Source organism: Flavobacterium calami (assembly GCF_038290035.1).
In the GTDB taxonomy this organism is placed as follows: domain Bacteria; phylum Bacteroidota; class Bacteroidia; order Flavobacteriales; family Flavobacteriaceae; genus Flavobacterium; species Flavobacterium calami.
Genome location: NZ_JBBYHS010000011.1, coordinates 115,343 through 173,013, shown reverse-complemented (window position 1 = coordinate 173,013; position 57,671 = coordinate 115,343). Strand labels below are relative to the sequence as shown.

The window sequence follows — 57,671 nt, the reverse complement described above, 5'->3', positions numbered from 1 at the left end:
CCAAAATCACCCAAAATGGTAAACTGACAGACCGATTTAGTTATTTACAGGATTATGTTGATGGGAATTAATTAATTTATTTGTGTCGATTGTTAATTTGTAACTATTTTTAACCCGTTGGGTGAAATTAAAAATAAGTGTCAGGCTGAGCGAAGTCGAATGGACTCAGGATGACATCAATTCCTTAAGCTATAAATGATGATTTACTCCCGATTTTATACTTTTTATAATCAAATCATTTTTTAAAATCAATTTCACCCAACGGGTGTACTATTAACAAAACACATGAAAAAACTCATAATTACATTTTCGATTTCATTATTTTTAAATTGTGCTCATTTACTCGCTCAAACCAATCCGGAAATGCCTTTGTATCCAAACGGAATTGAAAAAAATCCGGTAACACATCCCAATCCTGAAAAGGTAGTTGACTCGGTCATTAATCCGTTGTCACTGTCTCATAAAAACAGGGTAATCAGTAATATTTCAATTCCGACCTATCAATTATTTCCAGCTTCAGAGGCAAACAACAAACATATTGGAGTAGTGATTTTTCCAGGTGGAGGCTTAACTACAAACTGGGTTGATAAAGAAGGAACTGATCTGGCCATCTGGCTTTCACGACAAGGAATCAACTGTATGGTTGTAAAATACAGAACCAACAGAAAAGATGAAAAGGGCGAAATGATTATTCCGATGGATGATTATAAAGGAGCCGTGTATCAGGATGCAAGAACCGGTATTTTAAAAATGAAAGAATTGGCAGAAAGCCTGAAAACAGACAAAGATAAAATCGGGATTTTAGGTTTTTCGGCCGGAGGCTGGCTAAGCGAACGTATTGTTATCAAATCTACCGAAACAAAAGAAGCCGTAGACTGGAAACCGGCTTTTGCTGCTTTGATTTACCATGGTAATACGTTAAGCAACTTTAAAAGAATTGACAATGTTCAGGCCCTACCTCCTATTTTTATGGCGATTGCCCGTGACGACAAAAAAATGCCTGTCAAAGAAATCATCCCGGGTCTGGCTGCGATTGCTGCCGAAGTAAAAAATTCAGAATTGCATATCTATTCCAAAGGCGATCACGGTTTTGGACTGGCTTATGACAAAGGTCATTCGGTTTCAAAATGGAAAGACAGTTTTTATGACTGGCTACTGGACATTTACAGCAAATAATTATCATTCAACAAGCCATTTCTTCTAAATCCAGCAAATAAAAAAATGACCGGTACGATTTCAATACCGGTCATTTTAATTACTTAAAAGTTCAATACGCTAAAAATTATTTTTTATTCTTTTTAGAAGACTTTGCAGGTTTATATTTCTCTTTGTGTTTTGAATTGTCCTTCCATGGATTATCTCCATCGAAATCAAAATCATTATAACTTCCTATCAACCTGATGCTGCCTGGCAAACTGACAACAGTAGTCCATCTGCCTGCGGTAAAATAGGTGTATCTTCTGGCTGCAATATCAAAATACACATTTGATTCCGGATAGTATCTGTATTTCTTTTTTACTCCGTGTGCTTTAGCATGAGCAGGTGGGTTTTGAGCCTGAGCCTCATAAATACCCGCTCCTAAAAAAAACACAAAAAACATAATGACAGTAATGATCTTTTTATTCATAATTAATATTTTTAGTTAATACAAATGTTTAAAAATCAACATACTAAAGTTATAAAATTAACTTTTATGTTTTTTGTTTTTACTAAAGATTTAAGAACACTAAATAAAACCCAAACTTTTAAAGAAGCTAAACCATATCCTCAGGCTTAACCCAGGCATCAAAATCTTCCGGGCTTACATATCCCAAACGTACAGCTTCTTCTTTTAATGTTGTTCCGTTTTTATGAGCGGTTTGAGCTATTTCTGCGGCTTTGTAATAACCGATTTTTGTATTTAAAGCCGTTACCAGCATCAATGAATTGTCAACCAGTTCTTTGATACGTTTGTAATTTGGTTCAATTCCCTGAGCGCAATGTTCGTCGAACGAAACACAGGCATCACCCAATAATCTGGCTGACTGTAAAAAGTTGGCTGCCATGACAGGTTTGAAGACATTTAATTCATAATGTCCCTGCATTCCTCCTACTCCGATTGCTACATCGTTTCCGATTACCTGAGCGCAAACCATTGTTAAGGCTTCGCACTGGGTCGGATTTACTTTTCCCGGCATGATGGATGAACCCGGTTCGTTTTCCGGAATATGAATTTCGCCAATTCCTGAGCGTGGTCCCGAAGCCAGCATTCTGACATCATTGGCGATTTTGTTTAAAGAAACTGCCAATTGTTTTAATGCTCCGTGCGTTTCTACAATGGCGTCGTGCGCTGCCAAAGCTTCAAACTTATTTTCAGCGGTTACAAATGGATGCCCTGTGAATTGAGCAATGTAATCGGCTACTTTTACATCGTAGCCTTTTGGAGTGTTGAGTCCGGTGCCAACGGCGGTTCCGCCTAAAGCAATTTCTGAAAGATGTGCCAAGGTATTTTTAAGCGCTTTTAAACCATAAGCCAACTGAGCTGCGTAGCCTGAAATTTCCTGTCCTAGTGTCAATGGCGTTGCGTCCATAAGGTGTGTGCGGCCAATTTTTACAACATCTTTGAATTCGGTTGCTTTTTTAACTAAAGTTGCGTGTAGTTTTTCGACTCCCGGAATTGTAGTTTCAACCACCATTTTGTAAGCTGCGATATGCATTCCGGTTGGAAAAGTATCGTTCGATGATTGTGATTTATTAACATCATCATTGGCTTTGATGAATTGTTCACCTTCGCCAATTTCAAAACCTTTGAGAACCTGAGCACGATTGGCAATTACTTCATTAACATTCATATTGCTTTGTGTACCTGAACCGGTCTGCCAGATAACTAATGGAAATTGGTCATCTAATTTTCCTTCCAGAATTTCGTCACAGACAGCAGCAATCGCATCGCGTTTTTCTATTGGCAACACGCCTAAATCGTGATTAGCATAAGCGGCTGCTTTTTTAAGATAAGCGAAACCTTCTATGATTTCTTTTGGCATTGAGCCAGAATCTCCGATTTTAAAATTATTTCTTGAACGCTCTGTTTGTGCACCCCAATATTTATCTGCAGGAACCTGAACTTCGCCCATGGTGTCTTTTTCTATTCTGTATTTCATTATGTTGTTTGTAAAATGTTATTTATAAAATGTAAAATGTAAAATGTGAAATGTTAATTGAAAATGAGGTTCTTTTGAAAACAGAGGCCCTAGCCCTGATGGAAACGACATCTTTTTGTGGCGGGGTTCGCCGCAAAAGATATAGTGGACAGCAGGTTTCAGCTCCTTAAAACACTCATATTCTTGTAATTTAAGCAATTGAATAATATTCGGGAAAAATCCTTATTTAAAATGAGTATAAATATAAGGATTATTGCCCTTTTAAGAAAATTGATTTGGTTTTTATTGCTAACAAAGGATATATAACTTACATTTGCCGTAACATTCAAAAATTCCGGAAAACATGTTTGAATTTTCACAGTACTTAGGTTTTTTACTTTTCTTAACCATACTAACTATAGGGTTTTGGTTAATGTTTTTCTTGGTTGGTTTCGTATCTTATTGGGTTACGGGAGCTAGCTGGGAAATGTTCAAAGAAAAAAGAGCCAAAAAAAGACAAGAAGAACAATCAGTTAAACTTTAATTGATTTCATAAAAAAGGACCCGTGAAAACGAGTCCTTTTTTTATACCTAAAAAAGAAATTCCAATAAAAAATTTCCAAATCCCAACTTTTACATTTGGAATTTGGAATTTATAGTTTTGAAAATTAACCTATTTTATCCAGGGAAATCTCCACCGCCTTCACCTTCATTTCTTGGTGCTGCGTTTTTATCTCTTTCCCCTTTTGGTTTATTGAAACGATACGTAAATGACAAGTTGATCTGACGTTTACGAAATTGGAATTCATTGTAAGAGGTTTGTGTTGGTACAGGAGGACTTATGTTATCATCATAAAGATTCGTATAAGACCTCATAACTCTCGAATTAAAAATATCGCTGACATTAAAGGCAATTGTAGCCTTATCTTTTAAAACATCTTTACTGAAAGACGTGTTTAAACCAAACTGATCTAAATTTTTACCCTGAGCCGTTTTTTGCTGACCATTGTAAGTACCGTTTAGCTGCCAGTCAATTTTGTATGGCAGGGTAACTTTTGAACTAATTCTGGCAAACCATGTATTTGCCTGATTGTCTAAATTTTGTACAACCAACTTACCGGTATTATCCTCATAACTATTTTCTCCGGTAGTTTTTACGTTATAAAAATTAAAATTACTATTTAGCTTCCACCATTTGAATGGGGTATAATTGAAGGTAAATTCGAAACCGAATTTTTGTTCCTGACCTAAATTAATAGGACTGCTTTTGATAACCGGAATTCCGTCTATTTCTTCACCAGTTGGCATTCGTACAAAACTAAAAACGTCTTTTGTATCTTCAAAATAAGCTGATGTACTAAAAGTTACTTTATCCCAGCGCTTAAGATAACCAACATCATATTTATCAGTAAGTGAAGGATCTAAATCAGGATTTCCCTGAAAAATATTGATATTACTGGCGTAGTTTACCGCAGGGTTCATAAAACGTCCTCTTGGCCTTGACAAACGCTTACTGTAACTTGCCGTAAAATTGCTTTGGTCTGAAATTTCATAACTAATAAAAGCACTTGGAAACAAGTTGTTGTAATTTTTAGTATTGAAACTCTTAGGATCCTCCAACAAATTAACCTCAATATTGGTGTCCTCCCAACGCAATCCAAATAAATAAGAGAACTTATTAACCTTAAAACCATAAGAAGTATAAAGCGCATTTATGTTTTCTTTATATTCTAAAGTATTGGATAAATTTGTAAGAGGGGTTCCTGCTGGATCAAGTACATAATATTCGTTATTTAAATCTCCAAAACTTCCTTTATATCCTGCTTCAAACTGACTTCCTTCGCCTAAAGGAAGAACATAATCTGCTTGTAACTGAATCTGTTTCTGAACCTGATCGTTTAATGTACTATTATAATTTTCTGAACCTGTAATAGCACTATTGCTATCATCTGTATTTCTTGAAATCGATAAATCGGCAGTAAGCTTATGCCCTTTATCATTGAAGTTTTTAATAAGGTTGGATGTATATTCTACATTTTCACTTCCTGTATCACCGTTGTTTAATCTGAATGTGTTTCCTGTGGATATACGATTAGCATCAAAATTATAATAATTGATCAGATCTCTGTCTTCACCGGTATTTTTTTGGTAATTAATGGCATTTGTCCAGAAAGTAGTTGGAGTGATTGACCATTCAATTCCTGCTCTTCCATTAAAACCGTCTCTGGTTCTTTTGGTATCACGGGTTTCATCTAAATATCGTTTTGTAGAACCATCAGGATTAAAGTATTCTGAATTGGTTTTCCCTTCACCTTCGTTGGTTCTGTAGTTATAACCTGCAGTCGTAAAATAATTAAATTTCTCTGTTTTATAATTCAGGTTGGCACTTAAACCGTACGTTTCAGGAATACCTGTTGAGGCAATAAAAGTTCCGTTGAAACCCTGATTTTTACCTTTTTTAAGAATAATATTAATCAATCCCGAACCACCTTCTGCATCGTAACGTGCCGATGGATTAGTAATAACTTCTACTTTATCAATTGCATCTGCCGGTAGCTGGCGCAAAGCCTCTGCAATGTTGATTGCGTTTGAAGGTCTTCCGTCAATTAAGATTCGGATATTATCACTTCCTCTTAAGCTTACATTTCCTTCTGTATCCACCGAAACTGACGGAACGTTATCCAGAACATCACTAACCGTCCCTCCTTTTACCATCATGTCCTGACCAACATTATAAACCTTTTTGTCGAGTTTTATTTCAACAGATGATTTTTCGGCACGAACTACAACCTCATTTAGTTGTGCAGCATCTTCAGACAGGTTTACGACTCCTAAATTAGTATCTTCAGAAATATTTTTTCCTTTGATTTCAGTAGCTTTAAACGAAATGAATTCAACTTTGATATCATAAGTCCCGGGTGGAACTGCTAAATCAAATTCCCCTTTCGGATTTGTAATTCCTCCTGCAATTACTTTAGTCTGATTAACGGGTGTAATCGAGATTGTAGCGTATTCCAGTGGTTGTTTTGTCACTTTTTCTAAAACTTTCCCCGTAACTTTTACTTTGTTTTGTCCCGAGGGCGGATATTGCGCATAATTACATAATCCTGAAAGCAGCAATAGGGCTAGTATTGCAAATTTGATTTTCTTCATTATTTTTCTGGTATTTCTTTTCCTTTTAGACCGCAAATATAGCCTTTGGTTTAAAAGAAGAAATCACAAAAAAATGTTAATCCATCATTTTATTGTCCTTCTAAAAAAGAAGCTACTTTATCCAGATCACGGCCAATTATAGCTTTACCGTCTTTTATTACAATCGGTCTTTCAATCAAAATCGGGTTATCTGCCATAGCCTGAATGACTTGTGAATCTGTCAGGGTTTTGCCTTTATATTCTTCAGTCCAGATTTTTTCTTTAATCCTAACCAGTTCAATTGGTTTCAGGTTTAATTTTTCGATTAAACTTTTCAGTTCTTCAAAAGTTGGTGTTTCAGTAAGATATGGAATAGTTTCATACTCCTGATTGGCCTCGTCCAAAAAAGCCAGACAACTTCTCGATTTTCCGCAACGTGGATTATGGTAAACTTGTATCATTTCATTTTATTTTTTTAAGATGTTGTAAAATAATTGGGCTAAAAAAGGGTATTTTAGCAATCCCCAAAAATAAGATTTACTTATTAATTAGAACTCCATTTTAAATTTAAAATAACATGTTTTTAGAGCAAGGAATTAAACCTGAAAATAAATTCTGGAAATATCTTTTAGGCTCAGTAGTCATAATCTCTGCATCGGTTTTTGGTCAGTTCCCTTTGTATCTGGCGGTACAATATGAAACCCTGATCAACAAAAAACCACATCCGGAAAACGACAAAATGCTGATGAAAATGTTTGATTCAAACCTGACTTTATTTTTGGTTATGACTTCGTTTGCCTTTGCTTTAGCAGGAGTTTATTACGTTGTCAGACACATGCACCATCAAAGCATCTTATCTGTTACAACTTCACGAAAAAAAGCAGACATCAAACGGGTTTTGTTTTCCTTTTTTTTATGGACAGGGTTTTCCGTATTGAGTTTTTTAATTGTCTATTTACAATCTCCTGAAAACTTTATTTTAAATTTTAAACCAATTCCTTTTCTAATACTAGTGGTTATCGGAACCCTCATGATTCCGATTCAAACCAGTACCGAAGAATATGTTTTCAGAGGCTATCTGATGCAGGGATTTGCCAACTTAGCCAAAAACAAATGGTTTCCTTTGCTCATGACATCTCTCATATTTGGCTCACTGCATTGGTTCAACCCCGAAGTAGGCAAGATGGGCAATATTATCATGATTTATTACATTGGCACAGGCTTCTTTTTAGGGATTATTACTTTAATGGATGAAGGTATGGAACTCGCACTTGGTTTTCATGCTGCCAACAACCTCATTGGTGCTTTACTGGTAACCTCAGACTGGACCGTTTTTCAGACTTATTCACTTTTTATTGATAAATCTGAACCTTCTGCAGGTTTTGATGTTATATTACCTGTGATTGTCATCTACCCTATTTTGCTTTTTATTTTCTCTAAAAAATACAACTGGACAAACTGGAAAGAAAAATTAACCGGAAACATCAAAGAAACAGACGATGAAGTGACCGAATTTTTAAATTTAAATTAATACACTATGCTAAACCTGACTCATAAAAACGTTCATAATTATTTTAAAATAAATGGTTATCACTTAAATGGAAACGATTTACGTTCTGTTGCATACAGCTATGTCAAAGAAGGCGATGCTAACGAACAGTCAATTGGCGAATTTTTATTAGACTGGTTCGATGAAAAAGAATATATCGAAATGCAAACATCCGGAACTACCGGACTTCCTAAATTGGTTAGACTACAAAAACAAGCCATGATACAGTCGGCTTTGGCAACTGGGGATTTTTTTGATTTAAAACCCGGAGACAAGGCTCTACTTTGCCTGCCGGTAAAATTTATCGCCGGTAAAATGATGCTCGTAAGAAGTTTTATTCTGGGTTTGGAGTTAGATGTTACAGAACCGAGCACAACACCGTTAGCGCTAAATGATAAATTATATGATTTTGTAGCAATGGTTCCGCTACAGGTTCAAAATTCGATTGAAGCATTAAAAAATGTCAAAAAATTAATTGTTGGCGGAGCAAAAATGGATACGGTATTAGAAGAAAAAGTTTTATCATTAAAAACTGAAATCTACGAGACCTACGGAATGACTGAAACTATTACCCATATTGCCGCTAAAAAAGTAAGCGAAAAAGCTTTTAGCGTTCTGCCAAATGTAAAAATTGCCCAGGACAGCAGAGGCTGCTTAGCAATTACAGTTCCCGCTATTTCTGAAGAACCTATTATTACAAATGACCTGGTTGAACTTATAAAAGAAAATCAATTTATTTTTTTAGGAAGGATTGACAATGTGATTAACAGTGGAGGTTTAAAATTAATTCCCGAACAAATTGAAGCAAAACTGATTGATAAAATTAGCTCCCGATTCTTTGTTACCGGAATCCCGGATTCTGTTTTGGGAGAAAAATTAATTTTGGTTATCGAAGGAGAAAAACAGGATTTTCCAACTGATTTTTTTGATGTTCTTGATAAATACGAAAAACCAAAAGAGATTGTTTTTGTCTCTAAATTTAAGGAAAACGAAAACGGAAAACTGTTGCGCAAGCCAAGTTTGCAGTAAAAAAAAAACGGGCAATCTAAAAAAATTAGACTGCCCGTTTTAATTTAGAAATATATAACTTTTAGTTTTTCTCAATCCATTTTCTGGCATTAACAAAAGCTTCGTGCCAAGGAGAAACCTCGTCATTTCTGTCTTTTGGATAATGCGCCCAGTTCCATTGGAAAGTCGAACGCTCAATATGAGGCATCATAACCAAATGTCTTCCTGTTTTATCACACATCATTGCTGTGTTATAATCAGAGCCATTTGGGTTTGCTGGATATCCTTCGTAAGCATATTTAGAAACAATATTGTATTGATCTTCTGAATAAGGCAATTTGAATTTACCTTCTCCGTGAGAAACCCAAACTCCTAAAGTGCTTCCAGCCAAAGTCGATAACATAACCGAATTGTTTTCTTGAACTTTTACAGAAGTAAAGATACTTTCGTGTTTCTGGCTTTCGTTATGGTGCATTTTTCCGTGAACTTCATGCTCTGGATTAATAACCTCCAATTCCATAAACAATTGGCATCCGTTACAGATTCCAACAGATAAAGTATCTTCTCTTTTAAAGAAATTATCTAAAGCTGTTTTTGCTTTTTCATTGTATAAGAAAGCTCCAGCCCATCCTTTAGCAGAACCTAAAACATCTGAATTAGAGAATCCTCCAACAGCTCCAATAAACTGAATATCTTCAAGCGTTTCACGGCCCGAAATTAAATCCGTCATGTGAACGTCTTTTACGTCAAAACCTGCTAAGTACATAGCATTTGCCATTTCACGCTCAGAATTACTTCCTTTTTCACGAATAATAGCCGCTTTTGGTCTTGGTTTAGAATTATCAATTTCTGGTTTCTTTCCTGTAAAGTGTGCAGGGAAAGTATAATTTAAAACCTGGTTTTTATAGTTTTCAAAACGTGCCTGAGCTCTTCCGTTTTTAGATTGTTTTTGATCTAATAAATAAGACGTTTCGAACCAAACATCTCTGTAAGCTTTTATGTCCAAAGTCCAAAGTCCAAGGTCTAAAGTCTCAGTAGTTGTCGCTTTTCCTAATTTGAAGAATTCGATATTATTGGCATTTAATTTAGCTTCAACAGCTGCATCAGATTTAGCCTGGAATACGATTCCGATGTTTTCAGCGAAAAGGATTTTCAATAAGTCTTTTTCCGCGAAAGGGCTGAAATCAATTTTAGCTCCAAGATTTACATCAGCAAAACACATTTCTAATAAAGTAGTGATTAAACCACCGCTTCCGATATCGTGACCTGCCAAAATTTGGCTTTCACCGATTAAATCCTGAATGGTATTAAATGCATTTTTGAAGAAAGCCGAATCTTTAATTGTAGAAGTTTCGTTTCCGATTGTATTTCTGATTTGTGCAAAAGATGAACCTCCAAGTTTGAAATCATCCTGAGACAAATTGATATAATAAATAGAATCTCCATTTTTCTGTAAAACTGGTTCCACCACTTTTCTAATATCTGTACAGTTTCCAGCAGCTGAAATAATAACTGTTCCTGGTGCAATTACTTCGTCATTTGGATATTTTTGTTTCATTGAAAGTGAATCTTTTCCTGTCGGAATATTGATTCCCAATTCGATTGCAAATTCTGAACAACCTTCAACTGCAGCGTACAAACGAGCGTCTTCACCTTCGTTTTTACAAGCCCACATCCAGTTTGCAGATAATGAAATTCCTTTTAAACCATCTTTAATTGGCGCCCAAACAATGTTTGATAACGATTCTGCAATAGCATTTCGAGACCCTGCAACAGGATCAATCAAAGCAGCAATAGGAGCGTGCCCAATAGAAGTTGCAATACCTTCTTTTCCTAAATAATCCAGAGCCATAACCCCAACATTATTTAAAGGTAATTGTAACGGACCTGCATTTTGTTGTTTAGCCACTTTTCCTCCAACGCAACGGTCTACTTTGTTAGTTAACCAGTCTTTTGAAGCAACAGCCTCTAAACGCAAAACATCTTTTAAGTATGATTCAAAATCTCCTGCGTTGTACCCAACATCGGCATATTTTCTATCGATCGTTTTATCTGTCATAACCGTTTTTGGAGAACTTCCGAAGAAATCTTCTAAAGCATAATCCATCGGTTTAGAACCATTAGTTTTTGATTCGAAAGTAAAACGGTGATCTCCCGTTACATCTCCAACCTGATACATTGGCGAACGCTCTCTGTCAGCGATTCTTTGTAAAGTATCAATATCTTTTTGCCCAATAACCAATCCCATTCTTTCCTGAGATTCGTTACCAATGATTTCTTTTGCAGAAAGTGTTGGGTCTCCAACCGGTAATTTATCCAAATCGATTAAACCTCCAGTCTCTTCAACTAATTCAGAAAGGCAGTTTAAGTGTCCGCCCGCACCGTGATCGTGAATAGAAACAATTGGGTTATTGTCGCTTTCTACCAAACCACGAATCGCGTTTGCTGCACGTTTTTGCATTTCAGGGTTTGAACGCTGAATTGCATTTAATTCGATTCCTGAACCGAAAGCTCCAGTATCTGCAGAAGAAACCGCAGCACCACCCATTCCGATTCTATAATTTTCTCCACCAAGAATTACAATTTTGTCGCCTTCTTGTGGTTTCTTTTTAATTGATTGATCCAATTTTCCGTATCCAATTCCTCCCGCTTGCATGATTACTTTGTCGTAACCAATTTTACGGTCGTTTTCTGAATGTTCGAAAGTTAAAACTGAACCTGTAATTAACGGCTGTCCAAATTTATTTCCGAAATCAGAAGCTCCGTTTGAAGCTTTGATCAAAATATCCATTGGCGTTTGGTACAACCATTTTCTTTCTTCAACAGCATTTTCCCATTTTCTGTCGTCGTTTAAACGAGAATATGAAGTCATGTAAACGGCAGTTCCAGCTAATGGCAACGAACCTTGACCTCCGGCCAAACGGTCACGGATTTCTCCTCCTGAACCTGTTGCTGCTCCGTTGAAAGGCTCAACTGTTGTTGGGAAATTGTGTGTTTCGGCTTTTAATGAGATAACCGAATCAAATTCTTTTATTTCGTAAAAATCAGGTTTGTCTGCCGATTTTGGTGCAAATTGCTGCACTTTTGGTCCTTTTACAAAAGCAACGTTGTCTTTGTAAGCAGACACAATATCGTTAGGATTTTCCTGAGATGTTTTTTTGATTAATTTGAAAAGAGAAGTTTCTTTTTCTTCGCCATCGATCACAAAAGTTCCGTTGAAGATTTTATGACGGCAGTGTTCTGAATTTGCTTGTGAAAAAGCAAAAATCTCAGAGTCAGTTAATTTTCTTCCTAGTTTTGTTGAAAGATTATTTAAGTATTCTACTTCTTCTTCGCTTAAAGCTAAACCTTCAACTTTGTTGTAAGTTGCAATATCATCAATTTCCAGAATTGGTTCCGGCTGAATGTTGATCGTGAAGATTTCCTGATCTAATTCATTGAATTTTTGAAAAAGCATTGGGTCAAAATCATTGAAATCTTCCGTTGCAGGATGAAATTCTTCGATTCTGATAATGCCCGGAATTCCCATGTTTTGGGTAATTTCTACCGCATTAGTACTCCAAGGTGTGATCATAGTGGCGCGCGGACCAACAAAAAAACCCGTCAGTGCGGATTTATCGATCTTGTTTGCGTCGGCAAAAAGCCAGTTTAATTTTGAAATGTCTTGAGCTGAAATTTCGTTTTGCGTTTGTACGGCAAAAACAGTTTTGCTTTGGTTTTCAAAGAAATGGATCATTTGTGTAGTTTGTTGTATTGAGGTGCAAATTTAGTCAATTCAACTCAAAAAAAAAAGCGACAATTTTGTCGCTTTTTAATTCTGTATCACGTGATTTTTATTAATTGATTATTAATTTTTTAGCCAGTGTTTTTGAGTCTTTAGTTATTTTAATAATATAGGTGCCTTTTGAAAAACTTTGAACTTCAACTGTTTTAGTGTTTGTATTTTGTCTTTCAAAAACTTTTTGCCCTAATAGAGAATAAATAGCTATTGAAAAAGATTCATCACTACTATCTTTAAAATTAATTGTGAATTGATGTGTTACCGGATTTGGATAAATTGAAAATTCAGCTGTATTAAACCCTTCATTTGACAATGTCACGGCATGACTTCCAAGTCCTGAACAAGTATCTTTAGCATAAACATCCCATTCTCCACTTTTGTTAAAAGTAGTATTTGGTCCCGTTACATTCGGTTTTCTTCTTAATGTTTCATCTATCGCAAAATTAGGAGTTCCTCCATCAAAAGTTCCGATAATGTCAATCAGGACATTATTTTTAAATAATCCTATTGGATCATTTCCATTGTACTGAAGATCAGTACTATTGCTTGATAAATTAGCATTAGCTTGATTATAACAGGTTGTCGCTGCTAAATTATAAGCAATTACATAAGAAGCACCATCATTAATTGTTCCGGTTAGAGCTAATCCCGGCCCCCATGCTCCGGCACCATTTGATTGTTTTTTAATTGAATAGCCTGATAAATTTATTGCTGAGCCAGTAAAATTTGATATTTCCAATATTTTATTGTTTCCGCTGCCTTCTACATATTCTGAAAAGAAAATTTCAGAGCCTGTATTTCCTCCTCCTGTTGAAGCTGCTGTAACTCCGTTTACAGTTGCACTTGGAAGAGATGTGTTATTAGAAGCATCTCTGGCAACTACATAAAAATTATAAGAGGTAGAAGGTGTAAGTCCAGTAATTGTTGCACTTAATCCAGTTTCATTTTGTTTAAAAACCGAATTAACATATACAGCATACCCAGTAACAGCAACGTTATCTGTCGCAGCTGACCATGTTAAATTAACAGAGTTAGAGGTACTTGATGCTACAGCTAAATTCAAAGGAGCTGTTGGAACAGTCGTGTCATCTGCCTCAGTAGTCCAGACAGCAGCAACATATTCAGGGTGATCAATATAAGGATTACGGTTATTTTGGCGTGCATAAATAGCATTATTTCGAGCAATTTCTCTTGCACTTACCGGATCCTGATTGTGCCACGCAATAAGCTGACTTAAAAATCCAGGAGTAAAAACTTTGTTCGAACTACCATTAAACATTGGATATGAATAGCCCGCAACTGTATTCTCGTAGCGTGTTGCAAAATAAAAATACATTCTGGCAATGTCACCTTTAAATTCATCTATTGGTTCAAAAACGAGTCCGGAATAACCTGCAGTGGTACTTGCTCCTAATTTGCTTCCGTTTAAACTTGTCTCAGTTGGTGTTGCTACAACCGAATGCGGATAATTAGATCGCACTCCGTTTACTTTTCCATCAGTTGGAGTTATAAAATGAGCATCTGAAACCATCGGTGCTTTTTCGTCAAATACAGATTGCGGAATAATATGTTCTCTGTTATAGCAGTCTCCTTCATTTGTATATCCGGCTGATCCGCATCTTTGTGTGGCACCTGCACTGTAAGTATAAGGATCATTTCCGTTAGGATTTTCAGAATACATATCTAGTATTGATCCGTCATTTTCATAAAAATTATCAATATCAGATGTCTGATAAGTAACATATAAGCCTGAATAGCCGTTATCTGTGTGATCTTTAATAATATTGTACAATTGTGTTTTTAGGGTGTAACCCGTTCCTGTAGCTGTAGAATAATAATTAGCAGGTGCCTGGGCTGAACAAAAAACAGCGTAAAGCGTAAATAACAGAATGTAAAGTTTCTTCATAAAATATTGGTTTGTTTACTGTAATAAAAATGGATAATATGAATTCAAAATTAGTTTACCAAATCTACATATAAGTTATGAAAACTTTAATAAAAATATTTTTTGTTATATTTTTTTAAATTAAAATCTAATTATTTGATTATGATCTTTTTATTAATGGTTTTCGAATCTTTTGTAATTTTTATAATATAAGTCCCTTTCGAAAGATGATCTACTGAAATTACAGCATCTGTTAAGTCGGATTTTTCAAATACTTTTAAACCCGTGATAGAAAGAATCTCTACTGAATAGGAAGCAGTAGAATTATCTAAAACAACATTGAAATTTCCGTCAGAAGGATTTGGGTAAATTATAATGTTATCGGAATCTGAAACAATTTCTTCTTCTTCAATTGCAGTTGGCTGTGCTTTTTTACTTGCTAAGTTATTACAGGTATCTGATGAAAATGAATCCCATTGCGAACTCAAATTAAAAGTAGTACTTGGAGAAGTTACAGTCGATTTTCTTCTTAAAGTAACATCGATGGCAAAATTGGCTGTTCCGCCGTTGAAAGTTCCGATAATATCTATTAAAACACCATTTTTGAATAAACCTACAGCATCATTTCCGTTAAAAGTTAGTTCAGTTGCCGTTGTCGAAATGTTGGCAGCGCTTGTAGAAAAACAACTTGAAGAAATAGAACTGTTTACAATTACAAATTTGCTTCCGGTTGCTAAAGTTCCGCTTAAAGCTAAACCTGTACTCCAGGAACCAGCGCCATTTGTTTGTTTTTTAATAGAATAAATAGACATATTGATGCTGCTTCCGGTATTGTTGGCAATTTCTAAAGCTTTGTTGTTCCCAGAGCCTTCAATATATTCAGAGAAAAGCAGATCGGTTGCCGTTCCTGTTCCGCTGCTGTTGGTTGTAACCGAAATAGTATTGCCTGATGCAGAAGTATTTCCCGCTGCGTCTTTTGCTTTTACATATATAGAATACGCTGTAGAAGCAGTTAAACCTGTAATTGTAGCTGTCGTTCCGGAAACAGTTGTTTTTAAAACGCTGTTTGCATAAACGTCATAACCAGTAACGGCTACATTATCTGTAGAGGTATTCCACGAAAGTGAAATAGAAGTTGCTGTTTTTGAAGTTGAAGCTAAACTTGTTGGAGCAGTTGGTGCCTGAGTATCTCCGGAAGAAGTTCCTCCCCAAATCTGATTCACATATTCCGGATGATCGATATATGGATTTCGGTTATTTTGGCGCGCATAAATCGCATTATTTCTTGCAATTTCTCTTGCGCTTACAGGATCTTGTGCATGCCACGCTAAAAGAACATTTAAGAAAGCGGTTGTAAAAACTTTATTGCCAGAACCGTCAAACATGGCATAAGAATATCCGGCAACGGTATTTTCGTATCGGGTTGCAAAATAAAAATACATTCTGGCAATATCTCCTTTAAAAGCATTAATAGGTTCAAAAACGGTTCCTGAATATCCAGAAACAGCACTTGATCCTAATTTTCCTCCATTTTGAGAAGTATAAGTTGCAGAACTTACTGTTCCGTGTGGATAGTTTGAACGCACACCATTTACTTTTCCATCCGTTGGCGTTATAAAATGTGCATCCGCAACCATTGGTGATGCTTCATTAAAAACCGATTGCGGAATGATATGTTCCCTATTATAACAATCTCCTTCAACTGAATAGTTTCCACATCTTTGGGTCGTTCCGGTTGTATAATTGTACGGGTCTGTTCCTGAAGGATTTTCAGAATACATATCTAATATTGTTCCGTCGTTTTCATAGAAATTATCAACGTCAGAAGTTAAATAGGTAGTATAAAGACCTGCGTAACCGTTATTAGTATGATCTTTAATGATGTTATACAATTGCGTTTTTAAGGTATAACCGTTTCCAGTTGCGGTGCTGTAATAACCCGAAGGTATCTGCGCAAAACCAACTGTAACAAACATCAATAACAATAAAAAGTAGTTTTTTTTCATAACTAAATAGTTTTAAGATTTGAATTAGGCTTTTGTTTTTAAAATTCTGATTTTTAGGATTTTAAAAACACCTTGTAGCAAATCTACTATTTTTAAAGAAGCAAAACGTTATGAAAAGTTTAATTTTAGATATATTTTCTTACGATATTTTTTTTATCTGAAGAATCCTAAGATGCTAAGTTATTTTATGTTCTGTTTGTCTGGACAAAAAAGAGAAAATCTTTGCGCCTTTGTGGCAAAACCATTACTTCGGAAAATCTTTACTTTGATAAGCACCCAAATCCGGCGGTGAAGTTCTTGTGTTTCCAATAATATCCAACGGAATTATATATGCCTGATTTCCTTTTGCGAAAGCGGCAGAAGTATTATCAATATTAAGTTTATTCAGGTTGAGATTAAAAAACTTCGGGTTTTCGTTTAAAATAATAGCGTTATAATGCGCTGTATCTGTGCTGAATTGATAATCGGGATTTGATGTGCTGCCGAATTTCAGTAAACAATTGTTTAACTGAAAAACAAAAGCAGCAGCAGTATTTTTGTCTAAATTGAATTCGTTGGTATTTGAACCATAAATGATACAATTATTAAAAGTAGCCTGAGTCAGCGGACTAGTTTCCGGTGTTGCTCCAGCCAGTTTGTTGCTTAAATTAACAGCGAATTGTTGACCGCCGGACCAAGTGTTGTTAAATGTACAGTGAGTAAATTTATAATCGCCTCCGTAAACGCAGGATAAAGCTGCTAAACCGGCATAATTAATAACGATATTCTCTCCGTTAATTTTAGCATTTTGAGCCAGAATTCCGTAATTAGAACAATCGTAAATCTGTGTGTTTTTAATCTGAAAAGTGCTGGCATCCTGATTTCGTATGTCCAGACCAATTTTGGCATTCTTTAAAGTAAGATGATTTATAGAATGGTTTGTGCTTCCATCAGCGAAAATAACCGAATTCCATTGTCCGGGAACATCAGAATATTCAGGCTCTAAACGATCTCCTTCGAAAATCACTTCATTTTCTAAGTTTTTAGTAGTTGAAACATTTCCGTTAATCTGAAGCGAAGCTTTGTTACTTACAAAAAGCCCTGAATTATCATGAAAATGTACTCTCGCTCCGGCTTCAAAAGTCACCGTTTTGTTTTCTGGAACTCCTGCGTATCCGTAAATCACGTAAGGTTTGTCATTGGTAAAAAGTAATTCATTACCGTTTTCAGCATCATTTTCATCCAGATAAAATCCGTCTACCTCTTTACCGTCAATTTCAATTTTTTCTTTGGTTCCGTCAGGATTTTGCTTTGGATATAAAAAAACTGCGTCCTGAATCAGGGTTACCAAAGCCACTTTTTGAAGATTAGTACCGCTATCAAACTGAATTTCATCGGTATATAAAAAATCAACAGGGTCAGCATCTGTAATATCAGCGGTGGTTTCAATAAAAATATACAAACTGTCTTTGGCTAAAAGCGTAACATTGTTGAAAATCTTTCCATTATTGCCGTTCATTCCGTCAACGGTCATTCTGTATTTTGAATTTAAACCGTTTTTTAACTGAATGATTGGAATGTTAATATCGTCTTTGCCCCGGTTGTAGACTTTTAAGTTATAGGTGCTTGATCCGATATTTTTAAAAACGGTATCCAAATAAACAGTATCCTTTGAAAATTTCAAATCTCCGGAACTGGCAACCGTGTCAAAATCAGTGCGGCATGAAGTGGCAGCCAAAAGAATTCCGAAAATCAAGAGTACAAAATAATGACGCATTTGAATTGTTTTTCTGTAAAAATAACAAAAATCTTATATGCGAAAAGGGATTTTTAATTTTAGGATAGCATTTTCTAAATTGTGTCTCATCTTTTATTTAATTTTACGATTTTAAAGCTAATTTTAATGAATTATACAAAAGAACAAATTTTAGCATACTGTAATGAGTTTTCGAAAAACACATTAATGGAAACGCTAAAAATAGAATATATCGACGCCGGAGAAGACTTTTTAACCGCAAAAATGCCCGTAAATCCTTCTGTTCATCAGCCAATGGGATTACTGCACGGAGGTGCATCAGTAGCTCTGGCAGAAAGTGTCGGCAGTGCTGCATCACATTTTTTTATCAACACAAAAGAACAGGAAGTACGCGGAATAGAAATATCGGCAAATCATTTAAAAAGCATTCGTGAAGGAGTTGTTTTCGGAACAGCCCGCATTATCCACAAAGGCAGAAGCCTGCATCTTTGGGAAATCAAAATTACAGACGAAGCCGGAAACCTGATTTCGCTTTGTAAACTGACGAATATGGTTTTGGATAAAAAGAAAGTTTAACATTTTACATTTCAAAAATTAATGACCCAAAATTACACCGTTTCAGTTTCTCCTACATTCAAAAAGATGACCACAAAAGCGATTCTTTCTGTTTTGTTTTTCTTTATTGTTTACATCGTCTTAATTCTCTGTGGAGTCGGAATTACAGCTTTAGCCGGTTACGCCGGTTTAATGATTATAATGGCAAAACCAATGTTTGTAACAATAATGATTGGTGCTGGTTTATTGTGCATGGGAGGATTGGTTCTATTTTTTCTTATCAAATTCATGTTTGTGAAACATAAAATTGACCGCTCTCATTTAATCGAAATAAAACGTGAAGAAGAACCTAAACTATTTGCTTTTATAGACGAAATAGTAAATGTTGTCCAAACGGATTTTCCTAAAAAAGTTTATTTATCCGGAGATGTAAATGCTTGCGTCTTTTATGATTCTACATTTTGGAGCATGTTTTTGCCTATAAAAAAAAATCTTCAAATTGGAGTTGGACTTGTAAATTCAGTTTCAGAATTAGAACTTAAAGCTATTTTGGCACATGAATTTGGACATTTCTCTCAAAAAAGTATGAAAGTAGGAAGTTATGTTTATAACGTAAATCAAATTATCCATAATATGCTTTACGATAATGATTCGTATAGCGCTATTGCTCAAAGCTGGGGAAACGTTAATGGTTATTTTGCGATTTTTACTACACTTGCTATTAAAATTGTTGAAGGAATTCAGTGGATATTACAGCAGGTATACAATGTTGTTAATCTTAGTTATCATGCCTTGTCCAGACAAATGGAATTTCATGCAGATGCTGTTGCTGCAAGTGTTACAGGCTCAAAACCATTAATCACTTCGCTATTGCGAATGGATTTAGCAGATCATTCTTATAACGAAGTCTTAGATTATTACGGAAAGAAAATTCAACATTCTATTACTACAGAGAATATTTATTCACAGCAATCCTTTGTCATGAATTTCCTCGCCAAAACAAATAATCTGGAAGTTTACAATGATTTGCCGCAACTCACCCCCGATTTTTTAAACAGATATAATAAATCTAAACTCGTTATTGAAAACAAATGGGGAACGCATCCTAGTACAGAAGACAGGATTAAAGAATTAGAAAAATTAAATGTGAATGAAGTTAATGAAAACAACTCTTTAGCAATTGGGCTATTTAAAGACGGAATTGAGTTACAGAATAAATTTACAAACAAACTATTTTCTGCAATCACTTATTCTGAAACAGTTGTTTTCAATAAAAATGAAGAATTTATAAATGATTATAAAAATGATTTCTTCTCTAATTCATTCCATAAAATTTTCAACAATTATTACGATAATAAAAATCCAGGCCTAATTGATTTTGACACCCTTATTACTAAACCCGCAGACAAAAGTTTAGATAAGTTGTTTCATAATTCGGCAGTAGATTTAATATATACCTCAATTGCTTTAGAAAACGATATTAAAACTTTAAATCAAATTGCAAGCGGAGATTTTAAAATAAAATCGTTTTCATATGATGGCCACAAGATTTTTTCTAAAAATTGTCAAGAATTAATAAATTCATTAGAACTTGACCTGAAAAAGATCAAAAAAGAAATCGAAGAAAATGACAACCAGATCTACTTCTACTTTTTGACATTAGCAAATAATCAGAACAAAAGGGAAGAATTGAAAAAACATTATTCTGAATTATTTACAATGGACAAAGAATTTGATACTAAAATTGATTTTTTTGTAAAAATGATTAATGTTTCTGAGTTTATGCATCAGGTAAACACTTATGAGGTTATCGAAAGAAATATGATATTACTAAAAAAAGAAGAAAATAAATTCAAGGCTCAGGTTGAAAAAATGTTAAACAGCAATATTTACAACACCGTGATTACAGAGGATATCCGCGAATCTTTTACCAAATATTTGTCTGAGGACTGGAAATATTTTAACAAAAATGAATATCTAAATGAAGTTTTAGATGTATTATCTAAGGCAATGTCTAATTATCAAATCGTTTTGTCAAAATCGTTTTTTCAGAAGAAAAAAGATTTACTGGAATTTCAGATTCAGCTTTTAGCGAACTAAAACACGATCTTATTTAGATGCATTTGTCAGAACATATAATAAACATGAACAATTTCTTTTCTAAAATAAAATTACATAAAGCCCAAAACTTACCCTTTGTACTTTATTCAAAACCAAACACATCAAATCTTATTGGGGTTTTACAGCAAAATGACACTTTGTATAAAGTGTCTGATTATAGCGAAAAAGGATTTGTCTTTGCTTCTTTTGATGAAAAACAACTGATTTTAATTCCGGAAAGTGAATCTGAAATTATTAATGTTGATAAAGAGAAAACCGCATTTGAATCGATTGAAACCGATGATCTGAATTTGGATCCTGAAGCAAAAAAACAATATGAAGATCTGGTTTCAAAAGGAATTAAAGCAATTAAAAATGATGAATTTAAAAAGGTAGTTTTGTCGAGGAGTGAAGTTGTGGAGCTGACTGAATTTGATTTTGTGACTACATTTCAACATTTGGTTCAATTGTATCCTGCTACTTTTTGCTATTGTTTTTTTCATCCAAAGATTGGCCTCTGGATGGGAGCTACACCAGAGCAATTGCTAAAAGCAAACGGAAATATTTTTGAAACAACAGCTTTGGCCGGAACCCAAAAAGCAAATTCTGAAACTGAAATTGTCTGGCAGCAAAAGGAAAAAGACGAACAGCAATACGTAACCGATTTCATAGTAAAAAGACTTCGTGAATTTACAGCTTCAGTTGTGGTTTCAGAACCTTATAGTTTCAAAGCCGGATCAATTTGGCATATAAAAACAGATATTTCAGGGGTTTTAAAAGACAATTCGACTTTGCAAGAAGTTATTGATCCCCTTCACCCAACACCCGCAGTTTGTGGTTTACCTAAGAAAAAAGCCAAAGCCTTTATTTTAGAAAACGAAAATTACGACAGAACTTTCTATACCGGTTTCCTTGGAGAACTAAACAGCAGTTTTGCAGGAGCAAATGTAAGTTCTGATTTATTTGTAAATTTACGCTGCATGCAGATCCAGCAAAACAAAGCCATTTTGTACATAGGCTGTGGTGTAACCAAAGAAAGTATTCCTGAAAAAGAATGGGAAGAAAGCGTCAATAAATCAATGACGATGAAAAGAGTATTTAAAAAAGAGAATCGAGAATAGAGTAAAGAAAACAGATAAAAGATCAATTTTAAGTTTCAGAATTGTAATTGATATTGATCTTTGACATTGACATTGAAAATTATGAAATTAGACATATTAGCCTTCGGGGCTCATCCGGACGATGTAGAATTGGGTTGTGCCGGAACAATTTTAAAAGAAGTATCTCTGGGAAAAAAAGTCGGAATTATTGATTTGACCCGTGGTGAACTGGGAACTCGCGGAACAGCAGAAACCAGAGATCAGGAAGCAAAAGACGCAGCAAAGATTTTAGGAGTTCTTGTGCGCGAAAATTTAGCTATGCGTGATGCTTTTTTTACCAATGATGAAAAACATCAACTAGAAGTCATAAAAATGATTCGGAAATACAAACCTGAGATTGTTTTATGCAATGCTATAGACGATCGTCATATCGACCATGGAAAAGGAAGCAAATTAGTTTCGGATTCCTGTTTTTTATCAGGTTTAATGAAAATTCAAACTTCAATTGACGGAGAGCAGCAGGAAGCCTGGAGACCCAAAGTTGTCTACCATTATATTCAGTGGAAAAATATCGAACCGGATTTTGTGGTTGATATTACCGGATTTGAAGAAAAGAAGATAGAAGCAATCCTCGCTTACAAAACACAATTTTACGACCCGGACTCCAAAGAACCTGCAACACCAATTACAAGTAAAAACTTTTTGGAAAGCTTAAATTACAGAGCTCAGGATTTAGGAAGGCTGGTTAACAAAGATTTTGCCGAAGGTTTTACAGTTGAAAGATGTTTGGCTGTCAATAGTTTAGAAGATTTGATATAAAAAAGATTATTTTTTTTCATTTTTTTCTTTGTAAAAGTAAACCTTTGTTATATATTTGCACTCGCTAAGCAAAAATGGTGGTTGTAGCTCAGCTGGTTAGAGTAGCGGTTTGTGGTGCCGCGGGTCGCCGGTTCGAACCCGGTCAGCCACCCAGAAATTTAAAGCCCTGAAGAAATTCAGGGCTTTTTTTGTGGTCTAAATTTTCAATATTACAATATTTGCATTTTTAAGAAAACAGTTCCTCTCCCAAAATATTGAGATTGATTTTTAACAGCTAAAACCAAAACAGCTTTACAAAAAAAAAGACTGCCTTTCTAGACAGTCTTTCGTTTTTTATACTTTAACTAATAGTAAACATTCTTTTAATTCTGGTTTTTCGACTATGAAGTTTAATAACCATTCTTGCAATTGTTCCATTTCGTAAGGTAACAGTGTTTTGATAGCTTTTTCTAATTCTTTACAAAAAAGCACCGGATCGAAACTCACTCTTTCGAGTATTGATTTCGTGTAATCAAACATCATTTTTGACATAATAAAATAAGATTTTGGGGGGTTATCTCTATTTTTAAACTCGAGCCAAATTTAAACAAATATCATACATAAAATATTTTTTTAACTTATTTTTTTTAAAACATTAAGAGCGAATACGTTTTCTTAATAAAGATAAATCAATATAGAATTATTCTAAATAAATCATTTAAAGCTTTTTGTGCGCTCTGAACATTTCTCTTTTTCCAGGAGGCCCCGCTAACTTTTCAACTGTAAATCCGACAGATAACATATTCCTTTTAATAACACCACGGGCAGCATATGTAACCAAAACCCCATTTGGTTTTAAACTATTATACATTTTCTGAAAAATCTCAACAGTCCATAACTCCGGCTGCACCCGATATCCAAAGGCATCAAAGTAAATCAAATCAAAAATCTCAAAATCATTTATTTCATCAAAAAATTGTTTTCTTTTGGTTAATGAAAAATCAGAGGTAATTTCATTCCTCTGATTCCATTCGCATTCATGCATTTTTTTGAATATATTTTCAAATGAAAAAGCCTCTAATTCAGACACATAATTCATAGCCAAAACTTCCTCAGGATCGACAGGATAAGCCTCTACTCCTGTATAATCAATATTTTGCCGGGAATCATTTGCTTTAAGAAAAGTAATAAAAGCATTCAGACCTGTTCCGAAACCAATTTCAAGAATACTTACCGGTTTACTTTCAAATAAATCAAGTCCGTTTTTTATAAAAACATGTTTTGCTTCCTGAATTGCACCATGTTTTGAATGATAACATTCGTCCCATTCCTCCAAATGAATTGTAGTTGAGCCATCTAACGTTTTAATAATTTCCCTTTTCATTAAAATTTGAATTTTACAATCTGATTTCAAAACCAAAGATTGTGTTTTATGTCAAATTTAGTCAAAACAAATGCGTAAAGCCTTAAAAAATCAAGGTTTTTTCATAAATTCTTTATAAAAACCAGTTAAAATTTTAAGTTTATTACAAGATAAATAAATCGCAGTCAAACAAGCTAATTAGTGTTTTTTTAGCAAGGATTTTATATATTTTTACTTAATTTTGCATTCAATAAATTCTATTTTATATCATATCATCACTTTAAGAAACCTTCTTTGATGATAAAAATTACGTAAAACTTACATTATTATGAGTACAACTCAAGCAAGCAAAATTGAAATCAGAAAAGCCACTTCTTCTAAAATTAGTAGTGTAGACTTTGAAAACTTAAGCTTTGGTGCTGTGTTTACAGACCATTTATTTGAATGTGATTTTAAAAATGGAGAATGGCAAACACCGGTCATTAAGCCGTATGCTCCTATTTTAATGGATCCATCTTCTAAAGTCTTTCATTATGGTCAGGCAATTTTTGAAGGAATGAAAGCTTACAAAGATGACAATAATGATGTTTGGTTGTTCAGACCTGATGAAAACTACAAACGTTTTAACAATTCAGCAGTTCGTATGGCGATGCCGGAAGTTCCTGAATGGGTTTTTATGGATGGTTTGAATGAATTATTGAAAATTGACAGAGAATGGATTCAGAGAGGTAACGGAAGTAGCATGTACATTCGTCCTTTTATGATTGCAACAGGACCTGGGGTTGTAGCTAATCCATCTGATGAATATAAATTTATGATTTTACTTTCTCCTGCAAAATCATACTACGCTGGTGAAGTAAAAGTAATTATTGCAGAGCATTACAGCAGGGCAGCAAATGGAGGAATTGGGGCTGCAAAGGCTGCAGGAAACTATGCTGCACAATTTTACCCTACAAATCTGGCTAACAAAGACGGTTTTCAACAAGTAATCTGGACAGATGATGCAACGCACACTAAACTGGAAGAAGCCGGTACAATGAATGTGTTCTTTAGAATTAATGATACCTTATTAACAGCACCGACAAGCGAAAGAATTCTGGATGGTATTACCAGAAAAAGTTTAATTGCTATGGCTGAAAAAGAAGGTTTGAATGTAGAAGTTCGTCCGGTTATTGTTTCTGAGCTGGTTGAAGCTGCCAAAAATGGTTCATTAAAAGAGATTTTTGGAGCAGGAACTGCTGCGGTTGTTAGCGTTATTAAAGGATTCTCTTATCAGGATGTTTATTATGAAATGACTCCTGTTGAAAATTCATACGCTTCTCTTTTAAAAGAAAAACTAACAAATCTTCAAAACAAACTTGCAGAAGACACTTTTGGCTGGACCGTAAAAGTTCAATAGCCTTAAGATTTAATATAAGAACAGACCCGACGACTAATTGTTGTCGGGTTTTCTATTTTATTTTTGCCCTAAAACACATTTAAAATGATGCAAAACCTGGTTTTAAAAAACATTACCAAACACATTTCCCTTGATGAGAATGAAACAGCCTATTTTCTTTCGATTTTGAAGGAAAAAAAATATCCAAAACGAAGTATTATTTTAAAAGAGGGAGAAATTTGCAAAACAATAAATTTTGTACAATCCGGAACTTTAAGGGCATTTTACAGAGATCCGACAGGAAAAGAATCAACTATTATGTTTGCTATCTCTGACTGGTGGATTACAGACATGGCTTGCTTCGTCAATCAACAGCCAGCTATGTTAAACATTGAAGCGATTGAAGACAGCCTTATTTTGCATCTGCAAAAAGAGGATTTGGATGATTTATATTTAAAGATTCCAAAATTTGAGCGTTTTTTCAGAATTATTATGCAAAATGCGTATATAAGAGAACAGTTACGCATTATTCAAAATCTTTCACTTACTGCAGAACAGCGTTACTATATTTTCCTAGAAAAGTATCCTCAAATAGCTAAACAGATCAAACAAAAACAGATAGCTTCCTATTTAGGAATTACACCTGAATTTTTAAGTATGATAAGAGCCCAAAAAAACAAATAGGCGTTTTCTTAAACTACATTATTTTTTTACTCTAATATCTTTACGTGCTTTGTAAAAAATAAAAGATATGCTTATACTTATTGCAGGACCTTATCGTGGCGGGACAAATGATGACCCAAAATTAATTCAACAAAATTTAGACAAATTAGAAGCAGTAGCACTTCCTTTATTCAGAAAAGGACATATGCCTGTAATTGGCGAATGGCTGGCTTTGCCGCTGCTTCATTTGGCTGGCTCCAAACGTATTGGTGACAGCGTTTGGGATGAAATACAATATCCGGTTGCTCATCGGCTTCTTGAAAAATGTGACGCAGTTCTTCGTCTCGAAGGCGAATCAAAAGGAGCTGACAACGATGTAAGAATTGCTAAAGAAAAAGGGCTAAAGGTTTATTATAACCTGGAAGACATTCCAAATGCGGAATAATTAGCACCAAAAAGCAAATCCCTAATAAATTTCAATACTTATTAGGGATTTGTATTTAAAATAATTTCGAAAAATCCGGTTTAAAATAATTAGGCCCTTTCATCACTTTTCCGTCTTCACGGTAAACCGGCTGTCCGTCTGCGCCTAATTTACTCATATTGCTGCGCTGGATTTCATCAAAAACAGCTTCGATTTTATCCTGAAGACCATGTTCGATAATAGTACCGCATAAAATATACATCATATCCCCCAAAGCATCGGCTATTTCTACCAAATCATTATTCTGAACCGCTTCAAGGTATTCTTCATTTTCTTCTTTCATTAAATTATAACGAAGGATTTTTTTTGCTTCTCCTAAATCAGCAATCGGAGTTTCGCTATGACCTATCTTAAAAGCTGTATGAAATTCTTTTACAGCATCTATTTGTTTTTTCATTGTTTTTATTGATTAAATGGACTACCAAATTAACAACTATTCGTATTCAATTGTCTAAATTTGCCAAAAATAATTTTTATTATGTTTAGTCAGGGACAATTAATATTTGCAGTTTGTTTTTTTATCGCTTTTGTAATCGTAATGATTTTTGCTTACCGAAAAGATTTAGCATTGCATAAAATTTTTTACAAAGGAAACTATAAGGTTTTAATCGCTTTTCTGCTTTTTATTCTGATTTTGTTTTTAATCAAATTCTTTTTTAAAAGATAAATGAGAAATTTATTTCTATATTTAAAATGTAAATTAAGAAATAAACATACGTTAATCTTTTTTAAATCGTTTTGTTATATTATTCCCTTATGAGCTGTAAAAAATAAAGAAGCATTTTTATTTTTGTTCTTCGTAACACAGGTAATAAATTTATAACTTTACGACACCAAATATCCGCACAATGAAAATCCTTAAATATCTATTTCTTCTACTATTACTAAGTTTTGTTGCTTTAAGCGTTTTTGTAGCCACTCAAAAAGGTCTTTTCACTGTTGAAAGAAGCAAGGTGATCAATTCACCCAGAGCTACTGTATATCACTATGTAAATGATTTTAGGAATTTTGAAGATTTTGAATCCTGGGCGATTGAAGATCCTACGGTAAAAATGTCATTTCCTGAAAAAACATCCGGAAACGGAGCTTCTTTTTCATGGGAAAGCAGTGAAGGAAAAGGAAGCGGAATCACATTGGAAGCAAAAGAAGGAGAAAGCATTCATCAAAAAATAAAATTTGACGGAACTGATTCTGATGTTCACTGGATTTTTAAGGATACACTTAACGGAAAAACGAAAGTTACCTGGAAAGCAAAAGGTGAGATGAGTTTTTTATTTAAAATCTATACGGTTTTAAATGGCGGATCCGATAAAATAATCGGGACAATTTATGAAAAAACACTTGTCAACATTGACAAAAACCTAGATTATGAAACCAAAACTTATGCCGTAAAAGTAAATGGAGTTGTCAGGAAAACAGAGACTTATTATATTAAGCAAACTTTTACAAGTGAAATTCAAAAAGTAAATAAAAACGCAAGGGTTGTAATCCCTAAACTGATTGAATTCAGTAAAACCAATAATCTATATACCAATGGTAAACCTTTTATTATTTACCATAATTATGATACAAAAACCAATTTGGCTAAAATTTCTATTTGTTTACCTATAAATAAAGAAATTTTGACAAGTGCCGGAAGCGATATCTTATCCGGAAAATTAAAAAGTTTTGAAGCAGTAAAAACTACGTTGAGAGGAGATTATTCACACAGCAACGAAGCGATTTCAAAAACAACAGCTTTCATTAACAAGGAAAAACTTGTTCAGGATGTAACCTGGTCGCATCTGGAAATTTTAACTGCAGGCAAACTGGATGTTAAAAGCTCTTCAAAATTAATCACAGAGTTCTACTATCCGTTAGTTCCTAAAGCAAAACCAGTTATTGAGAAACCTGTTTACAAACCTGCTTCTGCCTCAGCTCCTGTTGTTAAAAAACCGGCACAAACTACTCCTCCAACTACAACCCCTGAAGAAGAATCTGAATTTTAAAAAAAAATACCATTTAAGATTAAACCTTTTGTAATAAATTCATTCAAACAAGATAAACAAATAAAACTTGACAGACGAGAAGGAATTTATAGCACAATTATTAAATCCTAAAACGCAGAACAGTGCGTTTCAGACACTCTTGTCAGAATACCAAAAGCCCCTGTATTCCCACATTCGCAACATTGTCCTGAATCACGATGATGCTGACGATGTTTTGCAAAACACCTTTGTAAAGGTATTTCAGTATTTAAAAAATTTTAAAGGAGAAAGCAAACTTTTTTCATGGATGTACCGAATTGCAACCAATGAAGCATTGACTTTTTTAAACCAAAAAGCAAAATTAAACGGCTTAACATCTGAAGCCCTACAAAATAAAACAATTGATAACTTAAAGGCCGACACTTATTTTAATGGCGATGAAATACAAATAAAGCTTCAAAAAGCCATTGCTACTTTGCCTGAAAAACAACAGTTGGTTTTTAAAATGAAATATTTCGAAGAATTAAAATACGAAGAAATCTCGGAAATTCTGGGGACTTCAGTAGGTGCACTGAAGGCTTCTTATCACCATGCGGTAAAAAAAATCGAAATATATGTTACATCAAATTAAACCTTTTGTTATAAAACATATCTTATAGACATTATGAAAGAATTTAAATTAGAAAATACACCAAAAATAAAAACCGGATTTAAAACCCCGGAACATTATTTTGATGACTTTTCGGCAAAAGTTTTGCAACAAATAGAAAAAAAAGAAATAAAGATAATTCCGATTTACAAACGTAAAGAGGTTGTTGCAATGTTTGCTGCCGCTGTAGTTGTTATCACTCTAATGATTCCGATAATAAACACTTATAATAAATCAAAAGAACTTGACGAGGCTACTTTAGAAACGTATTTATCATATCAGTCTAACTTAAATCAGTATGATTTAATCAGGGAACTGGACACAAAAGATATTGAAGAGATTAATCAAAATGTTGTACTCGAGCAGGAAACCTTAGAAGATGTTTTGTCTTCAAATCCGAATATTGAAAATTTAATTTCAGAATAAAATTAAAATAATAAAGAGATGAAAATTAAAATTATACTACCCATATTATTGTTTTTAGTTAGCTTTTCATTTTATGCACAAAATGAAAAAAATGATGAAAAACGAGAAAAAATAAAAGCTTTTAAAGTTTCTTTTTTAACAACAGAATTAGAACTTACTCAAGCTGAAGCAGAGAAATTCTGGCCAATTTACAATGCGTTTGATGACAAACAATATGAACTGCGCCATGAAAAAATGAAAACATACCTGCGTAAAATGAACGATGAGAACGTTAATTCGCTTTCAGAAAAAGAAGCAGCAACGCTATTATCTCAAATAGAAAGCACCGATAAAGAGTTGTATTTTTTAAGAGAAAAATACATGAGTAATCTTAAAAAAGTTCTTTCTGCAAAAAAAATATTGAAGCTTAAAAAATCTGAGGATGATTTCAATAGAAAATTATTGAAACAATACAAAGAAAAAGCTGGCAAAAACTAAGAAATCATAAAGCAAATACCACGCTAAAATGCCCTAAGAGGCAAAATACCACAGAACAACAGCGATAAAACCCCTATATAATAATACTTACTTTATTATTTAGGGGTTTTGTTTTTATTTAAAATTAATTCGGGCTAAAATGTTGTAACCTGCAGCAATTGCTGTGTTTTTATTCAAAAAACGAATGGTGAAAAATTTAGAATTTTCAGACAGCTGTGTCCAACTGACACCACCATCTTTTGAATATTGTACCCCCAAGGCACCCACACAAACCAATTCTTTTGCATTGCTTCCCGGCACATATTGCACACATGAAGCATATCCAAATCCCTGATTTTGGGCAATCAGCTCCCAGGTTTTTCCTCCGTCATTTGTAATAGCTTTATTATCGGAATTTTGTTTAGGAATTTCGTAATCACCTCCAGCTATAAATCCGTGTTTGAGGTCATAAAAATCAGCTGTAAAAATACCTGTCATTTCTTTTCCCTGAACAATCGGCGTACTAAATACTTTCCACGTCTTTCCCTTATCTGCAGAATAAAAAACCCTTGCTTTCTTTCCTCCGGAAACAATCCAGGTATCATTTCCTTTTATTACGATATTAGAATTACTGGCAGCAAAAGCAGCTTCTCCTTTTGCATTTGTAGGTAATTTTTCAGACAAAACTTTTGTCCAGGTTTCTCCTCCGTCTCTCGTAATAATAATTGAAAAAGTATCTTCGGTAGGATCCCCAACAGCAATTCCTTCCCGATCATTCCAGAATTGCATGCTGTCATAAAAAGCTTTCTCATGAACCTCTTTGTAAACTAATTTTACTTTTTTAGTTTTTTTTGAAACCTGATAAAGTAACGCTGGACTTCCAACACTTAATAAATAAATATTCTTTGAATTTTGAGCAATGCTTCTGAATTCTAATTTTAAAGTATCACGATAAATACGCTCTTCAAATTTTTCCTTTTTATCTAAATCGTAATAACCAAAACGTGATTTATCTCCTCCGTACCAAATTTTATTTTTATCAATCAAAATGGCTCTGATACTGATTCTGTCCTGAAACAGCGTATCTATTTGCATTGATACAAAACCATCGTTTATTGTTTTTTTAGTATTGATTTCTAAATCTTTAAAAGAAACCAGAAGAATAAATACACCTAATAATAAAGCTGTTTTTTTCATATTTATAAGAATTGGGTTTTGCTAAAATACAATTAATAATGAAGAATTCTGAAATGCTCTATTTTTTTTCTGGCACAGTAATTGGATATTTCAAAATATCAATTTTTAATAATAATTTGCCATGAAAACCAGACTACTTTTTATAGGGCTTTTGACATTAGGTTTTAGTTCGCTTCAGGCGCAAAACCAAACTACTGTTTACGCAAAAAATTCAGACATAAGTGATAATTTAGATTTAAGAGCAGTTGCTTCAATTTTCGGAGAGTCAGCAAACCTTCAGGATTTTGAACGACGTTTAAACGAACCAAAATATCAAATCTCGAATCTTGATTTGAATAATGATGATCAGGTAGATTATTTACGAGTTATCGAAACTGTAGAAAACAGAACTCACGTTATTGTTATCCAGTCAGTTCTTGATCGTGATGTTTATCAGGATATTGCGACTATCGATGTTGAAAGAGATAACTACAACAAAGTAAGTGTTCAGGTAGTAGGAAACAGTTATTTATACGGAGCTAATTATATTTATGAACCCGTTTATCAGACAACACCTGTTATCTATACCTCTTTTTGGGTTACCAACTATCGCCCTTATTGTTCCACATGGGCATGGAACTTTTATCCAACGTATTATGTAGCGTGGAGACCTTACCCAATTTACAGATATAGAAGCAATATCAATATTTGTATTAATGTAAACAATCATTACAACTATGTAAATTACAGAAGAAGTTACAGAGCCCCGGTAATATACGAAACAAGACGTTGCTACGGTTACGAAAGACAGCATCCTAATTATAGTTTTTCTCAAAGACACGCAAATATTCACAACCGATATGAGTTGGACCAAAGACGTGTAGCAAGCAGGGATTATAACAGAAACCAGAATGTTTACAATAATAACAGATCAAATTCTGGAAGAGTTTATGCTGAAAACAGATCATCTAACAGAAACTATAATGAAAGCAGAAATATGTCTGACCGAAACTACAACTCAAACAGAGAAATTTCCGGAAGAAATAATGGAGGCGCAGTAAACAACCCTGTAAGAGTTGAAAACAATACTCCGAGATATGAATCCAGAGGTAATTCTAATGAAAACAGAAACAGACCTGAAAGAAATTTCAACACAAACAGAATGACTTCAGGAAGAGACAATTCTGCAACAGTTAATAGCCCGGTAAGAACAGAAAACAATTCAAGAAACGAATCCAGAGGAAATTCTAATGAATCTAGAATGAATTCTTCAAGAGGAAACTCAGAAAACAGAGGAGCATCAAGACAAAGAACAGAATCTTCAGGAAGTTATGCACAAAGCAGACCCTCTTTTGAAAACAGATCAGCAAGACCACAAGCTTCGCAACGTTCTGAATCGCCAAGAGGAAATCAGGAGTCAAGAGGCGGAGGTAATTCCCAAAGAGAAAATACTTCTGAATCAAGAGGCGGAGGAAGAAGAATTTAATCTGAAAAATAAGTTTTATATCAAAAAGAGCACAATCTAACGATTGTGTTTTTTTTTGTTCTTTTTAATCATAATTGATCTCTAATTTGTTTTAAAACAGTAAATTTGCAACCGTCTTTTATAAAATTTACATGAGCGCAGCGCATAAAAACTTACACAGTAAGTTGTCTATTGGAGGTTTATTAATCACATTAGGAATTATTTATGGAGATATTGGCACATCTCCGTTGTATGTAATGAAGGCCATTCTTGGCGGTCACACAATTGATGCTGATATTGTTTTAGGAGGTATTTCCTGCGTTTTCTGGACTCTGACACTTCAAACAACTATTAAATATGTACTTATCACCTTAAGTGCTGACAATCATGGAGAGGGAGGTATTTTTGCCTTATATGCTCTGGTAAAAAAAACCAAAATAAAATGGCTTATTGTACCAGCCATTATTGGAGGAAGTGCTTTATTAGCCGACGGAATCATAACACCGCCCATTTCGGTTTCATCAGCTGTAGAAGGAATAAAAACGTATTATCCGGAAATTAATACAATACCTATTGTAATCGGAATTTTGTTTGTTTTGTTTACAATTCAGCAATTTGGAACTAAATTAGTTGGAAAGTTTTTTGCACCTATGATGCTTATCTGGTTTGCAATGCTGGGAACCTTGGGAGTTATTCAGATTTTGGAGCATCCTGAAGTTTTCAAAGCGATTAATCCATATTATGCCTATCACCTGCTATCTATTCATCCTGATGGTTTTTTTGTACTTGGTTTTGTATTTTTATGTACAACCGGAGCAGAAGCATTGTACTCAGACATGGGACATTGTGGAAGAAAAAACATCAGAATCAGCTGGATTTTTGTAAAACTAACTTTGGTCTTAAACTACTTTGGTCAGGCAGCTTACTTAACACATCATGAAGGCGCTACTTTGCAACAATTAGGAGGTGAAAATGGTAATCCATTTTACTTAATTATGCCTCACTGGTTTCTTCCTTTCGGAATTATTGTGGCTACACTTGCAGCAGTAATTGCCTCTCAGGCACTCATCAGTGGTTCGTTTACTCTAATAAATGAGGCAATGCGACTGAATTTCTGGCCAAAAGTACGAATCAAATATCCTACAGAAGTAAAAGGTCAATTATATATTCCGTCTATTAACTGGCTGTTGTTTTTTGGTTGTGTCGGAATCGTTCTGCACTTCGAGGAATCTAGCAATATGGAACATGCTTATGGTCTGGCAATTGTATTATGTATGATTATGACTACGATTTTGCTAAATTATTACCTGATTATGAAAAGGGTAAAATTGTATTTTATGGTTCCCCTGATTACAATTTATCTGGTAATTGAAGGCTGTTTTCTACTTGCTAATATTACAAAATTTGCCGAAGGCGGTTATGTAACTTTAATCATCGCAATTATGCTGATTTCAGTAATGACAGTTTGGTATGTGGCTAAGAAAATCAATAAAAGCTACACCCAGATTGTTAAAATTGATGATTACAAGAAAGTATTAATGGAACTAAGTGAAGATTTATCGATTCCAAAATATGCTACACATTTAGTTTACATGACCAATGCAAACCGCGTTGATGAGTTAGAGCAAAAAGTAATATATTCGATCTTACAAAAGCGTCCAAAGAGAGCAGACATTTATTGGTTTGTTCACGTAAATATTTTAACTGAACCTTATAAAACACAATATAAAGTAACAGAAATTGTCAAAGATGATATTTACAGAATTGATTTTAATTTAGGATTTAGAGAGCCTACAAAAATCAATTTGATGTTTAGGGAAGTTATCAGGGATATGGTAAAAAATGGAGAAGTTGACATTACCAGCCGTTACGAATCATTAAATAAAAATAATATAGTTGGAGATTTCAAATTTGTATTATCTGAGAAATTCCTCTCTAATGATTCTGATTTATTATGGCATGAAAAAATAATTATGAACTCCTACTTTTTAATCAAAAAATTAAGTTTGTCTGAAGAAAGTGCTTTTGGCTTAGACAGCAGTTCAGTAAAAATAGAAAAATTCCCGATGGTACTTCACGCTCCGGAGAATATTGGCTTAACAAGAATCATAAAATAAATCGTCCCTTTAAAAAGGAATTCAAAAAACACTCTTTTATACTTTATCAGAGTGTTTTTTCTTTTTTATCGAAAGTTAAAATAACAATCAAAATTTTAAATTTAACTTTCAATCAATTAATAGTACCTTTGCAACTCAAATAATTAAAATGAGATTACACAGAAATTTAGTTTATACTACCATCGATTCTTTGAATGCAATTTTCAATGAAGGAGAATATGCAGATAAAGTGGTAGCCAGAGCATTAAAAAAAGACAAACGTTGGGGAAGTTCTGACAGGAAGTTTGTTGCTGAAACGATATACGAAATTGTTCGCTGGAAACGATTATATGCTGAAATTGCCGAAGTTAAAGAACCTTACGACAGAGATAATTTGTGGAGAATGTTTGCGGTTTGGGCAGTTTTAAGAGGATATCCTATTCCGGACTGGAGACAACTGGAAGGTACTCCGGAAAGAAAAATAAAAGGACGTTTTGACGAGCTTTCAAAAGTTAGGGCTTTAAAAGAATCTATCCCGGACTGGATGGATGAACTAGGAGTGAAAGAATTAGGTGAAAAAGTCTGGTCAAAAGAAATCACAGCCCAAAACCAGCCAGCAAAAGTTATTTTAAGAACTAATACCCTTAAAGGAACCAAAGAAAGCCTTAGAAATACATTGATGGATTTGAATATTGAAACAGAATATTTAAAAGATCAGCCTGAAGCTTTGGTTTTGAAAGAAAGAGCGAATGTATTTTTGACTGACGCTTTTAAACAAGGACTTTTTGAGGTACAGGATGCAAACTCACAACTGGTTGCCGGTTTTCTCGATGTGAAACCTGGTATGCGTGTTGTAGATACATGTGCAGGTGCAGGAGGTAAAACATTGCATATTGCTTCTTTAATGGAGAATAAAGGACAATTGATTGCAATGGATTTGTACGAAAGTAAACTGAAACAATTAAAATTAAGAGCCAAAAGAAACGGTGCTTTTAATATCGAATACCGCATTATAGACACTACAAAAGTAATCAAAAAGCTTCATGAAAAAGCAGATCGTGTTTTGATTGATGCCCCTTGCAGCGGATTGGGAGTTTTAAAAAGAAATCCTGATTCTAAATGGAAACTGCAACCAGAATTTATCGATAACATCCGTAAAGTTCAGTCTGAGGTTTTAGAAAGTTATTCTAAAATCGTTAAACCTGGCGGAAAATTAGTTTACGCAACATGTTCTGTATTGCCTTCTGAAAATCAGGAGCAGGTAGAAAAATTCCTAAAAACTGAAATCGGAAAACAATTTACTTTTATAGAAGACCGTAAATTACTGGCTTCAGAATCAGGCTTTGACGGTTTTTACATGGCTTTATTGGAGCGTAAAAAATAAAAGCGAATTAATATATAATTCCGGACTCCAGCTTTTGCAAGAGTCCGGAATCAAAAAAATTGTTTATTCTGTACAATCAACTTTTATTAGTGTATTTTTTGCATCAAATTTCAACGCTTTTTTATCTTTAAAACTTACCTTATCATTAGCTACAGCGGTTTCCCCATAACCTTCAATAAAAGTTCCGTCTTTTTGCAGAAAAGCAACCTCCCTTACCGAAGAAACACCTTCTGAAATAAAAGTATAATCGGCAATCAGGGTGTCTCCTTTCATATTACCTATCAAAGTTCCTTCGTTTTTATCTTTTCCGTATAAATCATAACTCAGTTTACCGTTTACTTCCTGATGTGAGTTTACATTAAAACTCAATTTTATAATGCTTTTATTTGCTGTTGAAACATAACACTGATCTCCGGCAGGCTCAATAATTTCAGCTTCTTTTGGAGGATTTGGAGTTATTTGCGGTGGTGGCAGAGTTGTCTCTTTTTTACATGAAATAAAAAAAACTGCCATGATAATTATTATTGCTGATACTTTTTTCATAATTATTTTTTTTACTGATTAGTATCTTAAAATTAATTTAAATAAAAAAAATCCACTCGCATAACGAATGGATTTTTTTATATAATTCCCACGTGACAATATGTTCATTACGAAACGTCTACTGTGGTACGCTCTGCAATTTCTTTGTATGTTCCATTAACTAATTTCTCGCGGATAGCTTCGAAAGCTGTTAATGTTTCCTCAATATCAGCCAAAGTATGAGAAGCCGTAGGAATCATTCTTAATAAAATAATTCCTTTTGGAATAACCGGATAAACCACAATAGAAAGGAAAATACCATAGTTTTCTCTTAAATCGTTTACCATTACCATTGCTTCAGGAATACTTCCTTCTAAGTAAACTGGTGTAATACAAGTATTTGTATCTCCAATATTAAATCCTTTTTCTTTAAGACCGCTTTGCAATGCATTTACGTTTTCCCAAAGTTTATCTTTAATTGCAGAAGATTTACGTAGTAATTCTAAACGTTTCAATGAACCGATTGTCTGAATCATTGGTAAAGCTTTGGCAAACATTTGAGAACGCAAATTGTATTTCAAATAATCGATAACTGTTTTGTCAGCTGCTACGAAAGCACCGATATTCGCCATAGATTTTGCAAAAGTAGAGAAATACACATCAATTCCGTCCTGAACTCCCTGCTCCTCACCTGCTCCGGCACCAGTTTTACCAAGTGTACCAAAACCATGTGCATCATCTACCAATAAACGGAAATTGTATTTTTCTTTAAAAGCAACGATTTCTTTTAATTTTCCCTGTTGTCCGCGCATTCCAAAAACTCCTTCGGTAATGAATAAAATACCTCCGCCTGTTTCTTCAGCCATTTTTGTAGCACGCTGCAGGTTTTTCTCCATACTCTCCAAATCATTGTGTTTGTATGTAAAACGTTTACCCATGTGTAAACGAACACCATCAATGATACAAGCATGTGAATCTACGTCGTAAACAATGATATCATTTTTAGTAACCAAAGCATCAATAATCGATACCATTCCCTGGTAACCAAAGTTTAATAAATAAGCAGATTCTTTCATTACGAATTCTGCCAATTCATTCTCTAATTGTTCGTGATACTTAGTGTGTCCAGACATCATACGAGCCCCCATCGGATAAGCAGCACCAAACTGAATTGCTGCGTCTGTATCTGCCTGACGAACTTCCGGATGATTTGCTAAACCTAAATAATCATTTAAACTCCAGTTTAGGATATCTTTTCCGTGAAATTTCATTCTTGGACCTAATTCACCTTCTAATTTTGGAAAAACATAATATCCTTCTGCCTGAGAAGCCCATTTTCCTAAAGGTCCTTTATTGTCCTGAATTCTTTCGAATAAATCTTTTACCATAATATAATATGTCGTAATAATTTTAACTTAAATCAGCGAGCAAAAATAATCATTATTATTCTAAAATTCAGAGAGTCATTTATTTTTATTGAAAAATACTCAGGATAATCTATTTAACAAGACTAAACCTGAAGTAATTCATAAAAAAACGAATATACAATTACAATAAAAAAGAATTTACCCTCCAAATTAATAAGCCGATCACATTTCTTTATTGCCAATAGACGCACCAATTAGAGCCAAACCAAGAACCAGAAGAATGCTAAAAATCGAAATACTGTAAAAATATCCTGATAAACTTCCTTTTCCAAAAAAGAAAAACCATCCCTGAAAAAACAACAAAACTTCTGTCAAAATATATCCTGAGGTAAAACACTTCACTCCTATTTTTAATGTCGAAGAATTAGCAGAAAGCATTTTATTCTGCAGTAAAATTCCAAATAAAAATCCTGTTATGATTCCTAAAGTTGTTAAATGAATAAATCCAATTACAAAATTTCTGATTTGATGGAAAACTTCAGCTAAATTTGGAAAAATAGTCAGCAATTGAATTCCGACTTTCAAAAACAAAGAACACAATGCCAAACCATACACTATTTTAGTGGTTTGCTCTAAAGAGTTTTTAAAATGATGAATTTGCGGTTTAAGCATTTTATAGAAATAAACAAAAGCACCTAATTGAATTAAAACTCCTAAACCATTGATATAACTCAAAATATCATTTTCGATGAACCAGCGAACTGGAAAACAAACTGTTAAAAACGTAGAAATAATAATCGAAAAGTAAAACTTCTTAAACTTTACCTCATCAATTTTATTTTGAAATTGTTTTAAAAACAAAGCCAAAATCGCCAAAATAAACCATCCATTAAACTGAAAATGAAGAAAAAACTGAATCGCAATCTGATAAAAAGCACTTTGTTTTCCTAACGTGCTAACAGCGGATCCGAGACACCAAACTCCGAATGTTGATAAAATCATAAACAGAATCGAAAGCAACAACAGTCTTTGTGATGGCGATTTATCTTTGGCACAATCTTTCCAAACCAAACGGCAAAAAACATAGCTCAGCAAAATATGCATCGTTGAGAAAATAATCGAAAACAAAGCATATCCCTGAACCGGAAAAGCAATCATCATTCCGATTACTGAAAACTCTGTCAGCCAAAATAATCGGTTATAAATGGGTTTCTGACTTTTTTCTTTCGGAATAAAAAAATGAACCACCAAAACATAAACGATCAAATAAACCCAGCCTAACATGGCAACATGCGAATGTGCGTGAAGCAGAAAAATGTAGTTTAAAAAACCTAAGGGAAAGAGATACATAAAGCGCATTAATAATCCGAAAACGCAAGCCATCAGAAAATTAAAAAAACAGCAAAGTATCCACGCTTTTTGAGAATTCATATTATAACTTGTAAAGACATTAAATAGTTAAACCATATAAATAATATAAGAAATTATAAGGTTTGCTAAAATGAACTTATATTCCTTATTATGGTTTAAAAACAAAACACCGATAATTATCATTTTAGAAGATTATTACCGATGTTTTCAAACTATTAAAATTAACCTTTTATACTACCTCAACAAAGTCTTTTTCTAAAATCACTGCTTTTGGAAATAAAATATTGTTTTCCAAATGAATGTGTTTGTGTAAATCTGCCTCAAACTCTTTCAGCATCGCAAAAGTCACTCTGTAAGTTGTACAAGCATCTGCTGGTGGAGTATAATTATCTGTCAACGCAGCAATTTCTCTAAAACGCTCACCTTCATTATCGTGTTCGTGCATCATCATCGCAATCGGATTTGAAACAGTTCCGAAAGAGGGCTGAGATAAAATTCCATCAGATTCTTTGGTTTTCACCATTCGTTTTATAAATGGAAATAAAACCAGCTCTTCCTTTTTCATGTGCTGAGATAATTCACCCGCACAGCCAATAAACAATTCTTTTATTTTAAATAATTCCGGATGATGTGCACCGTGCACTTTGCATAATTTATCTAAAAACGGAAGCAAAACGTTTGTTTTTTCTTCCACATAACGGTGGTGTGTTTTCTCAATATAATCTGCCAATAAATCCAAAGGCCATGAATTGAAATCGATCGTTCCGCTGTTTTCTGATTGCACAACTTGCAATACATTTTCTAATAAAGTATCCACATCAATATTTTGTTTTTCGCAAACTTCAGTTACTGTTCGGTTTCCTTTACAGCAAAAATCTATTCTATATTTTGAAAAAACTGCAGCTGTTCTAAAGTCTTCAGCTACAAACGATCCTATTGTTTTGTTTTTTAAATTTTCCATGATAATCAATTTATATTTTTTGTGTTTTTATTTTTTGTTTTTAATGTCAGTTCAAATACAAACCAGGCCATTGTAATAAATCCGATTCCGAAAATTGAATCTCCAATAGCACGAAGCCATTTTAGCGTAATCATTGTTGGCTGCTGCATTAATTCTGATGAACGAGCGTACCACATTCCGTGATTGATGCTCTCAATTGCCTGCCAAACTCCAATTGGTAATAAGCTCAGAATTGCCATTAGGAATAAACCAATATTTAAAGACCAGAAAGTGATTTTGAGTAGTTTGGTATTCCATTTAACATCTCGATATAAACTTCTCAATACAAAAAGAACCAAACCAATTCCTAACATTCCGTACACTCCAAACAATGCAGTATGTCCGTGCAAAGGTGTTGTATTTAAACCTTGTACATAATACAATGCGATTGGCGGATTAATAATGAATCCGAAGATTCCGGCTCCAAGGAAATTCCAAAACGCTACAGAAATCATAAAGTAAATTGGCCATTTGTAATCGGCAATCCATTGTGTTGATTTTGAGATTTTATAGTTTTGATACGCTTCAAAACCTATTAAAGTCAGCGGAACCACTTCTAAAGCACTGAATGTTGCTCCTAAAGCCATTATTGCCGTTGGTGTTCCAGAGAAATACAAGTGGTGGAATGTTCCTAAAATTCCTCCTGACATGAAAATGATCGTAGCAAAAAGCACATTCAAAGTCGCGGTTTTCGTTTTCAATAATCCCAAACGAACAAACAAGAAGGCAATTACAACAGTTGCAAAGACTTCAAAGAAACCTTCAACCCAAAGGTGAACTACCCACCATCTCCAATATTCGGCAATTGTTAAATTCGTTTGTCTTCCCCACATTAATCCTGCTCCGTAAAACATCGCAATTGCAGTACAAGAAACTAAGAACAAAATGATTAAGTTTTTTTCTTCTGTTTTTTTCCTTAAAACCGGAAGCAACGGACGAATCATTAAAGCCAGCCATAAAAACAGTCCTACTAAAAGGAAAATCTGCCAAAAACGACCTAAATCAACATATTCATAACCCTGATGTCCGAACCAGAAATTTTGAACTAAATTTAATTTCTGCATTACACCAAACCATTGTCCAGCCATAGAACCTAAAACAATAATCAAAAGCGCAATAAACAGGAAGTTGATTCCAAAACACTGAAATTTAGGATCTTTCCCAGAAACTGCCGGAGCAATATACAAACCTGTTGCCAGCCAGGCCGTTGCAATCCAGAAAATAGCCAATTGCGTATGCCATGTACGCGTTACGGCGTAAGGTAAAATCTGATCGATTGGAATTCCGTAAAGTCCGTTTCCTTCAACTCCATAATGCGCTGTAATAATTCCGAAAACCATTTGTAAAACCATCAGCAGACTTACAATCCAGAAATATTTGGTTACCAATCCCATAGATTTCGTTTTGCCCTGCTTGATTAGCGGATCTTCTTTTGGAAGCGGAAATTCTTCTTCTTCACCAGATTTGGCGTGATAGAAAACCAATATTCCTACACTCAAAATCAGCAGAATAATACTTACTCCAGACCAAGCCAAAAGTTCTGTAGTCGCATTATTTCCAACCAATTCATCGGACGGCCAATTATGAGTGTATGAAATATCAGCATCCGGACGATTGGTTACAGTTGCCCAGGTTGCCCAGAAGAAAAAGGCGTTCATTTTATGCATTTTCTCTACATCCTTAATAGAATTTTTTGGAATGGCATATTCTTCTCTCAGTTTATCGAATTTCGGATCATTCGTAAAAAGACCTTTATAATATTCGCTTAAATATTCAATCGCAGCCAAACGGTTTTCAGAAATCGTCAAAATACCAGTATCAGCATTGTAACGATTGGTTCTCACATCTTTCTGAAGACGAATTTGCAAAGCTGATTTTTTTTCAGCATCTAATTCTTCATACTTTTTATTGAATTCTTTTTGAGCATAAATATCCAGTATAAAAACAGCTTCTCGGTGTAGCCAGTCTGCAGTCCAGTCTGGTGCCACATAAGCGCCGTGTCCCCAGATAGATCCCACTTCCTGACCACCCATACTTTGCCAGATATTTTGTCCGTCTTTAATTTCGCTTTCGCTAAAAACAACTTTTCCGGAATCGGTTACAATTTCTTTCGGAACCGGCGGTGCCTGCTGATAGATTTCATAACCGTAATATCCCAGCACGGCAAATGAAATACTCATTACCAGTGCGAAAACAATCCACAATTTTTTTTCTCTTTTCATCTTTTTTTAATTCAATAAAAGATAATTTTATCCTTTATTAGATTTTAAAAAAACTCCAAATCTATTTACAGTATTTTGGAGTTGTTACTATTTACTCAACAATTAATACACCTTTCATCATGGCTACGTGACCAGGAAAAGAGCAGATAAATGGATAAGAGCCTTTTTTATCAATTGTAAACTCGATTGTATCTTCTTCTCCACCTCCCAATAATTTGGTATGAGCGACAATGGAAGCTTTTTCGGATTCCGGAATATAATCTGTTGCCTGAGCTTCATTAGCTTTCAAAGCAAAAGCAGACTGATCTGTTCCTTCCTGAAGTATTACTAAATTGTGTCCCATTGATTCCTTCGGAATTTTACCAACGTGTTTCAAAGTCAGTTTAATTGGTTTTCCGGCAACAGCTTTCAATTCGTTTGTACTAAATTGCATCTGATCATTTCCTTCAATAAGCAAAATATTTTCTTCAGCTGCAGGAGGCTGTACCCCTTCTGTTGATGGTTCTGCCACTTCTGTTGATTCTTCTGTCGGAGCAGTTTCTTTTTTGCCACAAGAAGTTATGGTTAAAAATCCCATTAGGATCAATAGTGAAATTTTGGTTTTAGTTCTCATTTTTAAAGTATTTATTAAATGTTAATCGTTTATATTCAGTGTTTTTAAAAAGAAATCACCCGATTTTACTCCAGATGCCAGCTGCTCTAAAGTCGTTTTTGTCAGCATTTCCAAAAGAAGTCCTCTTATTTTTTTAAACTCATGATGTACCGGACACGGATGATCTTCGGAACATTCTTTTAGTCCGATACCACAGCCCTTGTAAATTTTATCACCATCAATTGCATCAACTATCTGAATCAGCTTAATTGATTTTACAGCTTCATCGGAAACTTCGAAACCTCCTCCTACTCCTTTTGCCGAATGAATGATTCCGTTTTTAGTCAGGATCTGCATTATTTTCGCTGTAAAAGGTTCAGGAGAATCAATTTCCTTCGCCACATCTTTAATTCCGACCCTGATTCCTTTAGAAGAATTGGTTGCAATAAAAATAGATGCCCTGATTCCGTACTCACACGCTTTTGAAAACATACCTTTAGTGATTTAATTCCTTACAAAGATAAAGAGGTTTTTAATAAAAGACAAATTTATCTTTAATTAATTTTAGTGAAGTGAAATTTATTTATAAACAAAATAATTAATCCTCCTGAAAACACTTATTCAACCTTAAACACGAATAAAAACCAATTTTAATTTTAACTTTGATAGTAATTTAAACTTAATACTATCAAAAATGGCTTTGAGCACTTCAAAAGAATTAAAACTGGCCGTTCTTATCGACGCTGATAATGTTCCCTACAGCAATGTAAAAGGCATGATGGAAGAAATTGCAAAGCTTGGAACTCCTACTACAAAAAGAATTTATGCCGACTGGACCAAACCGAATTCAAACGGATGGAAGGCTGTTTTACTGGAACATGCTATTACTCCTATCCAGCAATACAGCTACACGGTTGGAAAAAATTCTTCAGATTCAGCTCTGATTATTGATGCTATGGATTTGCTCTATTCAGGCAAATTAGACGGCTTTTGTATCGTCTCGAGTGACAGTGATTTTACGCGATTGGCCATTCGTCTCAGAGAATCAGGCATGAAGGTAATTGGTATTGGAGAAAAGAAAACACCAAATTCGTTTATTGTTGCCTGCGACAGATTCATTTATATCGAAGTGCTGGATGGTGCAACTCAGAAGAAAAAACCAAAAACAATTGCGGCTGACACCAAGAAGCCTGTTGAAAAACCGACTGAAAAAGCGCTTCATAAAGTAGACAAACAAACTATCGAATTGATTGAAGCCACAATAGAAGATATTGAAGATGATGATGGCTGGGCGTTTCTTGGTGATGTTGGAAATTTAATTGTAAAGAAAAAACCCGAATTTGACCCACGAAATTATGGTTTTTCTAAACTTACCCCAATGCTGAAATCACTTACCAATATTCTCGAAATAGACGAAAGAGAGTCTGACAAAAAAGGAATCAAACACGTTTACGTCCGGTTGCGATTCAATTAATTCAAATTATTACATTTTTTAAAGTTTTATAAACATGAGAAAAAAATTCTTTATCTACGGCTTCTTATTGTTTCTAATTGTTGCAGCCATTTATTATTATTTCAAACTTGGCTTTTTATTATTGATTGTCCTTCCTGTTTTATTGGTTATCGGAATTTTTAACTCAGTGCAGAAAAAACATGCCATTTTAAGAAATTTCCCTGTTCTGGGCTATTTCAGATATTTATTTGAGATGATTGCACCCGAAATTCAGCAGTATTTTATCGAAAGATCTACAGACGGAAAACCGTTCTCCAGAAATCAGCGCTCATTGGTTTATCAAAGAGCCAAAAATATTGATTCAAGTACACCTTTTGGAACGCAGCAAAACTTAAATACAGAGAGTTATGAAGGAATAAAACATTCCATTTTCCCTGCAAAAGTCAACGAAGAATTACCTCGTGTTTTAGTTGGCGGAAAAGACTGTAAACAACCTTATTCAGCTTCCTTATTTAATGTTTCGGCAATGAGTTTTGGTTCACTGAGTGAACATGCGGTTCGTGCCATAAACATCGGTGCTCAAAAAGGAAATTTCTATCAAAATACGGGAGAAGGCGGTTTAACCGAATTTCACCTGGCAGGCGGAGGCGATATTACCTGGCAGATTGGTACCGGTTATTTTGGATGTCGTGATGCAGAAGGGAATTTCAGTCCTGAAAAATTCTCAGAAAAAGCCAATCTTCCTAACGTTAAAATGATTGAAATCAAACTTTCGCAAGGTGCAAAACCAGGTCATGGTGGTGTATTACCTGCTGCAAAAAACACCGAACAAATTGCAAAAATCCGAGGTGTAGTTCCTCATACCATGATCCTTTCTCCTCCTGGTCATCATGCTTTTTCTGATGCAAAAGGCCTGATTCATTTCATTAAACAGCTACGTGATTTATCAAATGGAAAACCAATCGGATTCAAATTATGTATCGGAAACACCGCGGAGTTTGAAGCTATCTGCCACGAAATGATCGCAGAAGATATTTATCCTGATTTTATTACCGTTGACGGTGCCGAAGGCGGAACCGGTGCTGCTCCGTTGGAATTTGCTGATGGTGTCGGAATGCCTTTTGAACCGGCTTTAATTTTTGTAAATAAAACTTTGATCGGATTAAATATTCGTGACAAAATACGCATTATAGGAAGCGGAAAAATTATATCCGGATATTCTATTCTGCATGCAATAGCCTTAGGTGCGGATATGTGCAACAGCGCAAGAGGATTTATGTTTTCACTGGGATGCATTCAGGCATTACGTTGTCATAATAACGAATGTCCAACCGGAGTAGCTACTCAGAATAAAATGCTGATGAAAGGTTTGGTGGTTACCGATAAATCAGAACGCGTGTACCATTTTCATAAAAACACACTTCATTCGGCTAATGAACTTTTGGCTGCTGCCGGAAAAACCTCTTTTGCAGATGTCGACATTAATATATTCATGAGAGGTGATGAATTTAGCAGCCTTTCCGAATTATATTTCCCGGATAATCTAACCAATGTTACTAAGCGAAATTAAATACAAAAGCCTCTTTGTTCGGTTACAAAGAGGCTTTATTTTATATTAGGCTGTCCAAAATACTAAACTAAAGCTTGGCGGTTACTTTTTTTTCTGCACCGCCTGAACCTGTTAACGCAGCCAATTCTTCCTGACCAACTAATTTTTGTGCAATAATGGAATTATTATAAGCCAGAAAATAAACATCAAACTTAACCCCTTCTTCAATTAATTCTCTGGAAATCTGATTGTTTTCAATCATCCCTTTCAATAAATCCGGAAATGACTCACTATAAGTTAATTTATTTTCATCAGTTTCTTCTAAATTTGTTTCAATTCTAATCTCAATTTTATTATCATTTAAAAATGCTTTAGCACTGGTACTGGTAATACTTGGTCCTTTTATAGAACTCGAAGTATTGTAGGTTACTACGTGTTCCTGAATTTTTTGCTTGGTGTTTTTACAGCTTACCAACATCAATGCAACAATAAAAGCAAATGCGATTTGAGTAATTTTAATCATAATTTTCTACGTTTTAAGTTAATTTTATTCGATATTAACTCAAACATAATAAAAAATTAACACAAAAACAACATTTTAAAAAATTAAAAAACCTTCAACCCTTTAATAGTAAGATCGTTATATTCTGAATGATTGCAAGGCATAGATAAATCAAAAAAAGTCTCAATAATCGAAATTAATGAGACTTTTTAATATATAAGAATTGACCTATGGAAATTGAAAAAAATTTGATTGATTATTTTAAATATTGAAGCGATTCCTTTGTGAGCACTTCCTTACCTAAAACAGTATTATCATCAGCTAAATAATAAAGGTGAAATTCTACTCCTTCTTCTATTAATTCTGTCGGAATCTGTTCTTTTTTAATCATGGATTGTCTCATTCTTGCAAAGGCAACAGCAGTAGCAACTTTCTTGCTCTCGTTTTGTTTTAAATTAGTTTCAAAACGCAATTCTATTTTGCTATCATTAATATAACCTCTTGCTGTAGTAAGCGTTACATTTTCGGCTCTAAAACCCGGAGCGATAGTTTCGTTGTACGTAACAACATACTCCTGAAGTTTTTGTTTGGTATTTTTACAGCTTATCAGCAACATTACAACAAAAAGAGTAAAGGCGACTTTGGATATTTTGTTAATCATAACTTTTGGTTTAATGCTATATTTCAATTTTTATTACAATTTTATTGAGCATTCCGTCTGTAATCATTGGCGCATGCACATCCTCAGGAAAAAGAATTACAAACTGATTTTCTTTGAGCTGAAAAAACATATCCGGTGCATCGCTAAAAAAACGTACATCTTTTTCATCATTATAACTCCCATTTGGAATTTTGCAATTTGCTCTCGGTTTCCATGCAAAAGTTTCTGTTTCACTGATACAAAACTGAATATCAATATTTTTATCATGACATTCAAAAGTCGTTAAGCTTTCTTCAACCGTTTTTCCTTTTCCTTTAAAACCAAAAAACTTCACTCCTTCTGTTTCATGTTTAAAATCGTCCGGAAGGTTTTGTACATCATTATTGCGTAAATAATCAAAAGCTTTTTTAAAAGATGGGTGCAAAACTTCATATTTCGCTGCATTCTCTAATGAATCTATAATCATAATTCTATTGTTAATTTGAGTTGATTTTTTTAGTAAAAATAAGATTTAATTTATTTCAATCTCTATAAATTATCTGATTTAGCAAATCCATTACAAGTTCTTTGTAACTTTGTTTATCATTAATTTTCTTAGAACAAGTAAATATCCTCATTGAAAAATCTCAGAATTCGTTATTTCATCGTATTGATTATTATTATTTTTCTTGGAATCATTTCACGAAAAATTGATTTTATCCCTTTATGTTTTGGAGATTTTCTCTATGCGGTTATGATTTATATTTTGGTAAGATTCGTTCTGATTCAGCATAAACCAATTCAAGCTGCAATTCTTTCATTACTTATTTGTTACAGCATTGAATTATTCCAGCTTTATCAGGCAGACTGGATTATTGTTCTTCGAAAAACACTTTTTGGAAGATATGTTTTGGGACAGGGTTTTTTATGGACAGATCTTGTTGCTTATTTGTTTGGCGTTGCTTTCGCCTTTATTACTGAAAGAATTATTTTAAAAAAACTACTCATATGAAACTCGTTTTCGCATCAAACAACAAAAATAAAATCAAAGAAATCCAGAGTATTTTAAACGGATCCATACAAATATTAAGTCTGGAAGAAATTGGCTGCCACGAAGAAATTCCCGAAACCGCAGATACTATTGAAGGAAATGCTGTTTTAAAAGCCAATTATGTAACTGAAAATTACGGTTACGATTGTTTTGCAGATGATACCGGCTTAGAAGTTACTGCTTTAAACGGAGCCCCAGGCGTTTACTCTGCAAGATATGCCGGAGAACAGAAAGATGCGAATGACAATATGAATAAACTTTTGGAGGTTTTAAAAGATAAAACCGACAGAAGTGCCCAGTTCAAAACCGTTATTGCATTAAATCTAAATGGTTCACAGCATTTATTTACCGGAATTGCCAAAGGAAATATTACTTTGGATAAAACCGGAAATCATGGTTTTGGATACGATCCGGTTTTTCAGCCAGAAAATTATACTGTAACTTTTGCCGAATTGCCTTCAGAAGTAAAAAACAAAATCAGTCATCGTGCAAAAGCAACACAGCAACTAATTGATTTTCTGAATTCCATCAAATAATTGTTTAAAATACAACATTTTAAGGGGTTAAATTGATATTATCAGACGTAAAATTATTCCTTTAATCATCAAATTGATTTTACAATAAACATAACTTTTTGATTATCAAATCATAACAAATACATAATTCTTAAAAATGCATTAGTTTATCTGAAATATTAACAGTAATTTTGCACCCTATTTTAAAAATACATATGAATAAATTTGAACAATTAGGATTGAATGAATCGTTACTGAAGGCGATTTTAGATCTAGGATTTGAGAATCCGTCGGAAGTACAGGAGAAAGCGATTCCCCTATTATTGGAAAAAGATACAGATATGGTTGCGTTGGCTCAGACAGGGACAGGGAAAACGGCAGCTTTCGGTTTTCCGCTAATCCAAAAAATTGATGCTGACAACAGAAATACACAGGCATTAGTTTTATCGCCAACAAGGGAGCTTTGTTTACAGATTACCAACGAACTTAAAAACTACTCAAAATACGAAAAAGGTATTAATGTGGTAGCAGTTTACGGAGGAGCTAGTATTACTGAGCAGGCAAGAGAAATAAAGAGAGGTGCACAAATTATTGTGGCTACTCCAGGGAGAATGCAAGACATGATTAACAGAGGTCTGGTTAACATTAAAAACATAGATTACTGTGTTCTTGACGAGGCTGACGAAATGTTAAACATGGGATTTTATGAGGATATCGTATCTATTTTATCAGATACTCCGGACGAAAAAAGCACATGGTTGTTCTCTGCAACTATGCCGCAGGAAGTTGCCAGAATTGCAAAACAATTCATGAGCGAGCCTTTGGAAATTACTGTAGGTACTAAAAACTCAGGATCTGCAACAGTTTCTCACGAATTTTACTTAGTTAACGCACGTGACCGTTACGAGGCTTTGAAACGTTTAGCTGATGCTAATCCGGATATTTTTTCTGTAGTTTTCTGTCGTACAAAAAGAGACACACAAGCTATTGCCGAAAAATTAATTGAAGACGGATATAGCGCTGCTGCGTTACACGGAGATTTATCTCAGGCACAGCGTGATGGTGTTATGAAATCTTTCCGCGGAAGACAAATTCAGATGCTTGTTGCTACTGACGTTGCTGCACGTGGTATTGACGTTGATAACGTAACACACGTTGTAAACTACCAATTACCTGATGAGATCGAAACGTACAACCACCGTTCCGGACGTACCGGTAGAGCTGGAAAATTAGGTACTTCTATTGTAATCGTTACAAAAAGTGAATTACGTAAAATTTCTTCTATCGAGAGAATCATCAAACAGAAATTCGAAGAAAAAACAATTCCATCCGGAATCGAAATCTGCGAAATTCAGTTATTACACTTAGCTAACAAAATTAAAGATACTGAGGTTGATCACGAAATTGACAACTATTTACCAGCAATCAACAATGTTCTTGAAGATTTATCTAAAGAAGAATTGATTAAGAAAATGGTTTCAGTAGAATTTAACCGTTTCATTACGTATTACAAAAAGAACAGAGATATTTCTGCTCAATCTTCTGGAGAAAGACGCGAAAGAGGCGATTCTGAACCGAGAGAATTTAACAATAACGGAGCGGTTCGATATTTTGTAAACATCGGTTCAAGAGACAATTTTGACTGGATGACTCTGAAAGACTACCTGAAAGAAACATTAGACTTAGGTCGTGATGATGTTTTCAAGGTAGACGTAAAAGAAGGTTTCTCTTTCTTCAACACTGACCCTGAGCATACTGACAAAGTAATGGATATTTTAAACAACGTTCAGTTAGAAGGGCGTCGCATTAATGTTGAAATTTCTAAAAATGACGGTGGAGGAAGACGCGATCACAACAACCGCGGAGGAAGACGTGATTCAGGAAGAAGAGAAGGAAACTTTGCTCCAAGACGTGAAGGTTCTGGTGGCGGATTCAGAAGCGACAGAAACTCAGCTCCAAGACGTGAAGGTTCTGGAGGAGGCTTTAGAAGCGACAGAAATGCTGCTCCAAGAGAAGGAGGTTTCAGAAGAAACGAAGGAGGTTCAGACAGAGCTCCAAGACGTTCTGAAAGCTTTGGTGATTCATCAAGACCAAGAAGACCAAGAAGAGATTAACACTTTAACTTCTTAAAATACATATCCCAAATTCCTGACATAATTGGAATTTGGGATTTTTTTATATTGAGAATATTTCTCCTTACCTCCTTTTTAGTTTTTAATACTAAAAGCAATACTTTTTGCTTTGTTAATTTTCTGATAATTATATTCGTAAACTGCAAAATATTTAATCCCGATTTACTACTTTTAGTGCTTTAAATCAGGATATGAAATATTTCGCAGTTTTCTTTTTCACACTATTGTCAGGCATCAGTTTCGCACAAGAAACAGCACCTGCAGTCCCACAAAGAGTTTCCGGGTACATATTCAATGACAATAGCAAAGAACCAATCCCCAATGTAAATGTTATCAACACCAACAAAGTACGTGGCGCTATGTCTGACGCTAAAGGATATTTTGAAATAGATGTACAACCCAACGATACACTTCATTTCTCTATTTTAGGCTTTCAGTCCCTAAGAATCAGAGTAACAAACGACTGGATAAAAAATAAGGTTACAAGAATTCAGCTTACAGAAAAAGCAATCGCACTTGAAGAAGTAGTAATTGCACCTTTTAATTTAACCGGTTATCTCGAAGTAGATTCAAAATTAATTCCGACCAAAGAAAACTACCGTTACAGTATTTCCGGCCTTACACAAGGTTATGAAGCAGGTGAATATTCTCCAAACGCTTTTGGAAAGGTTTTAGGATCTATTTTTAACCCTGCTGACATGCTTTATAATTTCTTTGGAAAAAACGGAAGAGAACTCAAAAAACTCAAAGAAATGAGGAAAGATGATACTGTTCGAAATCTTTTGGAATCAAAATATGATCGGGAAACAGTATCTGTACTTTTAGGGATCAGTAAAGATGAAATTCCTCAAATTTTAGAACGCTGTAATTACTCGGAAGCTTTTATTCAGGAAGCAAATGATTTACAAATTATGGATGCCATTAGCGCTTGTTACGAACAATATAAAGTTTTAAAACGAAATTAATTTTACTATAAAAATATTAAATCCTCAATTATTACAATTGGGGATTTTTTATACCTTTTAAGATTTTAAAAATATTACATTTACTTTAATGTTATTAATTTAAAAACAACATATTATGTCAAAGGGTCAGGATGCTAAAAAAACAGCAAAAAAAGAACCATTAAAAACGGCTAAAGAAAAAAAGGAAGAAAAGAGACAAAAGAAAAACGCTCCCAAAAGGGATTAATTTTTACATAGAGTCGCAGTTTTCAGCACTCAGCCAAAACTAATTACTGAAAACTGCGACTGCCAACTTATTTAACCGGAATGTTAGATAGAATTTCCAAAACAAATTTCCAGTATTTCTGAGCAGATGAAATACTTGCCCTTTCATCAGGAGAATGTGCGCCGTGAATAGTCGGCCCAAAGGAAATCATATCCATATCAGGATAATTAGTTCCTAAAATACCGCATTCTAAACCGGCGTGGCAGGCAACCACTTTTGGTTTTTCGCCATTCTGTTTTTCGTAAATATCTTTTAAAACCTCTAATATTTCAGAATTTACATTTGGTATCCAGCCCGGATAAGACCCAGAAAGTTCTACTTCACAACCAACCAATTCAAAAGCAGAACGCAAAGAATTAGCCAAGTCAAATTTAGATGATTCAACCGAAGAACGTGTCAGGCATCCAACCAAAATTTCTCCGTCTTTTATAATGACACGAGCAATATTATTAGAAGTCTCAACTAAATCGGCCATATCAGCACTCATTCTGTAAACACCGTTATGAGCAGCATAAACAGCTCTGATAATTCCTTCCTGAACACCTAAATCCATTACTTTTTCAGGCAAATCTCCTTTTACAATTTCAATAGTCAAGTTTGGTTCAGTTGTTTTATATTCAGTTTTGATATCGTTGATAATTTCCTGCATATCAAAAATGTATGCTTCGTCAAACATTTCAGAGATAATTACTTTTGCCACACTTTCCCTCGGGATTGCATTTCGTAAACTTCCTCCGTTAATTTCTGCAATCTGCAATCCGAAATTCTCAAAAGCATCAAACAACAAACGATTCATTATCTTATTTGCATTTCCTAAACCTTTATGAATATCCATTCCCGAATGACCTCCATTTAGACCTTTTACCATAATGGTATAACCCACAGAGCCTTCCGGAACTTCTTCTTCATGATACGTTCTTGTAGCTGTAACATCAATTCCGCCAGCACACCCAATATCAATTTCGTCATCTTCTTCGGTATCCAGATTCAACAAAATCTGTCCCTGTAAAATTCCGCCTTTTAAATTTAAAGCACCAGTCATTCCCGTTTCTTCATCAATCGTAAACAAAGCTTCAATTGCAGGATGCGGAATATCTTTGCTTTCCAGAATCGCCATAATTGTTGCCACTCCTAGCCCATTATCAGCACCAAGAGTTGTTCCTCTCGCACGAACCCAGTCTCCATCTACATACATATCGATTCCTTGCGTATCGAAATCAAAAACAGTATCCGCATTTTTTTGATGCACCATATCAAGGTGTCCCTGCATTACGATTGGTTTACGATTTTCCATCCCAGGAGTTGCCGGTTTTCTGATGATTACGTTTCTGATTTCATCTTCAAAAGTTTCCAGACCTAAACTATTCCCAAAGTTTTTCATGAACTCAATTACACGTTCCTCCTTTTTTGAAGGACGCGGAACAGCGTTTAAATCTGCAAATTTATTCCAAAGCGCTTTGGGCTCCAGATTTCTTATTTCCTGACTCATATATTTTGTTTGATGTTTAACAATTAACAGCTTCAAAGTTACAAAGTTTATATTTTCTTTTTACCAGGAATTGTACTAATTAGTACTATTTTAAATCCTCAAACCTAAACCCGGCAAATACAGTCTTTTTTAATAATAATATTGTATTTATATTTACGTATCTAAAAATTACACTGTGAAATCAAAATACGTTTTACCTCTGTTTCTTCTTTTTCAGATTGTCTTTTTAAAAATCCTGCGTTACTTTCCGGATTTTGTTGAAGGCTTTTACAGCAATAATTTTTACATCAGGATTTCACATTTCTCAAGAACACTTTTGGGCAAAATTCCCTTTTCTGTCGGCGACTGTATTTATGCTGTATTAATCATTTCTATAATAGGCTGGTTTTGGAAAACACGAAAAACATGGAAAACAGAATGGAAAAACCATCTTTTAAAAATTACAGGCAAAATATCTGTTTTTTACTTTTTCTTTCATCTGCTTTGGGCATTCAACTATTATCGAGAGCCTCTTTTTCAGAAAATGGAAATTAAAAAAGAATATACTGATGCTGAACTTTTGGCTTTCACAAAACGATTGATTGCTAAAACAAATGAAATTCACTTTAAAATCACGAAAAATGATAGCGCAAAAGTAGTTTTCCCGTATTCACAGAAAGAAGTTTTTCAGATGAATATCAGCGGTTATAATAATCTGGCTAAAGAAAATCCTTATTTCAAATATGAAATCTTAAGCGTTAAGAAATCTTTGTTCAGTATCCCTCTGACCTACATGGGTTTTGGAGGTTACCTGAATCCTTTTACCAATGAAGCACAGGTAAACGATTTGCTTCCGATGTACAATTTTCCGATAACCAGCTCACATGAAATGGCGCATCAGATAGGATTTGCGAGCGAAAGTGAATGTAATTTTATTGGCGTTCTGGCAACGGTAAAAAATGAAAATTTATACTATCAATATTCTGGATACAGTTTTGCCCTGCGCTATTGCCTTGGAATCTGGCAATTTAAAAACGAGAAAGTTTTCGAACGTTTAAAAAAACAAACTCACACCGGAATCTTAAAAAACTACAAGGAAAGTCAGGATTTCTGGAAAAAATACGACACCTTTATTGACGAAGGCTTTCATTTTCTTTATGATAATTTTTTAAAAACAAACAATCAAAAAGACGGAATGGAAAGCTACAGTAAATTTGTCGATTTGATGGTAAATTACTACAAAAATAGACCGTTATAATTTTTTTCACAACTTTAAAAGAAAAATGCTTTTCATTCTAATAAAAAAAAAACAAAATTCAACTGTAACAAAATAAATTACACAGCTACTAATATTTCATGAGCGAAAATCTAGAACAGTCATTTGTTGCGCAGCTGCAGGCAAATCAGAATATAATCCACAAGATTTGTAGATTATATACTGATAGCGAAGACGCACATAAAGACTTGTTTCAGGAAATTACTATTCAGCTCTGGAAAGCATATCCTAAATTTAGGGGTGAGAGCAAATTTTCAACCTGGGCCTATCGCGTTGCCTTAAATACAGCCATTACCCTATACCGAAAAACCAAACGAACCATATCGACCGTAAGCTATGAAAGCCAACAGCATTTTGCTAAAGATGTCGATTACAATTATGAAGAAGAAGAACAGATCAAACTGATGTACAAAGCAGTTTATCAGCTCAACGATATTGAAAAAGCATTAGTTTTCATGTATCTCGAAGACAAAGATTATCAGGAAATAGCCGAGACATTAGGTATCAGCGAAGTGAATGCACGTGTGAAAATGAACAGAATTAAAGGGAAACTTAAAAAAATATTAAATCCTTAAAATACCACCATGAAAGAACTGGATTTATTAAAAAAAGACTGGCAAAAGAACTCGGATTCTTTTGAACAAATTTCTGAAAAAGAAATCTATAAAATGATTCATAAAAAGTCCTCTTCAATTGTGAAGTGGATATTAATCATCAGTATTTTAGAATTTTTATTCTGGACTTGTTCTAACGTATTTATCAATACGGATGATGTTTTAAGAAAAATCAATCATCCAGAAATTGTATTAATTCTTGACATTTTAACCTATTTTAACTATGTAGTCGTTTTGATTTTTGTAATTATATTTTATAAAAACTACAAAACAATATCAACAACAGTAGCAACAAAAAACTTAATGAGTGCTATTTTAAAAACCCGAAAGACAGTTCAGTATTATGTTTGGTACAATCTTGCAATGATGGTTGTTATTTCGATAATAAGTTATTTTATTGCTTTTGTTTACAATCCCGACATGGCCTTTTTAAGAGAAAAACTGGCGCTTAACGGAAAAGCAATGTTTTTTACGATTGGAATTTTATTCCTTATCATATTAGGATTCTTCGGAATGTTCTGGTGTATTTACAGATTACTGTACGGAACTTTGTTACGCCGCTTGTACGCCAATTATAAAGAATTGAAGAAAATTGATTTCTAAGCGAAAGTTTTTATTATAAATATTCTTAAAATCTAATTTTCGTTTTCCGGCCCTTTATAACTCCATCTTCTCATCTCATTAAGTTCTTCCTGCGCTTTTAATTCTTCTGCTGGAATAACCTTTAAAAATGAGGGATGCTGTTCTATTGCGTATTCTACTTTTTCTACAATCTCATCGATTGTATCATTCTCATAATCAATCTCAAGAGGCTCTTTGATAATAAATGACTGCAGGATATTTTTCTTTTTCATCCGCAATCCTTTTTTATCAAAAGAACGACGAAAACCATCAATAACAATCGGAATCACAATGGGTTTATGCTGTTTGATAATGTGCGCTGTTCCTTTTCGGACGGGTTTAAACGATTTTGTTGTACCCTGCGGAAATGTAATTACCCAGCCATCATTAAGTGCTATTTTGATGTTTTCAGTATCATTTGGGTTAACATCCCTTTTTTCAGTTACATCAACTCCTTTGGTACGCCAGGTTCTTTCTACAGTTATTGCGCCTACGTAAGCTAAAATTCTTGGCAATAATCCTGCCTGCATTGTCTCTTTTGCGGCAACATAATAAATATTCATTTTAGGCTGCCATAAATATCCTATATTCTTAATGGTATCCTGACGACCGCTCAAACTTGCATTAAAAACATGAAACATAGCCACCACATCAGCAAAATAAGTCTGATGGTTGGATATGAATAAAACGTTAGTATCGGGCAGCGATTTAATTATTTCAGATCCATCAATCTGTAAATCATTAAAACCTCTATATCGTTTATGTGTCATAGCTCCCAAAATACGGATCAGCCATTTTTTGATAAATAATATATGTCCGAAAGGATTTCGTTTAAACAATCCCATAGCTGTGAATTATGTTATTTTTGTTAAGTCGCAAACATACAAAAATTATTTTTTTAGCAATTACTATAAACTATTTCGAAAAGAAACAGGTATCTTAATGAATATCAAATCATTAAATTTACGTTTTTAAATCTTTTGATCAAAGGCAATTTTCAGAACTTCCCTTAATTCGCTTAATATCATGGCCGTCGCACCCCAAACCATATGATTCTGGATATTAAATGCCGGCACTGAGATATTGTCTGCATAAGAAGTTGATAATGTAGCCTCAATTATGATTTCATCATTCAAAAAAACAGAAAGCGGAAGTTCAATAATATCAGCAACTTCCCTTATATCCGGATAAAATGAAAGTTCCTGAGAAGAAATCCCCAAAAAAGGATGCACCAGAAAATTGCTGGGCGGAATGTACATTGGGGTAAATTG

General features: G+C 34.2%; 54 protein-coding genes and 1 tRNA gene (2 of these 55 running past the window's edge). 30 read left to right on the top strand and 25 right to left on the bottom strand.

Annotated elements, in window-relative coordinates; all coding sequences use genetic code 11:
* Positions 1-71: the final stretch of an NAD(P)-dependent oxidoreductase gene (locus AAEO57_RS11995; protein WP_341692878.1), read on the top strand. The gene continues 1,132 nt to the left of window position 1, outside the view; 71 of the gene's 1,203 nt are visible here — the last part of the coding sequence; the start codon falls outside the window, past its left edge; the stop codon is at positions 69-71.
* Positions 72-285: 214 nt separating this feature from the next.
* Positions 286-1,176, top strand: a complete 891-nt coding sequence (locus AAEO57_RS11990) for an alpha/beta hydrolase (RefSeq protein WP_341692877.1) — start codon at positions 286-288, stop codon at positions 1,174-1,176.
* Between the two features lie 106 nt (positions 1,177-1,282).
* On the opposite strand, the gene AAEO57_RS11985 is transcribed toward AAEO57_RS11990, so the two are convergent.
* Positions 1,283-1,627, bottom strand: a complete 345-nt coding sequence (locus AAEO57_RS11985; RefSeq protein ID WP_341692876.1) for a hypothetical protein — start codon at positions 1,625-1,627, stop codon at positions 1,283-1,285.
* Positions 1,628-1,754: 127 nt separating this feature from the next.
* Positions 1,755-3,140: a class II fumarate hydratase gene (gene fumC, locus AAEO57_RS11980; protein WP_341692875.1), complete on the bottom strand. Its 1,386-nt coding sequence runs from the start codon at positions 3,138-3,140 to the stop codon at positions 1,755-1,757.
* A 343-nt stretch (positions 3,141-3,483) separates the two neighbouring features.
* On the opposite strand from fumC, the gene AAEO57_RS11975 reads away from it, so the two are divergent.
* Positions 3,484-3,663 (top strand): hypothetical protein, encoded by a 180-nt coding sequence (locus AAEO57_RS11975; RefSeq protein ID WP_078226371.1) that lies wholly within the window; start codon positions 3,484-3,486, stop codon positions 3,661-3,663.
* Positions 3,664-3,797: 134 nt separating this feature from the next.
* Here the strand turns inward: AAEO57_RS11975 and AAEO57_RS11970 are convergent, their stop codons facing one another.
* A complete protein-coding gene (locus AAEO57_RS11970) occupies positions 3,798-6,272 on the bottom strand; it encodes a TonB-dependent receptor (protein WP_341692874.1) in 2,475 nt (824 codons plus the stop codon).
* Between the two features lie 89 nt (positions 6,273-6,361).
* A complete protein-coding gene (locus tag AAEO57_RS11965) occupies positions 6,362-6,712 on the bottom strand; it encodes an arsenate reductase family protein (protein ID WP_341692873.1) in 351 nt (116 codons plus the stop codon).
* Positions 6,713-6,828: 116 nt separating this feature from the next.
* Between AAEO57_RS11965 and AAEO57_RS11960 the strand changes: the two genes are divergently transcribed.
* A complete protein-coding gene (locus AAEO57_RS11960) occupies positions 6,829-7,782 on the top strand; it encodes a CPBP family intramembrane glutamic endopeptidase (protein WP_341692872.1) in 954 nt (317 codons plus the stop codon).
* 6 nt (positions 7,783-7,788) lie between these two features.
* Positions 7,789-8,829: an AMP-binding protein gene (locus AAEO57_RS11955; protein ID WP_341692871.1), complete on the top strand. Its 1,041-nt coding sequence runs from the start codon at positions 7,789-7,791 to the stop codon at positions 8,827-8,829.
* A 61-nt stretch (positions 8,830-8,890) separates the two neighbouring features.
* On the opposite strand, the gene purL is transcribed toward AAEO57_RS11955, so the two are convergent.
* From purL to AAEO57_RS11935, 4 genes are all read right to left on the bottom strand, one after another.
* Positions 8,891-12,544 carry a phosphoribosylformylglycinamidine synthase gene (gene purL / locus AAEO57_RS11950; RefSeq protein ID WP_341692870.1) on the bottom strand — a complete coding sequence of 1,218 codons (3,654 nt, stop codon included), beginning with the start codon at positions 12,542-12,544 and terminating at the stop codon, positions 8,891-8,893.
* A gap of 100 nt (positions 12,545-12,644) precedes the next feature.
* Positions 12,645-14,495 (bottom strand): endonuclease, encoded by a 1,851-nt coding sequence (locus tag AAEO57_RS11945; RefSeq protein ID WP_341692869.1) that lies wholly within the window; start codon positions 14,493-14,495, stop codon positions 12,645-12,647.
* Between the two features lie 131 nt (positions 14,496-14,626).
* Complete coding sequence (locus tag AAEO57_RS11940) at positions 14,627-16,480, bottom strand: endonuclease (RefSeq protein ID WP_341692866.1); 1,854 nt, start codon at positions 16,478-16,480, stop codon at positions 14,627-14,629.
* 244 nt (positions 16,481-16,724) lie between these two features.
* The gene (locus AAEO57_RS11935) at positions 16,725-18,236 is read right to left on the bottom strand and encodes a hypothetical protein (protein WP_341692864.1); all 1,512 of its coding nucleotides are present in this window, start codon (positions 18,234-18,236) and stop codon (positions 16,725-16,727) included.
* 126 nt (positions 18,237-18,362) lie between these two features.
* Here AAEO57_RS11935 and AAEO57_RS11930 point away from each other — a divergent pair, with 126 nt between their 5' ends.
* The 5 genes from AAEO57_RS11930 (at position 18,363) to AAEO57_RS11910 (ending at position 22,940) form a co-directional block, all read left to right on the top strand.
* A complete protein-coding gene (locus AAEO57_RS11930; protein ID WP_341692862.1) occupies positions 18,363-18,791 on the top strand; it encodes a PaaI family thioesterase in 429 nt (142 codons plus the stop codon).
* Between the two features lie 21 nt (positions 18,792-18,812).
* Positions 18,813-20,870 (top strand): M48 family metallopeptidase, encoded by a 2,058-nt coding sequence (locus AAEO57_RS11925; RefSeq protein WP_341692860.1) that lies wholly within the window; start codon positions 18,813-18,815, stop codon positions 20,868-20,870.
* Positions 20,871-20,914: 44 nt separating this feature from the next.
* Complete coding sequence (locus tag AAEO57_RS11920) at positions 20,915-21,991, top strand: chorismate-binding protein (protein ID WP_341692858.1); 1,077 nt, start codon at positions 20,915-20,917, stop codon at positions 21,989-21,991.
* Positions 21,992-22,072: 81 nt separating this feature from the next.
* On the top strand, positions 22,073-22,789 hold the full coding sequence (gene bshB1 / locus AAEO57_RS11915; RefSeq protein WP_341692856.1) for a bacillithiol biosynthesis deacetylase BshB1: 717 nt from the start codon (positions 22,073-22,075) through the stop codon (positions 22,787-22,789).
* Positions 22,790-22,866: 77 nt separating this feature from the next.
* Positions 22,867-22,940, top strand: a tRNA-His gene (locus AAEO57_RS11910).
* Between the two features lie 182 nt (positions 22,941-23,122).
* Here AAEO57_RS11910 and AAEO57_RS11905 read toward each other — a convergent pair.
* Both AAEO57_RS11905 and mnmC2 read right to left on the bottom strand, forming a co-directional pair.
* Positions 23,123-23,320: a hypothetical protein gene (locus AAEO57_RS11905; protein ID WP_031457182.1), complete on the bottom strand. Its 198-nt coding sequence runs from the start codon at positions 23,318-23,320 to the stop codon at positions 23,123-23,125.
* A 166-nt stretch (positions 23,321-23,486) separates the two neighbouring features.
* Positions 23,487-24,152 (bottom strand): tRNA (5-methylaminomethyl-2-thiouridine)(34)-methyltransferase MnmC2, encoded by a 666-nt coding sequence (gene mnmC2, locus AAEO57_RS11900; RefSeq protein ID WP_341692850.1) that lies wholly within the window; start codon positions 24,150-24,152, stop codon positions 23,487-23,489.
* A 307-nt stretch (positions 24,153-24,459) separates the two neighbouring features.
* Here mnmC2 and AAEO57_RS11895 point away from each other — a divergent pair, with 307 nt between their 5' ends.
* From AAEO57_RS11895 to AAEO57_RS11885, 3 genes are all read left to right on the top strand, one after another.
* The gene (locus AAEO57_RS11895; protein ID WP_341692849.1) at positions 24,460-25,530 is read left to right on the top strand and encodes a branched-chain amino acid aminotransferase; all 1,071 of its coding nucleotides are present in this window, start codon (positions 24,460-24,462) and stop codon (positions 25,528-25,530) included.
* Between the two features lie 84 nt (positions 25,531-25,614).
* Positions 25,615-26,193 carry a Crp/Fnr family transcriptional regulator gene (locus tag AAEO57_RS11890; protein ID WP_341692848.1) on the top strand — a complete coding sequence of 193 codons (579 nt, stop codon included), beginning with the start codon at positions 25,615-25,617 and terminating at the stop codon, positions 26,191-26,193.
* A 67-nt stretch (positions 26,194-26,260) separates the two neighbouring features.
* On the top strand, positions 26,261-26,617 hold the full coding sequence (locus AAEO57_RS11885) for a DUF4406 domain-containing protein (RefSeq protein WP_341692847.1): 357 nt from the start codon (positions 26,261-26,263) through the stop codon (positions 26,615-26,617).
* A gap of 55 nt (positions 26,618-26,672) precedes the next feature.
* Here the strand turns inward: AAEO57_RS11885 and AAEO57_RS11880 are convergent, their stop codons facing one another.
* Positions 26,673-27,053, bottom strand: a complete 381-nt coding sequence (locus tag AAEO57_RS11880; protein ID WP_341692846.1) for a pyrophosphohydrolase domain-containing protein — start codon at positions 27,051-27,053, stop codon at positions 26,673-26,675.
* Between the two features lie 81 nt (positions 27,054-27,134).
* On the opposite strand from AAEO57_RS11880, the gene AAEO57_RS11875 reads away from it, so the two are divergent.
* The 5 genes from AAEO57_RS11875 to AAEO57_RS11855 all read left to right on the top strand — a co-directional run bounded on the left by AAEO57_RS11875 (position 27,135) and on the right by AAEO57_RS11855 (position 30,175).
* Positions 27,135-27,323, top strand: a complete 189-nt coding sequence (locus AAEO57_RS11875; RefSeq protein WP_341692932.1) for a hypothetical protein — start codon at positions 27,135-27,137, stop codon at positions 27,321-27,323.
* A 181-nt stretch (positions 27,324-27,504) separates the two neighbouring features.
* Positions 27,505-28,644 (top strand): SRPBCC family protein, encoded by a 1,140-nt coding sequence (locus AAEO57_RS11870; RefSeq protein ID WP_341692845.1) that lies wholly within the window; start codon positions 27,505-27,507, stop codon positions 28,642-28,644.
* 67 nt (positions 28,645-28,711) lie between these two features.
* Positions 28,712-29,254: an RNA polymerase sigma factor gene (locus tag AAEO57_RS11865; protein WP_341692843.1), complete on the top strand. Its 543-nt coding sequence runs from the start codon at positions 28,712-28,714 to the stop codon at positions 29,252-29,254.
* Between the two features lie 33 nt (positions 29,255-29,287).
* Positions 29,288-29,698 carry a hypothetical protein gene (locus AAEO57_RS11860; RefSeq protein WP_341692841.1) on the top strand — a complete coding sequence of 137 codons (411 nt, stop codon included), beginning with the start codon at positions 29,288-29,290 and terminating at the stop codon, positions 29,696-29,698.
* An 18-nt stretch (positions 29,699-29,716) separates the two neighbouring features.
* A complete protein-coding gene (locus AAEO57_RS11855; protein ID WP_341692839.1) occupies positions 29,717-30,175 on the top strand; it encodes a sensor of ECF-type sigma factor in 459 nt (152 codons plus the stop codon).
* Positions 30,176-30,289: 114 nt separating this feature from the next.
* On the opposite strand, the gene AAEO57_RS11850 is transcribed toward AAEO57_RS11855, so the two are convergent.
* Positions 30,290-31,351: a WD40/YVTN/BNR-like repeat-containing protein gene (locus AAEO57_RS11850; RefSeq protein WP_341692837.1), complete on the bottom strand. Its 1,062-nt coding sequence runs from the start codon at positions 31,349-31,351 to the stop codon at positions 30,290-30,292.
* 121 nt (positions 31,352-31,472) lie between these two features.
* Between AAEO57_RS11850 and AAEO57_RS11845 the strand changes: the two genes are divergently transcribed.
* The 3 genes from AAEO57_RS11845 (at position 31,473) to AAEO57_RS11835 (ending at position 36,275) form a co-directional block, all read left to right on the top strand.
* Positions 31,473-32,816, top strand: coding sequence for a hypothetical protein (locus AAEO57_RS11845; RefSeq protein ID WP_341692835.1), 1,344 nt, complete (start codon positions 31,473-31,475; stop codon positions 32,814-32,816).
* A 131-nt stretch (positions 32,817-32,947) separates the two neighbouring features.
* Complete coding sequence (locus tag AAEO57_RS11840; protein ID WP_341692833.1) at positions 32,948-34,912, top strand: KUP/HAK/KT family potassium transporter; 1,965 nt, start codon at positions 32,948-32,950, stop codon at positions 34,910-34,912.
* Positions 34,913-35,060: 148 nt separating this feature from the next.
* Complete coding sequence (locus AAEO57_RS11835; RefSeq protein WP_341692831.1) at positions 35,061-36,275, top strand: RsmB/NOP family class I SAM-dependent RNA methyltransferase; 1,215 nt, start codon at positions 35,061-35,063, stop codon at positions 36,273-36,275.
* Between the two features lie 63 nt (positions 36,276-36,338).
* On the opposite strand, the gene AAEO57_RS11830 is transcribed toward AAEO57_RS11835, so the two are convergent.
* The 7 genes from AAEO57_RS11830 to AAEO57_RS11800 form a co-directional block, all read right to left on the bottom strand.
* The gene (locus AAEO57_RS11830) at positions 36,339-36,818 is read right to left on the bottom strand and encodes a hypothetical protein (RefSeq protein WP_341692829.1); all 480 of its coding nucleotides are present in this window, start codon (positions 36,816-36,818) and stop codon (positions 36,339-36,341) included.
* Between the two features lie 107 nt (positions 36,819-36,925).
* A complete protein-coding gene (gene capB / locus AAEO57_RS11825; RefSeq protein WP_341692827.1) occupies positions 36,926-38,185 on the bottom strand; it encodes a cysteate-C-fatty acyltransferase in 1,260 nt (419 codons plus the stop codon).
* 201 nt (positions 38,186-38,386) lie between these two features.
* Complete coding sequence (locus AAEO57_RS11820; RefSeq protein ID WP_341692825.1) at positions 38,387-39,514, bottom strand: hypothetical protein; 1,128 nt, start codon at positions 39,512-39,514, stop codon at positions 38,387-38,389.
* Positions 39,515-39,764: 250 nt separating this feature from the next.
* The gene (gene ric, locus AAEO57_RS11815) at positions 39,765-40,496 is read right to left on the bottom strand and encodes an iron-sulfur cluster repair di-iron protein (protein WP_341692823.1); all 732 of its coding nucleotides are present in this window, start codon (positions 40,494-40,496) and stop codon (positions 39,765-39,767) included.
* A 5-nt stretch (positions 40,497-40,501) separates the two neighbouring features.
* Positions 40,502-42,757: a nitric-oxide reductase large subunit gene (locus AAEO57_RS11810; RefSeq protein WP_341692821.1), complete on the bottom strand. Its 2,256-nt coding sequence runs from the start codon at positions 42,755-42,757 to the stop codon at positions 40,502-40,504.
* Between the two features lie 91 nt (positions 42,758-42,848).
* Positions 42,849-43,370: an azurin gene (gene azu, locus AAEO57_RS11805; RefSeq protein ID WP_341692819.1), complete on the bottom strand. Its 522-nt coding sequence runs from the start codon at positions 43,368-43,370 to the stop codon at positions 42,849-42,851.
* 21 nt (positions 43,371-43,391) lie between these two features.
* Entirely contained in the window at positions 43,392-43,841 is a 450-nt protein-coding gene (locus tag AAEO57_RS11800; RefSeq protein WP_243232529.1) for an RrF2 family transcriptional regulator, read from the bottom strand.
* A 202-nt stretch (positions 43,842-44,043) separates the two neighbouring features.
* On the opposite strand from AAEO57_RS11800, the gene AAEO57_RS11795 reads away from it, so the two are divergent.
* Both AAEO57_RS11795 and AAEO57_RS11790 read left to right on the top strand, forming a co-directional pair.
* Positions 44,044-44,823 carry an NYN domain-containing protein gene (locus AAEO57_RS11795; RefSeq protein WP_341692814.1) on the top strand — a complete coding sequence of 260 codons (780 nt, stop codon included), beginning with the start codon at positions 44,044-44,046 and terminating at the stop codon, positions 44,821-44,823.
* Between the two features lie 34 nt (positions 44,824-44,857).
* Complete coding sequence (locus tag AAEO57_RS11790) at positions 44,858-46,372, top strand: FMN-binding glutamate synthase family protein (protein WP_341692812.1); 1,515 nt, start codon at positions 44,858-44,860, stop codon at positions 46,370-46,372.
* Positions 46,373-46,439: 67 nt separating this feature from the next.
* On the opposite strand, the gene AAEO57_RS11785 is transcribed toward AAEO57_RS11790, so the two are convergent.
* From AAEO57_RS11785 to AAEO57_RS11775, 3 genes are all read right to left on the bottom strand, one after another.
* Positions 46,440-46,874, bottom strand: coding sequence for a hypothetical protein (locus AAEO57_RS11785; RefSeq protein ID WP_341692811.1), 435 nt, complete (start codon positions 46,872-46,874; stop codon positions 46,440-46,442).
* A 235-nt stretch (positions 46,875-47,109) separates the two neighbouring features.
* Complete coding sequence (locus tag AAEO57_RS11780) at positions 47,110-47,514, bottom strand: hypothetical protein (RefSeq protein WP_341692809.1); 405 nt, start codon at positions 47,512-47,514, stop codon at positions 47,110-47,112.
* Between the two features lie 16 nt (positions 47,515-47,530).
* The gene (locus AAEO57_RS11775) at positions 47,531-47,980 is read right to left on the bottom strand and encodes a NanQ anomerase/TabA/YiaL family protein (RefSeq protein ID WP_341692807.1); all 450 of its coding nucleotides are present in this window, start codon (positions 47,978-47,980) and stop codon (positions 47,531-47,533) included.
* A gap of 150 nt (positions 47,981-48,130) precedes the next feature.
* On the opposite strand from AAEO57_RS11775, the gene AAEO57_RS11770 reads away from it, so the two are divergent.
* From AAEO57_RS11770 to AAEO57_RS11755, 4 genes are all read left to right on the top strand, one after another.
* Positions 48,131-48,505, top strand: a complete 375-nt coding sequence (locus AAEO57_RS11770; RefSeq protein ID WP_341692805.1) for a ribosomal maturation YjgA family protein — start codon at positions 48,131-48,133, stop codon at positions 48,503-48,505.
* Positions 48,502-49,080: a non-canonical purine NTP diphosphatase gene (locus tag AAEO57_RS11765; protein ID WP_341692803.1), complete on the top strand. Its 579-nt coding sequence runs from the start codon at positions 48,502-48,504 to the stop codon at positions 49,078-49,080. Before AAEO57_RS11770 ends, AAEO57_RS11765 begins: the two co-directional genes overlap by 4 nt.
* Positions 49,081-49,274: 194 nt before the next feature.
* Entirely contained in the window at positions 49,275-51,173 is a 1,899-nt protein-coding gene (locus AAEO57_RS11760; protein ID WP_341692801.1) for a DEAD/DEAH box helicase, read from the top strand.
* Between the two features lie 209 nt (positions 51,174-51,382).
* A complete protein-coding gene (locus AAEO57_RS11755) occupies positions 51,383-52,156 on the top strand; it encodes a carboxypeptidase-like regulatory domain-containing protein (RefSeq protein WP_341692799.1) in 774 nt (257 codons plus the stop codon).
* 293 nt (positions 52,157-52,449) lie between these two features.
* Here the strand turns inward: AAEO57_RS11755 and AAEO57_RS11750 are convergent, their stop codons facing one another.
* Positions 52,450-53,910 carry an aminoacyl-histidine dipeptidase gene (locus AAEO57_RS11750; RefSeq protein WP_341692797.1) on the bottom strand — a complete coding sequence of 487 codons (1,461 nt, stop codon included), beginning with the start codon at positions 53,908-53,910 and terminating at the stop codon, positions 52,450-52,452.
* Between the two features lie 175 nt (positions 53,911-54,085).
* On the opposite strand from AAEO57_RS11750, the gene AAEO57_RS11745 reads away from it, so the two are divergent.
* From AAEO57_RS11745 to AAEO57_RS11735, 3 genes are all read left to right on the top strand, one after another.
* Positions 54,086-55,147: a DUF3810 domain-containing protein gene (locus tag AAEO57_RS11745; protein ID WP_341692795.1), complete on the top strand. Its 1,062-nt coding sequence runs from the start codon at positions 54,086-54,088 to the stop codon at positions 55,145-55,147.
* Positions 55,148-55,245: 98 nt separating this feature from the next.
* On the top strand, positions 55,246-55,740 hold the full coding sequence (locus tag AAEO57_RS11740; protein WP_341692793.1) for an RNA polymerase sigma factor: 495 nt from the start codon (positions 55,246-55,248) through the stop codon (positions 55,738-55,740).
* A gap of 9 nt (positions 55,741-55,749) precedes the next feature.
* Positions 55,750-56,382 carry a hypothetical protein gene (locus AAEO57_RS11735; protein WP_341692791.1) on the top strand — a complete coding sequence of 211 codons (633 nt, stop codon included), beginning with the start codon at positions 55,750-55,752 and terminating at the stop codon, positions 56,380-56,382.
* Between the two features lie 32 nt (positions 56,383-56,414).
* Here the strand turns inward: AAEO57_RS11735 and AAEO57_RS11730 are convergent, their stop codons facing one another.
* Together AAEO57_RS11730 and AAEO57_RS11725 are read right to left on the bottom strand one after the other, a co-directional pair.
* A complete protein-coding gene (locus tag AAEO57_RS11730) occupies positions 56,415-57,245 on the bottom strand; it encodes a lysophospholipid acyltransferase family protein (RefSeq protein ID WP_341692789.1) in 831 nt (276 codons plus the stop codon).
* A gap of 126 nt (positions 57,246-57,371) precedes the next feature.
* A protein-coding gene (locus AAEO57_RS11725; protein ID WP_341692787.1) for an NUDIX hydrolase crosses the window boundary here: on the bottom strand, positions 57,372-57,671 show its 3' end. It continues 351 nt past the right edge of the window; only the last 300 of its 651 coding nucleotides appear in the window; its start codon lies beyond the right edge, outside the window; it ends in the stop codon at positions 57,372-57,374.

Bases quoted from the DNA above. Each gene is read 5' to 3' on its own strand.
- AAEO57_RS11990 (WP_341692877.1), top strand. From the start codon at position 286: ATGAAAAAACTCATAATTACATTTTCGATTTCATTATTTTTAAATTGT.
- AAEO57_RS11985 (WP_341692876.1), bottom strand. From the start codon at position 1,627: ATGAATAAAAAGATCATTACTGTCATTATGTTTTTTGTGTTTTTTTTA.
- fumC (WP_341692875.1), bottom strand. From the start codon at position 3,140: ATGAAATACAGAATAGAAAAAGACACCATGGGCGAAGTTCAGGTTCCT.
- AAEO57_RS11975 (WP_078226371.1), top strand. From the start codon at position 3,484: ATGTTTGAATTTTCACAGTACTTAGGTTTTTTACTTTTCTTAACCATA.
- AAEO57_RS11970 (WP_341692874.1), bottom strand. From the start codon at position 6,272: ATGAAGAAAATCAAATTTGCAATACTAGCCCTATTGCTGCTTTCAGGA.
- AAEO57_RS11965 (WP_341692873.1), bottom strand. From the start codon at position 6,712: ATGATACAAGTTTACCATAATCCACGTTGCGGAAAATCGAGAAGTTGT.
- AAEO57_RS11960 (WP_341692872.1), top strand. From the start codon at position 6,829: ATGTTTTTAGAGCAAGGAATTAAACCTGAAAATAAATTCTGGAAATAT.
- AAEO57_RS11955 (WP_341692871.1), top strand. From the start codon at position 7,789: ATGCTAAACCTGACTCATAAAAACGTTCATAATTATTTTAAAATAAAT.
- purL (WP_341692870.1), bottom strand. From the start codon at position 12,544: ATGATCCATTTCTTTGAAAACCAAAGCAAAACTGTTTTTGCCGTACAA.
- AAEO57_RS11945 (WP_341692869.1), bottom strand. From the start codon at position 14,495: ATGAAGAAACTTTACATTCTGTTATTTACGCTTTACGCTGTTTTTTGT.
- AAEO57_RS11940 (WP_341692866.1), bottom strand. From the start codon at position 16,480: ATGAAAAAAAACTACTTTTTATTGTTATTGATGTTTGTTACAGTTGGT.
- AAEO57_RS11935 (WP_341692864.1), bottom strand. From the start codon at position 18,236: ATGCGTCATTATTTTGTACTCTTGATTTTCGGAATTCTTTTGGCTGCC.
- AAEO57_RS11930 (WP_341692862.1), top strand. From the start codon at position 18,363: ATGAATTATACAAAAGAACAAATTTTAGCATACTGTAATGAGTTTTCG.
- AAEO57_RS11925 (WP_341692860.1), top strand. From the start codon at position 18,813: ATGACCCAAAATTACACCGTTTCAGTTTCTCCTACATTCAAAAAGATG.
- AAEO57_RS11920 (WP_341692858.1), top strand. From the start codon at position 20,915: ATGAACAATTTCTTTTCTAAAATAAAATTACATAAAGCCCAAAACTTA.
- bshB1 (WP_341692856.1), top strand. From the start codon at position 22,073: ATGAAATTAGACATATTAGCCTTCGGGGCTCATCCGGACGATGTAGAA.
- AAEO57_RS11905 (WP_031457182.1), bottom strand. From the start codon at position 23,320: ATGTCAAAAATGATGTTTGATTACACGAAATCAATACTCGAAAGAGTG.
- mnmC2 (WP_341692850.1), bottom strand. From the start codon at position 24,152: ATGAAAAGGGAAATTATTAAAACGTTAGATGGCTCAACTACAATTCAT.
- AAEO57_RS11895 (WP_341692849.1), top strand. From the start codon at position 24,460: ATGAGTACAACTCAAGCAAGCAAAATTGAAATCAGAAAAGCCACTTCT.
- AAEO57_RS11890 (WP_341692848.1), top strand. From the start codon at position 25,615: ATGATGCAAAACCTGGTTTTAAAAAACATTACCAAACACATTTCCCTT.
- AAEO57_RS11885 (WP_341692847.1), top strand. From the start codon at position 26,261: ATGCTTATACTTATTGCAGGACCTTATCGTGGCGGGACAAATGATGAC.
- AAEO57_RS11880 (WP_341692846.1), bottom strand. From the start codon at position 27,053: ATGAAAAAACAAATAGATGCTGTAAAAGAATTTCATACAGCTTTTAAG.
- AAEO57_RS11875 (WP_341692932.1), top strand. From the start codon at position 27,135: ATGTTTAGTCAGGGACAATTAATATTTGCAGTTTGTTTTTTTATCGCT.
- AAEO57_RS11870 (WP_341692845.1), top strand. From the start codon at position 27,505: ATGAAAATCCTTAAATATCTATTTCTTCTACTATTACTAAGTTTTGTT.
- AAEO57_RS11860 (WP_341692841.1), top strand. From the start codon at position 29,288: ATGAAAGAATTTAAATTAGAAAATACACCAAAAATAAAAACCGGATTT.
- AAEO57_RS11855 (WP_341692839.1), top strand. From the start codon at position 29,717: ATGAAAATTAAAATTATACTACCCATATTATTGTTTTTAGTTAGCTTT.
- AAEO57_RS11850 (WP_341692837.1), bottom strand. From the start codon at position 31,351: ATGAAAAAAACAGCTTTATTATTAGGTGTATTTATTCTTCTGGTTTCT.
- AAEO57_RS11845 (WP_341692835.1), top strand. From the start codon at position 31,473: ATGAAAACCAGACTACTTTTTATAGGGCTTTTGACATTAGGTTTTAGT.
- AAEO57_RS11840 (WP_341692833.1), top strand. From the start codon at position 32,948: ATGAGCGCAGCGCATAAAAACTTACACAGTAAGTTGTCTATTGGAGGT.
- AAEO57_RS11835 (WP_341692831.1), top strand. From the start codon at position 35,061: ATGAGATTACACAGAAATTTAGTTTATACTACCATCGATTCTTTGAAT.
- AAEO57_RS11830 (WP_341692829.1), bottom strand. From the start codon at position 36,818: ATGAAAAAAGTATCAGCAATAATAATTATCATGGCAGTTTTTTTTATT.
- capB (WP_341692827.1), bottom strand. From the start codon at position 38,185: ATGGTAAAAGATTTATTCGAAAGAATTCAGGACAATAAAGGACCTTTA.
- AAEO57_RS11820 (WP_341692825.1), bottom strand. From the start codon at position 39,514: ATGTATCTCTTTCCCTTAGGTTTTTTAAACTACATTTTTCTGCTTCAC.
- ric (WP_341692823.1), bottom strand. From the start codon at position 40,496: ATGGAAAATTTAAAAAACAAAACAATAGGATCGTTTGTAGCTGAAGAC.
- AAEO57_RS11810 (WP_341692821.1), bottom strand. From the start codon at position 42,757: ATGAAAAGAGAAAAAAAATTGTGGATTGTTTTCGCACTGGTAATGAGT.
- azu (WP_341692819.1), bottom strand. From the start codon at position 43,370: ATGAGAACTAAAACCAAAATTTCACTATTGATCCTAATGGGATTTTTA.
- AAEO57_RS11800 (WP_243232529.1), bottom strand. From the start codon at position 43,841: ATGTTTTCAAAAGCGTGTGAGTACGGAATCAGGGCATCTATTTTTATT.
- AAEO57_RS11795 (WP_341692814.1), top strand. From the start codon at position 44,044: ATGGCTTTGAGCACTTCAAAAGAATTAAAACTGGCCGTTCTTATCGAC.
- AAEO57_RS11790 (WP_341692812.1), top strand. From the start codon at position 44,858: ATGAGAAAAAAATTCTTTATCTACGGCTTCTTATTGTTTCTAATTGTT.
- AAEO57_RS11785 (WP_341692811.1), bottom strand. From the start codon at position 46,874: ATGATTAAAATTACTCAAATCGCATTTGCTTTTATTGTTGCATTGATG.
- AAEO57_RS11780 (WP_341692809.1), bottom strand. From the start codon at position 47,514: ATGATTAACAAAATATCCAAAGTCGCCTTTACTCTTTTTGTTGTAATG.
- AAEO57_RS11775 (WP_341692807.1), bottom strand. From the start codon at position 47,980: ATGATTATAGATTCATTAGAGAATGCAGCGAAATATGAAGTTTTGCAC.
- AAEO57_RS11765 (WP_341692803.1), top strand. From the start codon at position 48,502: ATGAAACTCGTTTTCGCATCAAACAACAAAAATAAAATCAAAGAAATC.
- AAEO57_RS11760 (WP_341692801.1), top strand. From the start codon at position 49,275: ATGAATAAATTTGAACAATTAGGATTGAATGAATCGTTACTGAAGGCG.
- AAEO57_RS11755 (WP_341692799.1), top strand. From the start codon at position 51,383: ATGAAATATTTCGCAGTTTTCTTTTTCACACTATTGTCAGGCATCAGT.
- AAEO57_RS11750 (WP_341692797.1), bottom strand. From the start codon at position 53,910: ATGAGTCAGGAAATAAGAAATCTGGAGCCCAAAGCGCTTTGGAATAAA.
- AAEO57_RS11740 (WP_341692793.1), top strand. From the start codon at position 55,246: ATGAGCGAAAATCTAGAACAGTCATTTGTTGCGCAGCTGCAGGCAAAT.
- AAEO57_RS11735 (WP_341692791.1), top strand. From the start codon at position 55,750: ATGAAAGAACTGGATTTATTAAAAAAAGACTGGCAAAAGAACTCGGAT.
- AAEO57_RS11730 (WP_341692789.1), bottom strand. From the start codon at position 57,245: ATGGGATTGTTTAAACGAAATCCTTTCGGACATATATTATTTATCAAA.